Genomic DNA, 44,995 nt, shown 5'->3' with positions numbered 1-44,995 from the left:
TCTTCTCCGCAAGGCCCGTTGCTCAACCAACCGCATCAGCAGATGCGTCGCCGCCATCCACACCCTGATGACCTGCACATATTCAGGATGAAAGACGTTCACTGGGACAATGAAGCCCGTCCAGGGCTTCTTCGATGTCAGGAGCCAGCCCCCGACGACTGAGACAGAGTCCTGACCCTGCCGTCCACCGGCGGTCCCGCCAGGCAGGCCCCCGGGGGACCGCCGTATCCTCATCATCCGGGCGCACAGGGGTCTTGGCAGACCGAAGCGAGATGGCAAACAGCATCCGGAAGCACGGTCAGAACCAATAACACGATCGTCCAACACGTCATCCCCGAGCCGAAGCCAAGCTCCTGCGGCAGATGTTCCCAGCCGATCCCGGTATGCAGCACGAACAGGATCCTCTGGAACACCAGCCGGTCCGGATGCTGCTTTCGCCCGGGATGGCGGGCTCGCCACTCAACCTTGGGCAGCAGCGGTTCGACCACCCCCCACATCTCGTCATCGACATCCCACGGCTTCGGCCGAGCCACTCCGCACCCGCAGATCAACAGCCCGGAGTGATACAACCAGCTCGTAGATCATTTAGTTAGGGTTGTAAGAGCAACAGTGGCCGTTGTTGGGTTGTTACGCGGCGCAGGAGACGCGTGTGCCAGGCGCAACGACGGGGGTTCCGTTGACGAGGTGGAGGGCGTAGAGCAGATCGCGCATGCCACAGGGCGACGTCAGGTCACGGCCGGTGAGGTGCTCCAGAGCCCGTAGTCGGGACCGGACAGTGGCCTGGGAGACCCCCAGTGTCCGTGCAGTGAGCTCGGTGTGAGCGTCGTGGGTCAGCCAGGCCTCGGCCGTGAGGATCAAGGGGCGCCGATCCTGCTCGGCAGGACGCAGCAACGACGCGGCCCACGCTGCGACTTCGGGAGCGGCCAGGAGCGACAGCAGGCTGGGCGGCGTGGCGCAGACGCGGTCCGGTACGGGCTGCTGACGCCGGGTGACGACCTCCAGAGCCAGAGCGAGGGCAGTGCGCGTCGTCAGCGCGGCAAGATCCATGTGCAGCAGTTCACTCGCCTTCCCAAGGTGGCGCGTAACGGTGTTGCGGTGCAGACCAAGTCTTCGGGCTGCCTCGGAGTGAGAGTAGGCAAGGGCGACGGGAAGCGTGTCCCGCAGCTGCTCCCAATCAGCCTCCGCGCGCATCAACGGGCGCAGCAGGCAGCACGCCCAGGCGTAGGCCTCGGGCTGCGGCAGGAGGTCGATCAGTTTGGTCTCCTGCGCGGACAAGGCGACGGAGTCCGGCAGGTGGCGGGCTAGAGCCAGGGCGCCGATGGCTTCCTGGAGCGCGTCGGCGAGCAGTCCCATTGAGTAGACACCGCTGCCTCCCAGGCAGACTGAAGGGCCTAACTCTCGCACAAGACCTATGAGTTCCTCGGACAGTGCGTCACTCGTATCGCCATCGGGCTGGACGGGATGGATGATCAGAGTCCGGTAGTCCGTGCTGGGGTCGGGTACCACGAGCGCCTTGCTCGCCGTCAACCTCTCGCAGCGCCGTCGGACCCTGTCGTTGTCTGCCGGCTCAGACTCGAGGACGAAGACCCGGGCGGTCTCGGGGTCGAGCAGTCCCGGGGTGAGCCCGTCGATGATGCGGCGGGCTGTGGCGACCTTGGACTGGAACAGGAGTTCCGCCACGGCTGCGCGCGCGGCCTGGGTGGCGTCGGCGACCCGTCCGTATTCCCGTTGGGCTTGGTCGACCAGGCCGAGGAGTTTGGCGGCATGACGCAGCATTTGCATCTCGTGGCTGGCGAAGGGGGTGTCTCGGGCGACGGCGAGAACGGGGTCGCGGCCGCGCACCGCGCCGAGTGGGACCAGCTGGCTGTGACGGGCTGGGGAGGTTGGCGCGGTGCCGGTGAACGTCTGACGGATGACCAGCGGAGCGAGGTATTCGGCGGCGCTGGCTGGCGATGCCGCATGGACGCGTTCCGGTTCGCTGACCATCACTTGCGCGCGCAGGCTCGTGGCGAGCCAGTCGACAATGCGCTGCATGGCCTGGTGGTCGGCCAGCTGCGCGGGGAGTTGCCTGACGAGCGCCGTCATCTGGGAGGCCGTACGCTCGGCGGCAGCCACTCTGCCCTGCTGGATGGTCTCGTGTACGCCGCGCCACGGGTACGCCGGGGCGGTGGAGGCCATCAGTACGATGGCCAGCTCGTCCGCGAGGTCGCGCACCGCGTGTGGGAGTGCCAGACGCGAGTCGTGGCTGATGGTGATGACGAGCGCGGCGGCGTCGTGTGCGGACATGTGTCGCAGCAGTCGGTCTACGGCCGCCAGGTCGCGGCTGTAAAAGCGCCCGGGAGTTCCGGTCAGCACAACGATGCTTCCGGCGGGGACGGGCTGCAGCGGGCGCCCCTCGAGGAGTCGGGCGAGCGGCAGGACAACCAGGCCCGTGACCGGCACGTCGTGGTAGGGCTTGTTGCCGCCAGGGATCAGGAATACGAGCCGTGCTTCCGGGTGATCGGTGGAGAGGGAGCCGAGAGTCGGCATGCGGCGCTCCTCGGTATGGGCCCGTCTGCACGGGGTCGGAGGGTGGGAACGGGACGGTCGGCTCCTGGCAGGTGCAGTCTGGTGACGCTGCCCACGCTGCGTGGCGTGCCCGGCGGCTGGGCCAAGAACGCGGCGGGGCCTGGACGGATGCCTCTCGCGTTGACCTATCTGCGTGGGGCGTTCGCGTTCCGTGGACGCCTCGTCCTAGCGGTACGCTCCGCTGGCGCCTGACCGCTTGGCGTGCCTCATGGGTGATTGCCGCAGCGAGTCCTTCATGCTCTCCCCCGTCGATCTTTCGTCTGTCCGTCAGTCGGCCCGTCGTCGCCGAGCCCACAGGGCCCTGGGAGCACCTGCTGCCAGCGCGCGGGACGAAGTCGGCGTCATATTCAGCGCGTTGCTGATCCTCGTGTACACAGCGTCATATTGTCAACGATTGTTGAATAGCCCGTGCGGCGTGTCGCCCTGGACTGCCGGTCGAGGATTCGAATCACCCCGGTGACGCGACGGATCGGGACAGCTAGAGTCAGGGTGTCGCCCCTTGGCGATCTGCGTGCACGACCACGACCTTCTTGGAGACCGCAGCCCCATGGATGCTGATGTGGCGGTGCCAGATGAGCTTGACAGCGTCTGGGAGTCCATCACGGAGCTGCTGGCTGCCGTTGAGCTCACTGCCGACGACGTGATCGACTTCGGGCAGATCTCTCAGGTGTCGGGGTTGCCCGAAGGGCGGATACGGCAGTTGCTGCAAGACCCGGCGGCACCGGCCGAGGATCCCGACACCCGCTTTCGGGAGCGGCTGGCATGGTTGCGGGACCTTCGCCGGCGCCCGGACGGCCGTAAGCTGACCCTCGACGACATCGGTACGGGCATCGGCTGTTCGCACGCCCAGGTCGGCTATCTACTCAACGGCGAACGGCAGCCCAGTCTGCGCCATGTCCAGGGCCTTGAGCTCTTTTTCCGGGTTTCCCCCGGGTTCTTCACCGCGACCGACCGGCAGAGCCTTGCCCGGGCGCTGGAACCGGTCCAGTCCAGTCTCGCCCAGCTCGCCGCGCTCAAGGGGCACATCGTACTGAGCACCGTCCGGCTGCGCGGAAGCACGGCGCATCCCGAAACAGTACTCGGGCAGGCACTGGCGGACGCCATCGCCGCCGCCGAGCCCGACGCCGAGGTGCGGGAAGTCGCCGACGCGATGCGTGCCCTGCCGCCTCCCCACCGGTCCCGCGTGGCCAGCGTCTTCCGAGGGATCCTGGGGCTGGCCCAGGAGCGCCCGGGCCCTTCCGTCAACGATCGTTGAAACTGGGCTTGCCCGTCGGCAAGGCTGAGTGCGGAGCGACGCGGTTTTGGGTCATTTCGAAGCGGGTCCACGCCGCGACGGTGGCGAGTTCGCCTTTGACCCCGAGAATCTGGCCGAGGGCGCCGATGTGCCTGCGGGCGGTCCGCTCGTTGATGCTCAGCGCCCGCGCGATCTGATCGTAGGTCCACTCGTTCATGCGCATCTTGATGATGGACCGCTGTATGTCGGTGACCCTTACCTCTTCGGGGACCGGCTCGGGTAGCGGGGCGACCGCCCACGGAACCGCCTCCGCCCATTCGCCCTCGAATATCTGGCGGGCGTACGCGACGAGGGCGGGGTGCAGCAGCGCGACCGCTCGGTCCCGCGACGGTTCACCGTTAGGGCCGAGTTGGGTGTAGTCCGGTACCACCGCCAGGTGGCTGTAGATGACCATGCGCGGGAACCGCCGGCTGCTCACGCGCACCTCGCCGCCGTTCGCGATGACGGTGTCCGCCCACTCCGACTCGCCAGGCCTGGTCCGTGCACTCACCGGATAGATGGTGCGGATCCCGATGCCCGCGCGCAGGTTCGCCTCCTCCTTGGGCTTGCGGGCCTTCGTCGCGGATTGGGGCCGGTCGAGGGGATGGGCGGTAAGTACTTCGCTCTGCTCTTTGGCCTCGGCTTCGCGCAGCAGGCGGTTGGCCTCGTCCTTGCTGCTCAGGACACGCAGGCCGCCCACGATGCCGTCGTGCGGGTCGGGCAGCGTGTCCAGCACCTGCCGCAGTTCCCTGAGCCGGCGGGTGAGCGCCTCGAGTTCGTCGAGCCCGGCGTCCACTTGCTCCCGGTAGGCCGTTCCGGCGTCCAGGGCCATCTTGGGCCGCTTCGGCCGCAGTTCGTTGGGGACGGTCAGCCCGTACCGCTTCAACTCCGCCAGTTCTGGGCCGAATTCGTCCTCTTCCACCTCCAGCGAGGCGTTGCGGCGCATCATCAGGTACAGGTCGTACGCCCGCTGGGACAGCTTCGCGGTCGCCTCATTCTCCCGCTTGTCCATGCATGCCTCCTATGCCCGGTGTCCGGATGTGGACATACCCGCATCCGGGGCTCTGCTGCGGGTTGATCAGGATTATCAGATACGTCAGCCTCATGGATACGGGGGCTTCGCCGGACGCATGGCCGGCGGTGCACACGCGAGGCACCGCGGGGGCGCGGTGCCCGAGGGGAGACATATGAACAGGGTTCGCATCGCTGCGGTGACCGGGATACTGCTGGTCGCCGGTCTGGCGGTCACGGGCGGCAGCCAGCTGGCGGCCGCTGATCCCACGTGGGACTCAACCCGGCCGGTCGTGGCCGCGGACAGCGTGCCCACACCTCCGCCGCCGGCTCCGCTGGATCCCACCTGGGACTGACCGGTCCGGCCCAAAGAGCCGCCCCGCACGGGGCGGCGTACGGCTCAAGGCCCTTGTTCACCAAGGAAGGGAGACCGCTCGACCCTCCAGTTCCCGCGTCCGCCCCGCCTGTTGCACGCCGACTTGCTTAGTTGAGTATCCAGAATGCCTCGCGCACCGGAGACCGCAGTGCCCGACAACGACTCCCGCCCACCGGCAGACGATGACAACCCGGTCAAACGATCCGCCGCGGCCGGTGCCAGCGGCCGCTGGGCCGCGCTGCGCGAGCAGTGGTCCATTCAGCGGACCACATGGGCCATGACCAGGGTCATCCGGCGGGACATCGGGCTTCGCCACGTCGCCGACCTCCAGGGCCTGCTCAACGCGGTAGCGGCGAAACTCGGCAAACCGATCACGGTGGTCACCGTTGACCTGCCCCCCGGCGTCTCGGGCTTCAGCGCGCGCGGCCAGGACCACTACTACATCGCGGTCGCCCGAACGGTGAGCGAATTCACCCGGATCGCCACCACCCTTCACGAACTTGGTCATCTCTGGGTGAACCCTGCCTCCGGCGACGACGCCGACGGGCCCGTGACCGAGGACATGGTGCGCCAGCTCCTGCCCGGCCTCAATCCCGGCCCAGTCCTCAAGATCCTGCGCCGCAGCCACTTCGACGACGCCCACGAGCGCGAAGTGGAGGTGTTCGCCACCCTGATCCTGCAACGGCTGCCCCTCGGCGATGACCAGATCCGCAGCGAATCACTCACATCGGGACTGGCTCACCGGAGGTCTGGTGTCTGAAAGCATGTCCACGGTGGTGTACCTGTTCATCGCCGTGCTGGTACTCGCCCTCGCGCTATGGAAGATCACCGCCCTGCTGCGCGACCCCACACCGGCGCTGGCCGTGATGGCCTCCAACTTCCTCGTCGCGTCGGCCGTCTATGTAATGGCGGCGCCCCTGGTCTACCGCAAGCTCGGCGAGGCCTTCGACCGTCCGTCCTTCGCGACGCTGCCCGTCTACGTCGGAATCCTGGTGTGCTTCGCTCACCTGCACCTCCTGACCCTCTTGTGGGACCCGGACCTGCGTCAGCACCCTGTCCGGCTTCATCGCACCATCGCCGCGTGGACCCTCACCTACCTGCTCGCTACTGCCGCCATGACCGTGCTGTTCTGCTCGGCAGACCTGTCAGGCCCCGGTGACGGAGATCCCCTGACGTTCAACACCGATCACGCCGACGACCCGCTCGTACTGCTGTTCCTTGCCCTGTTCCTGGCCATTCTGGCCACCGGAACCCTGAGCACCTACCGGCGCTGCCGCAACCCGCAGCCCGACGACCCCCGCATCGAGCACGCCCTGGCCTGGTTCGCGCGCGGCAGCCTCCTGGTGTTCGGGTACGTACTGTGCAACGCCCCGGCCATCGCCGTCGCCGCCACGGGCTCCCACGCCCTGGACCACATCGGCGTGATCGGCTCGACCTTCGGCGCCGGCGGAGCGCTGGTCGCCAGCTACGGCCTCACGGGAGCTGCCGTCAGCGCCTGGCGACGCGAGCGCCGCGACATCAAGAAACTGCGCCCCCTGTGGAACCTGGTGGTGCGCGACGCCAACGCCGCGTTCGCCCTGAGCGCGCACAGCGCCCGAAGCCACCGACGCCTGATGAACCGCCAGTACTTGCTCACGCGCCGGATCATCGAGATCCACGACGGAATGCAGGCACTCGGACCGTGGATCTCCCCGCTCGTCACCGACGCTCTCGATCGGCTCCAGCAAACCCGCCCCGAGCAGCTTCCCGAGTCTGAACTTACTGCGGTCGCAACAGCCGCGGCTCTGCGCGACGCGGCCCGCCTGCTTCGCTCCGCCCGCATGGAACTGGCCACCGACGCCCCTGCGCCTCCGCCCGGGCCCGCCCCGCTCCCCGGCCGCCGCACCCGGGCCGTCGACGAGCGCCAACGACTGCTGCTGGTCTCCGGCGCCCTTGACCACCCACTGACCAAAGCCGTCCTCGCAGAGACCCACGCGCTGCGGACGGACGGCATCGCCTCCCCCGGCCAATCCGGCGGGTGACCAGTTCTCGCCTCGCCACATGCACCAGCTCGTCACGTGCGCCCATCCGCAGGTTAGGGTCCCTGGGACGCCAACGAGCCTGCGGCACACAGGTAAACGGCACCAAGAAGAGGGATACGTACAGGTGAAGCACGCGATAGTGCTCGGAGGCAGCTTCGGCGGGCTCCTGGCCGCACGAGTCCTCAGCGATCACGCCGACGACGTCGTCGTCATCGACACCGACGACCTGTCCACGAACGGGAGAGGACCTGGCGCTCCGCACCGCGACCAGCTGCACGCGCTGCTCGCGATGGGCCATCTCCAGCTCGAACGCTGGTTTCCCGGCATCACCGAGGAGACAGTCGCCGCCGGGGCGCTGCTGGGCCAGGGCTCGCAGGTGCAGTTCCATGTCGACGGAGTCCGCAAGGTCGACCTGCCCGAGGCGCGGATGCTGAGTGCGACCCGCCCCTTCCTGGAAGGCCACCTGCGCCGCCGGGTCATGGAACTGCCGAACGTCCGTTTCCTCCACGGCCGGGCCAGTGGCCTCCTGGATGACGGCCGCCGCATCACCGGCGTCCCCATCACCACCGCGCATCCTGCCCCGGAACAAACACACACCGCCGACCTCACCCTCGACGCGGACCTGGTGGTGGACGCGATGGGCCGCTCCAGCCGCCTCGGCAGGTGGCTCCAGGAGAACGGATGGGATGCCCCTCCTGTGGACCGCATGCGCGTCGACCTCGGCTACGCCACCGCCTCCTTCACCCGCGGCGACGAACTTCCCGGCACCGTCATCGCCCACGCCACCCCCGGCCCCGCCAGCAACTACCAGCCGCGCCTCAGCGAACCCGGCGCACTCGCGGCCGTGGAAGACAACCGGTGGTCCGTTGTTCTGGCCGGCTACACCGACTACCGCCCCGGCAGCGACCCCGCCCAGTTCCTCGCCCGTATGCGGCGCTGCGTCGCTCCCCTGCGAACCGTCGCCGACACCTGCGCAATGGTCGGCGAGGTCCGCACCTACCACTTCCGCGAGAGCGCACGCCGCGAGTTCACCCGCCTCACCCGCTTCCCCGGCGGCCTCGTCGCGCTCGGCGACTCCATCGCCTCGGTCAACCCCATCTACGGACAAGGCCTGACCCTCGCCGCCCTCCAGGCGTCCTCGCTCGCTGTCCATCTCAAGACGGGCGCCCACCCGCACGCCCCCGCCTGGGACTACTTCCGCCGCGCCCGTACCGTGGTCGGCGCCGCCTGGGACATGGCGACCACCGCCGACCTCGCCCAGCCCCACGTCACCGGCCCCTACCCCCGCGGCTACCGCCTCACCCGCTGGGCCGGCGACCAGCTCATCACCGCCTCCATCCACAACGCGCAGGTCAACAGCGCCTTCATGGACGTCCTCCACATGAACGCCCATCCCCGCACCCTGACCCGCCCCTCCCTGCTCCTGAGCGCCGCGCTCACCCGCCCACCGCGCTGACCCTCGCCCCGACTTCCGCGCCCCGCACCCGCACCCGCACCCGCACCACCCTCAGCAAGGAGCGCCGACTGTGACGACGTGGCCGCACACCCTGGACCGCGCAGGCATCACCAACTCCGCCCTGCGCGACGCCTACAGCGCCCAGCGCGTCCTCGTCGCCCGCTACGCCCGCGCCGAATACACGGCCGTACGCCTGCTCCTCCCCGCGCCGCTCGTTCCCCACGTGATCGCCGCAACCGCCTTCATGCACCACAGCGACACGCTCATCGACCAAGGCCCGCTCCCCCAACGCCTGGCGGCCCTCGCCGACTGGAGCACGCAAACCCAAGCCGCCCTAGCCGACAGTCCCGCTCACCTGGACCCGCTACTGGCGGCCTTGCGACACACCACCCTGGCCCACCCACAGATGCGCCAGTACATCGACACCTACCTCAAAGGTGGCGAACTCGAAGCCAGGTGGACCAGTTTCACCACCGAGGACGACTTCCAGACCTACGTCGGCACCTACGCACTGCCCGCCTTCATGATCATCGCCTCCCTGATCACCCCTCCGCACGAACCGGAAGCCTTCGAAGCCGGCTGCCGCACCTTCATCCTCGCCAGCCAGCGCCTCGACTTCCTCGAAGACCTCGCCGAAGACCTGCAATCCGGACGCCCCGGCATCCCCGACCAGGCACTCGCCGACCACGGCCTGACCCGTGACGATCTACTCAAGCAGTCCGAACCCGCCCGGGTACAGAGCCTGATCCGCCACCACGCCGCACTCATCAGGCGCGACCTCACAACTGCCGCGCAGCTGGAACGCCTCGTCCAGATCCCCCACCGGCCGTTCCTGCGCGCACTCGTCCAACTCCAGTCCGCCCGTCTTGCCGCAGCAACATCCCATGGACCGAAACTGCTGGACAGCGCCCCCAAAGCCCCACTGAGACGGGCCTCCTTGATCCTCCTTCGGGCCATCGGCACCCGGAGCACTCACCGCCTCAGCCGCTCCGCCTCGCGCCTGCAGTCGTAAACACTGCGGTGCCCCTCCGGCGGCGCCCGGCCCACACCGCGTCAGTCCGCCGCCCAGCATCCGGACGGGACACTCCGGCGACCGGAGCGGCGGCGCCCCTGGTGTAGCAGCGCGCGCAGATCAAGAAACGGCCGAGCACCTGCGCCGACCGCGTCGCACCGGCGACGAGGCGAGCCACGCCCGGCAGACAGGTCAGCGGGGCAGATCACGCCGCCCGAGAGGCCTCACGCTTAGCCATAACGAAATCAACGATCAGCACGGCTAGCCATAACAGCTCCAGTGGCCACGACCCCCGAACCGCTCCGCCACGCCCACCTGATCAGGAACAGCGCGGTACTCCCCCTCAGCCAAGCCGCCCCCGCCTGTACGGGCGAGGCGTCAGCAGCCGTGCGCGGCCAGGATCTGCCTCGACTGCTCGTCCCCCGCTACCAGCGCCCGCATTCCACCGTCCCGCGCATTGTTCAGCCTCAGAGTTGGGGTGCTCTTTTCGAGCGGCCGGATGACCATCTGCGAGTGACCGGCGCCCTCGAACGTGGTCACCGCCCGGTCCAGCCGGTACGGCGAGTAGTACAGGCACTGGCCCACGCCACCGAGCTCCCGCTCATAGCGGTCGTGCACCGAAGGCCACACGTAGGCGGCCACCTTGGGGCCCGCCCACCCCACTGCGGCCAGCATGAGGCCGATCAGCGCACACTGCCACACCCGGAGGCCATACCGCGCGATCAGCGGACGTGCGGCAAAGTACACGGCCAGGGTCGCTACCCCGCAGCCCCCGACGATCGCCGCATAGGCGAGCGTGCGGTGGTCATGCCAGAGATTCGAGTACAGCGCCGCGTACAATCCGGGCATCATCAACGTGAAGCCCGCAGCGACACCCAGGATGGCAGCCAGCCCCTCGTGGTCGCGCCCGGGTTGACGCGGCGCCACGAGCTGCCTGGTGAGTACCGTAAGCGCCATAGCCTTGCCCTCTCCCGTCGACGCGTTCTGCGACCGTACCGCCGAGGAGGTGTACGGGAACCCGCTTCGGGAGTGACAGCCGTCCGCGTACGGAGGCCAGCATTCCCCCAGGGCAGGACGACGCCGCGCAGCTGCTGGGTCACCCGGCTGTCCAGGCGGACGTCGAGCGCCCCGCGCGGCGCGCTCTGCGCTCGCAGGCCGGGTAATCATCTGGGATGCGGCGCTGTCTGCACCCCCTGTCCTCTGGCCGTCCTGTTCCAACTCGCGTAACGCCCGTAGCCTTTGGGCATGGCGACGTCTGCAGAAACTGCGTTCGATGGTGTGATCTTCGACTTTTTCGGGGTCCTCACCTTCAACATGGTTGAGGTGATCTCCTACTTCGAAGAGCGGGAGAAGCTCGCCCGGGGAACCTTCCTCCGGGGCTGGGCAAGCCCGCGCGGTCAGGAATTGTTCCGGCGGCTAGAACTCGGCGAAATCACCCAGACCGACTGGAATAGGGGCTTCGGCGCCCTCATCGGTGTCACGCCTGACGACCTGATGGCCCGCTACCTTCACGACGCCTTCCCTGCCTACCAGGTCCTGAATGTGGCCCGGCACGCACGCTCTGCCGGGATTAAGACCGCAGTGCTGTCCAACAGCCTTGGGCGGGAACCGTACGACCCGTACGCAGGCTTCGACCTGCATCGCTCCTTCGATGAAGTCGTGTTCTCCGCAGAGCACGGGGTGCGCAAGCCCGACCCTGCCATCTTCGGCCTTGTACTGGACAAGCTCGGAGTGCCAGCCGAGCGGTGCCTGTTCGTCGATGACAGTGAGGACAATCTGGCTGCCGCCTACGAGCTCGGTATCACACCGCTGCTGGCACTCGACGAGGAAGTGGCGGCCAAGCGCCTGCGTGACCTACTGGGTCTACCCGCCCTTTAGGAACTCGCGTACGGCTGCGTGAGCGGTGTGCGCAGCCAGCTTCTCGCGGAGGCCTTTCAGTTCGGTTGCCGAGCGTGCGGAGTCCACGGAGCCGAGACACCTTGCCGCGTGACGGGCGCTGGCCAGTGCGGCGTCGAGGTCGCCCATGGCAAGGTGAGCCTCGGCTCCCCGGGCAAGGTAGATCGCGTGGCTGCGCGGATATTCGTCGTCTCCGGGGTAAGACGCCCGCATAGCGGCTTCAAAGCGGCGTACGGCCTCGGCGGGGTCTCCGAGCTGCAAGGCGGCTGATCCTGCGATCATCTCGATCTCGCCATAGCCCACCCAGTACAGGACCTTGGGATCGTCGTCATGCCGGCCCCGGTCCAATGCCGCACGAGCCAGGTCCAGCTGCCGGGTGCTCTCCTTCCTCGCGCCCGTCATCGACAGCGCCCGGGCGGCACGGGCAGCCAGCATGGCGTGCATCAACGGGGTCGCCTTACCCTTTACCTGCTCGCGTGCCGTTTCCAGGAGAGCCACCGCCCTGCCTGCCTGCCCCGGGGTGGAGTAGCACTGAATGGCCGCGAAGGAAAGTGTGTAGGCGCCACTGACCGGGTCGGAGGCCTCAGCAGAGGCTCGGAGAGAAGCCTCGAAGAAGCGCTGGGCGATGCCGGGGCGGCCCTGGTCAAAGGCCGCCCAGGCTACCTGTCGGGCGGCTTCGGCCGCCATCGAGTGCAATCGAACCCGCGTCGGCCCGTCATAACGGCCGGATTTGATCAATTTCACGATCAGGGACAGTTCGCTGCGTGCTAGTTGGAATACCTCACCGCTACCCAGCTCATCATCGAGATGCCGGAGGTGGCTAAGGCGATCGTCCACATGGATCACCAAGGCCGGGCCGCTAGGCAGCGGTTCGGGCTTCCCGCCAGCCGGCCGCGCCTCCAGGGCCCGGGTCCAGCTGCTCGCCGAGACGGACAGGGCCGCGCCGGCCGAGAGTAACCCTCTGCGATCCACACCGCTCCCATTCAACAGGCTGTCGAAAACCGCCAGGCTTCCGGACTGGTCCCATGGCGCATGCCTGCCGCTCGTCGAGCCGGTCTCCTGCAATGACGCGACGAAGGCACCGCCAGTTTGCAGCACCCTGTCGTAGGCGGCTGCGATCTCTGCGGTCACGGACCGGTTCCCGTTCTCCACGTTGCGCAGGTACGCCTCACCGAACCCCGCCTCGCGTGCGAACCTCGCCCACACCAAGCCGGATGCCCGGCGGGCATCCCGCATATCGCCACGAAGTTGACTGACCATCAGGACCTGCACTCCCCACGTGGGATCGGTGCTGGATCGGGCAGCTCCATTGTCCTCGCACTCGTCCGGGGTGTGTGCTCGTTGCCACCGGCGGCAACGGATAGTTACGCAAAGAACCTCAAGCTCCGTGGGGCGACGGTAGGGAATGAATAGATCGACATCTCACGACGAGAGGAACAGGCCATGGGAGAACACAGCAAGCCGCAGCCGACCGAGGAGCCCAAGGGCCCCCCGGACAACACCGACGGGCAGAGCCCGACCGTCGGGGGCGGGGACTCCGGCACGCACCGTAAGGACGACGAGTAGCCGTGGCCGACGACCTCTATGGCCCGCTCCTTGAGCAGCTCACCGAGCTGCTCAAGGAACGAGGCCTGCTCACAGACTCCTGGCTCTCCGAAGCCTTCGCGAAGGTCCCGCGCCACCACTACGTCCCGGACCGGATCTGGATCCGCAACGGGGAATGGTGGTACCCGACCCAGCGGCAGGCCGATCCCCGGGCCTGGGGAGAACTGGTCTACCACCCCACGGAGGCGGTGGTGACCCAGGTCGATGACGGCCAAGAGGCCGCCGACGGCAGCGGGCTGGTCCCGACCAGCTCGATCAGCTCGTCCGGGGCGGTGTTGAACATGCTGCGCTCCCTTGACCCCCAGCCCGGGCAGCGCGTGCTGGAGATCGGTACCGGCACTGGCTACAACGCGGCCCTGCTGTGTGAGCGGGTCGGCGACCAGAACGTGGTGTCCGTCGAGATCGACCCCGCCCTGGCCGCCGGGGCGCGTGAGCGGCTGATCGCTGCCGGGTACACGCCGACGCTGGTGACGGGGGACGGCGAACTCGGCTACTCCGACCGGGCACCGTACGACCGGATCATCGCCACCGCTTCCGTGCGCCACGTGCCGCCCGCCTGGCTGCGTCAGATCGCCGACGGCGGGGAGCTGGTTGTTCCGTGGCTGCCCAACGACCGGGCTCTGGGGCTGATGTGGCTGCGCAAACGCGGCCCTCACCAGGCCCGGGGTTACATTCACGGCCTGGAGACCTTCATGGCTGTGCGCGGGCAGCGCTCCGAGCGCCTGGACGTGCCCGCCGTGTGGAGGGCCACCGGAGACCAGGGCGTCACCACCAGCGAGCACCTGGACCTGGCCGACGTCGACGGCCACGCAGAGTTCCTCCTGGCGGCGGCCCTGCCTGGGGTGACCTGTGTGCGCCAGGACGACGGCTGGTTCATCGTCACCGCCGACCGGAACTCCTGGGTCAGAGCGCACCGCGAGGGAACCACATCGTTCGGCGAGCGGGATCTCGTCCGGGAGATCACCGCAGCGCTGTCGTGGTGGCGCCAGCGGAATCGCCCCCGGTACCACGACTTCGGCGTGACCATCACCCTCTCTGACGGCCAGAGCACCCAGGTGATCTGGCACGACCACGAGGACGACCCCGTCCCGGTCTATACCGGAGGGGCCAGCTCTCCCTGAGCCGCGCCCCACTGCCGCATTCTCCAGCCGTCCCGGCCCGTATCGGAGGCGTCCCCATGCCCACCCTCGCGACCTTCTTCGACCACAGCGGGAAGAAGGGCGAGGCTGCGCTGATTCGGCAGACGGCCGTTGGCACGCTCTGGTGCCGGGGCCTCCTGCTCAACGACTACGTGAACACCATCACTTTGGTCTCTTGCCCCGTGCACCAGCCATCTCCGTCTCCCGACCCTGGAGTTTTGATGCATGCCCCGTCGTCCACCGTTGCGGCCAGGGTGGGACGCAAGCCTGGCTCCTCGGGCGCCGTATCCCGTACGGCGTTGGCTTCGCCCTGCTCGACCGTCGTCCTGCGGTGCGTGTGGTCGGCGTCGCGCGGACAGCGCAACGCCGACATAGCAGCGGAGATGCGGTCCGTACTGACGGCTGCCGTCGATGGTCTCGTCGGTCTTCCATTCCGGCACGCGCGGACGGTGTTGCCTTCGCCCAGTGCGGCGAATCTGTCGCACCGGGCGTGGCGGCCGGTGCTCCACTGGCCGCGGCCGGGAGCTGTCGGGCGCAGGTCGGGGTCAGTGTGCGCGTACCGGGGTGTCTCCGGGCAGCGTCGCGGGGTGTTACAGGATGTTCCACCGCAGTTGCCTGTCGTGGCTTTGGAGGGCTGCGATGCGCCGTTCGACTTCCCTTTGGCTGCTGGGGGCCTGGGGGACCTTGCGTGCATTGGTGGTGATCATCCGCAGTTCGCGTATCGCGGCGAGGGTCGGGTAGCCGGACCATCGGGTGATATCGAAACCGTAGGCGTCGGCGAAGGCCTGGTAGTGCTGCTGGCCGTGTCCGAATCGGCGGCAGTGGATCTCCACGGTGACCAGGTCCCATTCCGGTTGCCCGCGCGTGACGGTGTCCCAGTCGCAGAGCACAGCCTCTCCTTGCCCGGTGTGCAGGGCGTTGCGGTGCTGCGGGTCGCCTTGGATCACGCCGTCGGGGAGGGCGAAGTCCACAGTGGTGAGCGCGTGAGCGAGCTGGTCGGCGTAGTCGTTGAGGAAGGCGAGTGTTCGTCCGGGAAGCCAGCTGGTGGTCGCGAGGGAGCGGCGGATCGCGGCGATGTTGTCGTGGCGCGGAAGCACCAGGGGCGGGGTGGGGAGGGTGTGCAGGGCGTGCAGCGGCTTGGCGAGCTGCGCGGCGGTGACGGGGTGCGGGGGCTGGGGCAGGTAGTGCCAGAAGGTGGTGGCGTGCCCGTCGATGATGACGGGCTGGCCAATGGGGTGCAGGGGGACGGTGGGGAAGCCGAGGTCCATGAGGTGGCGGACGAAGGCGACTGTGCGTGCGACGTCTTCGGTGTTCGTTCCCCGGCGGGCGATCTTGACGACGGTCTGTTCGCGTTCCAGGAGGATCACGGCGTTGGTGTGGCCGCGCAGCAGCCTCGCATCACCGTGGTCGAGGCCGGCCATGGCGCAGGCTTGCTGCAGGACCTGGTGCATTTCGGGCTTGTCGAATCCTCCGGGAGCGATCACCACGTGTGTCATGGGCTCCACACTCGCCGACCGGACACGTGCCTGTCACGCGGGTCCGGGAGCAAGAGCGAGGATCTCGCGCAGTTCGCGGGCGGACCGGGCAAACTTGGCACCTGGCGGGAGCGCCGCGACGATCTCCCGCGCCCGTTCCTCCACGATGAGGGTTCGGTGCTCGGCGACGATCCCCAGGAAGGTCGCCGCGGTGAGTTCGCAGGCCTCGGTGAAGCTGCCCTCGTGGGCCAGGCACAGGGCGGCCTCGAAGCGGAGCAGGGCCGGGTCGATGCCGGTCGTACGCGGGTACAGGCGCAGTGCTGCCTCTTGCACGCGGCGGGCTTGGCTGGTGCGGCCCAGCGCGGTGAGGGTTCCGCTCTCGTACAGGCGGAAACGACGCTCGGGGAAGCCGAAGGCGTCGGTGTCAGCCAGGTGTTCTTCCCTGCTGTGCTCAAAGACGGTGAGCGCATCACGCAGTGCGGCTTGTGCGGCGTGGGTGTCGTGCAGCTTGGCCAGAGCTCGTGCCTCGGCCACGGCGGCGAAGGCAGTGGTGCGAACGGGCCGGCCCCGCAGGATGGTGCGGGCTTGGCCGGCGAGCTTGACCGCTTCGCCCAGGGGACCGTAGTAGAACGGCAGCATCGCCGCCTGCACCCGGACCCGGGCCCGAAGCTCGGGCGTCCCACTGTCGTCCGCGGCAGCACGCGCAGTGTCGTACCAGGTCTGGGAGCGGCTGAGCTGCCCCAGCTTCATCAGCGCATCGGCGACGAGCGTGGCAAGCATCGCGGTGAGCTCGGACAGCCGAACCTGCACAGCGGCGCACTGACGGTGCGCGGCCATCGCCTCGGTCTCAACGAGATGGTCGAGGAGAACGGTGATCATCTGCCTCGGTGGGGTGGAGACGTACTGCTGGCGGGCCCGGAACACTTGCTCCTCGAGCAGCTCCAGCTGAGCAGTGCTGACCGAGCCAGTGGCCAGGGTGCGGTCCACCGAGCGCCGCACCGCATCAACTTGTCGTTCCAGGGAATCGGCTGCCAGATACTCAGGAGCGGGGCTCGTACACGATCCCCTACCGGCCGGCACCGAGGAGCTATGGCCTGCTCTGGCTCTCACCGATGCCAGTCCAAGGTCATGGGGAGTGCAGTCGTAGAAGCTGCACAGCAGGCCAAGAGTTGCTGCGCGGGGCTGGCGGCCGGTCTCCCAGTGCCCCAACTGATCTGCGTCGACACGCGGAGCGGAAGCCCGCCCACTTGCCAGCGAGTTCAGTTCCTGGGCTGCCTGCTGCCGTGTGAGCCCGCGAGCGAGACGATGGGCACGAAGCAGCGACACCGCGCAGTGGTCATGGATCACCCGAGCAATCGTGCCGACGAGTTCTCCCCGGGCGAGCGCTTCCTGCCGGATCCGCCGCGCACATCGCGGACCATGCGGTGTGGAACTCATCCCTGCCTCCCAAACACTGCCAGCTCACACACAAGACTAATGACGGGCAGTCAAACAAGGGAAACAAACAGTGACTTGTTGATTGACAGCACTTCCCAGAAGTGACTGCTGGGCGTCGAAGTCACGGATCAGTGAACTGCTGAATTGCCCAGCGTCTGCGCCGCAGCAACCCTTGCCTACCCCGGGGCCTACACAGGACGGCGGAAGACGTCTTCACAGCTCGGTGTGCGGCAGGCCGCACAACTCACACGGAAGGGAAAAAAGTAATGGGACGCACAAACGGTACCGCCGGAGGCGAGCAGAGCGAGGAAGGCGACATCCCGGACACCGGCCAGGGCGACAACAGCAACGGGCAGGGCAGCGGCTCCGACGACGACCAGATGGGCGGCGGAGCCCCCAGCGGCAGCTGACCAAGGGAGAAAGGGAAGGACCCGATGGACGAGCGCCAGCACGTCGAGCAGTGTATGGAGATCATCGACACGTACCGGGGCGGCTACTTCAACGGCCGCCCGTGGCTGCGTGACGCCTTCGAGTCCATCCCCCGGTCCCACTTCGTCCCCGATCGGGTGTGGTGGCCCGAGCGGGACACGGACGGTCTGTACCCGGTTTTTGACCGCACCGCCGATCCCGAGAGGTGGCTGGAGGCCGTCTACACCCCCACCGCGGCCCTGATCACCCAGATCGCGGACGGGAAGATCTCCCCGAAGGACGGGCCCACCGAATCCAGCGACTTCACCTCCTCGATCTCCTGTCCAGCCGTCGTCGTGCAGATGCTCCACCACCTGGACCCCCAGCCCGGGGAGAAGGTGCTGGAGATCGGCACCGGCACCGGCTACAACGCCGCCCTGCTCGCCCACCGGGTGGGAGCCGGCCACCTCACCACGGTCGAGATCGACCCCAGCACCGCCGAACAAGCCCGCGCCACCCTTCACATCCGCGACGCCCCCGCGCCTCATGTCTTTGTCGCCGACGGAGAGGGCGGCTACACCCCCCACGCTCCGTACGACCGGTTGATCAGCACCGCGTGCGTCCAGCGGATCCCTCCCGCATGGCTGGAACAGGTGAAACCCGGCGGGGTGATCCTCACCCCGGTGGCGACTCCCTTCGGCGACGACGCCCTGACGCTCCTCACCGTCGATGACGTTGGGCATGCCAAGGGGCGACTCGTTGCCGCAGTCCGCTTCATGCGCGTCCGCTCCCAGCGTCAGCGCCGCCCCTGGCGCGAACTCGGGTGGCCCCGCCTGCCCGATTTCGAGCTGACAGCCGGTCCGGACGGGCAGTCAATCCGCCAATCCTGAGCGTTCTCCATCATCTGCAGAGGACCAGTCGTGACTTCCATCCTCCATCCTGCATCTACAGTGCATGCCTTCCCGTGGGCCACGGCGCCGATAGGCGAGGGCCGACCGGTGGAGCGGCGGGATCCCGAGGCAGAGATCTGGTTCGCGCGGGGCGGCGTGGAGGGGCTGACGCCGGGCGACCGGCAGTGGCCGGCCTGCTGCCGGAGCATCTGTCTGGCGGCGCTGGACAGCTGGGGCCTGGACGTGCTGGTCGACCGGGTGGGCTTGGTAGTGAGCGAGTTGGTCACCAACGCGCTGGTGCACGCGGGCGGCGGGCCCGTGCGGATGCGGATCGGCCGACGGCCGGGCGTGGTGCGGGTTGAGGTCACCGACGGCTCGCTCACGGTGCCTCGGTGGGATGTCCAGGCTGGGGCTGATGAGGACTGTGGCCGGGGTCTGCTGCTGGTGGGGGCGTGCGGCGACGACTTCGGCGTGGCGGCCGAGTCCGCGACCAGAAAGACGGTGTGGTGCGAGTTCGTGGTCACCAATCTTGATCCCGGGTGGGACCAATGATGCCCGCCGCCGTAGCGGGATGGGCATGGCATCTGCCGGTGCCCGGGGCCAGGACACCGCTCGTGACTCCCGTCGTCCACCGCTCCCTGCACGGAGCGCAGCCGGGGCCCCGCTCCCACGTTTCTGAACCGGCCACATTCCCCATCAACTTGCCCTCCTCCCCTGTTTCCGGAGCCACCTCTATGAGCCGAGACCCGCTACCTGTCCGCCCTCGGACGGCTGTGGTCCAGCCTGCCCAACGCCGCGAGAGAGCCGCGCGGTTGCTCGTCCGACCCGCGCACGGTATGGCGCCCATCACAGGGTCGGCAGAGACGGGGCGACGCTTCGTGTGTCCCCCTGGTCTGCCACCCCGCCCGGCAGCACCCCTCCCCCTCCCGCAGGCCGGGGAGTTGTACCACGACATCGACCTTGCGTTCGACCTGGCCCAGGTGCGGCCCAATGGTGAGCGGGCCGTCAATGTCCGGGAGCGGCTGTCCGTCCACATCCGTGCCATGGCCCCGTCCGCGCAGGCGTACGCCGAGGCCATGCCGTGCGGCACCCGTGCCCGCGACGTCGTGCTGAGCACGGTGCACCAGGCCACGGAGCTGGCCCGTCATCCCGGGGGCGATCAGAAGGCGATGCTGATGCTGCTGGCCACGAGCGCCACCTTCCTGTGGAGGTATGGCGCCGGACAGGCCGCGTCCGCTGACGCACAGGCGTCGTCCGCCACAGTGGAGAGAGAGGACCCATCTTGATGGACACTGACTCCCTTCTGGCGCCTCGCCCGTACGGCGCCGACAAGGAGGCGCCCGCGCGTCGGAGCGTTGTCGTGCTGCACGGCGGCCAGTACGCGGACAGTGCGGCGCATTCCCTGATGTGTGCCCGTACGGTCGCGGATGCGGTCACCAACCTCGGCGGCGAGGCACACCTGGTCGAATCGGACGGCTGCGCCATCCCCTCACTCGTCGACAAACTCGACAGCGAGCTTGAGGCGATCCTGACCATCGCGGACGTGCCGCGCGACGCCGGAACTCTGCAGGGTCTGCTCAACTACCTGGACATCCCGTACGCGGGTTCCGGGGTTGCGGGTTGCTCCACCGCTGCCCTTCCGGTCACCGTGCGTCGCCTGCTGCAGGCCGCTGACGTGCCCGTCCCGCCATACGGGCTCGTGCGCCCGCACGCCAGCCCGCACCGCGAGGCACACCGGATTATGCAGGAGGCCTCGTCCTGGTCGGTGTGCATCCAGTCCCTGGCCCCAGCCCGGCGCCCGGCCGGCCCCGGCGACACCGCCTGGACCGGCCCCGCCTTCGCGGCCGAACCCGATGCGCTCACTGATCTGCTCACCCTGGCTGCTCCGCACGGGCCGTTGATGTACGAGAGCGACATCGGAGGCCAGACGCTGTGGGTGGCGGTCATCGACGATCTCGAAGGCCAGCCGCACACACTGCCGGTGCAGGAAGCCACGCCGAGCCTGGCGCCGGCGAGCAAGGAAATCCTCGCGCGCGCCCGCCAGCTGGCTCTGCGTGCCCAGGCGGCCCTGCACCTGCGCGGATACTCCTTGCACCGCTTCACTCGCTATCAGGACACCCTGCTGATCTGGCGCGGGGTGCAGATCCACCCCGATCTCTCCCCCACCGGCCGGCTGTTCCAGATCGCCGAGGCCCATCACGGCTGGACACACCCCGATTTCGTCAACGCCCTGTTGAACACGTGCGTCACCGACCAGTCGTACGAGGGCCTGTGATGGAGCGGCGCCGCACGCACGTGGACCACGCCACCGCGAGCCCGATGCGCGTCACGCTCAACCCCGGGGTGCGAGGCGTATGTCCGCCGCGCTCGCCCGCGCGGTCGCGTCGCCACGGATGCACTCGGCCCGGGCAGCCGCGCCCTGCGCATCGGCCACGTCCGGCGGCTGACACCGACCCGCTCTCCTGCCCTCTGCCCGCGCTGTGGAGCCGCCCCGGCGTTCCGGCCGCGCCTCACTCTCATCCAATGATCAAGGAACTCGACGTGATGTTGTCGCTCGCTACCCGCTCGTCCTGGCATGTCCAGTTCGCGCCCTTACCACCCCACCGCGGCGTCGACGTGGTGCACACGAACCTCCGCTTGGGCCTGAGCGCCCTCGACGACCTACGTGACGAGGGTGGCGCCGTGGGCCCGGTGCTCTGTTGCCCCGAGCATCAGGCGGTGCTCATCCCGGTAGAGGAAGGGACCGCCGACCGGTGGCACGCCCCCCACTCGCAGTGCCTGCGGGCGGGATGGCAGTGCCGCCCCGGATACGGCACGAACACGGTGCGACGGTGCGCGGGTGGGGTGTGGCTCCTGCCGGACACCTGCTCGGGGACGCTTCTGCCCGCGTCGTCGCAGGACTTGCATCACCGGCTGTGTGTGACCCGGGCACGATGGGCGTCGGCGGCATGAGTCCCATGGTCGCCTCCCTGGTACTGACGCTCTCGCCACGTGGTGTGGCGCCTGCTCGCCGCCTTCGGGTCTGTGGTGTGCGGGAGGCGGGCCGATGAGCCTGCTTCTGACCGAAGTTCTGGTGGGAACCACCGCGCTGGCCGGCGGCACGGCGGCGACGTTGGCGATACGCGGCCGCTGGCGTTGTCGTCGTCTGTATGAACAGGTTGTGGACCTTGAAGCGGAGCGGTCGGCGCAGGACCACGTCCTGTACTCGCTCGGAGACCCGCACCTGCTGGACTGGCTGCGTGCCGCGCAGCCCTCCTCGGACGTGACCTCTCTGGTGCAGCTGCCACCCCGGCTCCGCGGCACCAAGTTCCTCGGGCGCGTGCAGAGGCTGGGTGAGCAAGTCACCCGCAGTGTGCAAACCCTGCGGGAGGAGGCACGGCTGGAGGCGACGCGCGAGATCGAGGGGCGGGCCACCGACGACACGCGCGCGGCGGTGCGCGCGTTCGCGTCGCAGCTGGCCAGCCAGGGCACGGACCTGGGCCGGAGCGTCGGCGACATGCTGCGGCGACAGACCGACGCCGACCTGGTCGAGGAGCTGCTGCAGCTCGACCACCTGGCGCAGCAGCAGGTCCGTACGGCGCAGGCGTACGTGGTGCTGTGCGGGGGGAGGCCGGGCCGGTCCTGGCCGGCGACGAGTTTCACGGACGTGGTGCGCGGCGCGATGAGCCGTATCCGAGACTATCGCCGGGTCCGGTCCCAGGAGTTGGAGGTGCTGGTCGCGGGGCCCGTAGTGGAGCCGCTGGTGCAGATCGTGGCGGCGCTGCTGGACAACGCCACCCGGTTCTCGCCGCCCAACGCGTGGGTCCAGGTCAACCTCCAGCACGGCACCCAGGGCGTCACCGTAGTCATCGATGACGCCGGGCTGCGGATGAACGAGGAGCAGCTCGCCGACGCCCAGGCGCTCCTCACCCGCCAACGGCTCACCGATATCCACACGTTGGGGCCGGTTCCGCAGACAGGGTTCCCCGTGGTCGCCGAACTCGCCGCACGCTACGGATTCCAGGCGTGGGTGGACGCCCCCAGCCCGTTCGGCGGGACACGGGCCCTGGTGTTCGTGCCCGCCGCCCAGCTCGCCGCACCGGCCGAGCCCAACGCACCGGAGCCGCAGGCGGCCTCGCCGGTGAACACCGGGGTGACAACGGGCGGCCTGCCCAAGCGGGCCCGCCGCCCCGCGGCCCCGGCGGCAGCACCGCCGGCCGCTGCTGGTCCTCTCGCCCGCCCGGCGCCGGCCGGAGCTGCCGGGCCTGGTGCGGTGGCGGCCTGGTCGCAGGGCACACGCAGCGGACGTGCTGCGGCACATGGGATCAACCCGCAACAGGAAGAGGCCTGATCATGCAGGAACCCAAGATGCAGAACGCCGCCCCCGGCGGCGTCGACTGGCTGCTCAGCGGCCTGGAGGCTCCCGGTGTCCGGTTCTCGGTCGTCGTCGCCGCCGATGGCCTGGTCATCGGCCACAGCGACGGAATCGACCGTGACCGTGCCGATCAGGTCGCCTCCGCCGTGTCCGGCGTGTGGGCCCTGGGCAAGGCCCTGGCGGGCATGCTCGACGGCGGACCCAACGCCGTCCGTCAACACCTTCTGGAGACCGACGCGGGGTTCATGCTGGTCACCGCGGCCGGGGAGAACGGGCACTTCGCGGTCGGCACGACCGTGGACGCCGACATCAGCGTGGTCGCCCACCGGATGAACGAGCTGGCCGTGAAGGTCGGCCAGGCGCTGAGCAGCAAGGCACGCGGCCAGGCGGCCCAGGGAGACGTCCGGCTGTGAACGGGCGGCGGCACGGGCAGGAGCTGGTGCGGGTCTACGTCCGCACCGGCGGCCGCGTGCGCCCCAGCCGCGAGCTGGGGCTGGTGACGCTCGTCATCGCGGCGAACGCGCCGCTGCAGGGACTTGACGTGGAGGCGCGGCGCATCGCCGGACTGTGCCGCTCGCAGAGGTCGCTGTCGATCGGTGAGATCGCCGCGCATCTGAACCTGCCGCCGTCCGCCGTGAAAATCCTGGTGTCCGCGCTCATCGACAGCGGCCACCTCACCGTCCCGCCAGCACCCCAACAAGGCGACGCCCCCGACATCGATCTTGTGAGGGAGGTCCTGAATGGACTCCGCGCACTGCGCGCCTGATACCGCCCCACGCAGGAGGGACGCTGTGTCCAACGACTCCGGCCCGGCGCAGATCTCCTACCTGCCGCCGACGGTGAACCGTTCGGCGAAGATCCTCATCGCCGGGCATTTCGGGGTCGGCAAGACCACCCTGGTGGGCAGCATCTCCGAAATCGAACCGCTGCGCACCGAGGAGCCGATCACCCAGGCCAGCACCGCCGTCGATGACCTCACCCAGCTGCCGCAGAAAGATGAAACCACCGTCGCGCTCGACTTCGGACGGCTGACGTTGAACGAACGCCTGGTGCTCTATCTGTTCGGGACGCCCGGCCAGCGGCGGTTCTGGCCGCTGTGGGACGACCTCGCCCACGGCGCGCTCGGCGCCCTGGTGTTGGTCGACACCCGCCGCCTGGACGAGTCCGACGCGGTGCTCGCCTTCATGGAGGAGCGCGACCTGCCCTACGCCGTGGCCGTCAACGAGTTCACCGGCGCCCGCAGATTCCCCGCGCACGAGATCCGCCAGGCCCTGGACCTCGCCCCGCACACCCCCCTCCTCCTGTGTGACGCCCGCGCCCGCGACGCCTGCCTGGACGCACTGATCACCCTCGTCCACTACCTGGCACACCGATTGGAGATCCGCCCATGACCACCCCCGCGTCCGCCCACCCCGAGCCGGCCGACACCGTCTCCCGTATCCCGTTGTACGTACCGGAGTTCGCCGCTGACCCACACCGCGCGTACGCGGAGATGCGGCAGCGTTTCGGTCCGTACGTGCCCGTCGACCTGGACCCTTCCGGTGTCCCCGCCACGCTGGTGATCGGCTACTACGAGGCGGTGCGGATCCTCAACGATCCGCGCACCTTCCCCGCCGACCCGCGTGCATGGCAGCAGAGCGTCCGCGCCGACTGCCCGATCCTGCCGATGCTGGAGTGGCGGCCCAACGCGTTACGCAGCGCCGGTGACGCCCACACCCGCTACCGTGCGGCGACCACCGCGAGCCTGGCCGGCATCGACCAGCACGCCCTGGGCTCCACCGTGGAGCACATCACGGCCCGCCAGATCGACCGATTCCGCGCCGCCGGGCGGGCCGATGTGATCACCGAATTCGCCTGGCCGGTCGCCTTCCAGACCCTCAACCACCTCCTCGGCTGTCCGGCCGAGACCGGCGCCCGCGTCGCCCGCGGCATGGCGCAGATCTTCGAGGGGGGCAGCGACGCGGCGGCCGGGAACCACCTCCTGGCGCAGGCCCTGCTCGAACTGGTGGACCTGCGCCGTCGCCACCCGGGCGACGACGTCACCACCCGCCTCCTCGCTCACCCGGCCCGCCTGGATGACACCGAGCTGATCCACCAGCTGGTCACCCTCTACGGCGCGGGCATCGAGCCCCAGCAGAACCTGATCGCCAACACCGTTCTGCTCCTGCTGGCCGATCCGCGGTTCGCCGGTGATGTGCTCAGCGGGAGCCTCACCGTCCGCGACGCCCTGGACCACACGCTCGCCAGTGATCCGCCCATGGCCAACTACTGCCTGAGCTACCCCACTCGGACGGTCACCGCCAGCGAGCACGTGGTGCTGCCCGCGCACCAGCCGGTCATCATCTCCCTGGCCGCCTGCAACAACGATCCCGCCATCGCCGTGCCCGACCGGGCAGGCAACCGCTCCCACCTGGCCTTCAGCGCGGGGCCGCACGCCTGCCCGGCCCGCACCCCGGCCTACCTGATCGCCCAGAGCGCCATCGACGTCCTCCTCGACGTCCTGCCCGATCTGCGCCTGGCCCCCGGCACTCGCCCGTCCTGGCGGCCCGGCCCCTTCCATCGGGCCCTGGCCGCGCTGCCCGTGGAGTTCTCCCCCAGCGCCCCCGCCCTCACCCCCGAAGGAGCACGCCCATGAGCACCGTCCCGCCGTTCGTCCTCGACCCCGCCGGCCGCAACCGCGCCGCCGAGGACGCCGCACTGCGCGAGCGCGGGCCCATCACCCGCGTCGACGTCCTGGGCATCGAAGCCTGGGCCGTCACCGACCCCACCCTGATCCGCCAACTGCTCACCGACGACCGGGTCTCCAAGGACGCCCGCCAGCACTGGCCGCGCTTCCCCGACGACATCGTCGGAAAGTGGCCGCTGGCACTGTGGGTGGCAGTGGAGAACATGTTCACTGCCTACGGCGCCGACCACCGTCGGCTGCGCCGCCTGATCAGCCCCGCCTTCAGCACCCGCCGCATCACGCGTCTCACCCACCAGATCGAGGAATTCACTTCTGCCCTCCTCGACCAGCTCGCCGCCACCCCCGCAGGCGAGGCCGCCGATCTGCGTGAGCACTTCGCGCTGCCCCTGCCGATCCAGGTCATCGGCCACCTCATGGGCCTCGACCCCGACACCACCACCGGCTTCCGCCACCTCGTCGACGGCGTCTTCGACACCACCCTCTCCCCCGCCGCCGCACACGCCAACACCGAGCAGCTGTACGCGGTACTGGACGACCTCGCCACCAGCAAACGCGCACACCCGGGCGACGACCTCACCAGCGACCTCCTCGCCGCCCAAGCAACCACCGACGCACGCCCCCTGACCGACCAGGAGCTGCTGGACACCCTGCTGCTGGTCATCAGCGCCGGATACGAGACCACCGTCAACCTCATCGACCAGGCCATCACCGCCCTGCTCACCCACCCCGAACAGCACACCCTGGCCGCCAGCGGATCGGTGCCGTGGAAGACGGTCGTCGAGGAGAGCCTGCGCTACGAGGCCCCCGTCGCCCACCTCCCCCTGCGCTACGCCGTCGAGGACATCCCCCTCGCTGACGGGATGACCATTGCCCGGGGCGAGGCGATCCTCATCTCCTACGCCGCGGCCGGCCGCCACCCCGCCCTCCACGACCAGGCCGACACCTTCGACCTTCAGCGCCGCTCTACCGAGCACTACGCCTTCGGCCACGGCGCCCACTTCTGCCTCGGCGCGCCGCTGGCCCGCCTCGAAGCCACGATCGCGCTGCGCGACCTGTTCACCCGCTTCCCCCACCTGGCCCTCGCCGTCCCCGCAAGCGAACTGCGCCCGGTGCCGTCGTTCATCGCCAACGGGCACGTCACGCTGCCCGTCCTCCTGCACCCCGCACCGGACGTACCCGACGCGACCGGGGTGAACACCCCGCCGACGGCCGCATAGGCGGCCGCACCCCGACCCCCATCGCCCTGCAGAGGTTTTGATGCACTTCGAACCGTCACCCGCCACCACCGGGGACGACCGCCTGGACCCGCCTGCTCCGGGCTTGACCGCTGCCCAATGGGACACGTGGTACCTGACAGGCGCCGTCCGGCAGGTCGCGCAGGTCGAGGCCGAGCAGTTCTCCCGGTACACCGGACCACGACCGGGACAGACCGCGGTGGACATCGGCTGCGGAGTGGGCACCTGGACACGCCAGCTTGCCCGCTGGGGCCTGAGCGTCACCGGCTACGACTATTCCTCCGAGGCCATCAAACGCGCCCGACGCCTGGCAGGCCCCAACGAGACCTACCAGCCGTGGGATGTAGATGCCGCCCCCGTCCCGCCCGACCACGCGCTGGGCAGCGTCGACATCGTCACCTGCCGCCTGTCCCTGCCCTACCTCGACTGGCCGAGACTACGAACCACCGTGACCCCCTGGCTGTCCAACGGCGGCGTCTTCCACGCACTGATCCCCGTCGAAGAGGGCTCGGCCCCGACCCACCGCGACCCTTTCCGGCGCGGCATGACCGAGGAACAGATCCAGCACCTTGACGACGGCTGGGCCTTCGCCAGGCGCTACCGCACCCGCAGCCGCCACCTCACCGGCCTGATCCTGCGCGGCTGGCACGGACAAACAACAGGCGGAGGCGGCGACGTTGGCCACGCACCGCCGCCCCCGGAAGCCGGACCACTGTCAGACGACGGCGCACGGGCCCCTACGAAGGCGCGCCCACCGCCCGGGCACCAGGAGCCGGAGCGTGCGCGTTCCCCGGCCATCGGCCCCAACAAGCCCCTTCCACCCTAGACAGACATCAGGCCCTGCATCGTGAGACCACTCCGACGTTGTCCTTCACACGACCCTGCTCTACGTCATCGTCCCCGGCTACTTCCTGCTGCTCGCCGCGTCCGTTCGCGCCCGCCGCACCCCACCCTCTCCTCTCCCGGCCCGTTCCGCCTCGTTCTGGTGGATCCACTTGCGATCCTGCGCGGCTCTTTCGATCGGCTGCCTGTTGCTGATCGGCCTGTGCCCCCTCTTGCCCGGCCGACTGCCGTAGCCGGCTGCCGTGGCGTCAGTTCTCGCCAGAACGACGGGCACCACACCGGAGGGCGGCGATGACTGCGTCCACCCCACCGGCGCCGCCCACCGTCATCCCCAGGCCGCAGCACCCGCAGACCGAGCGTGCTGTGCAGAGGCTGCGTGCACGCATCGCTGATGCCACCTACCCCGCGCTGGCGACCACCCCTCCTCTGGCGTTCCTCGCCATCGAACTCGGCGTGCCCACCGAAGCCATGGTGGAAGCCGTGCACCACCTGCAACAGACAGGGATCATCGCCTCGTACCGGCGCGGAAGGGCAGTGATCGCCCATGGTGCTCTCGACCAGATCAAGCGGAGCGATAACGCCCTATACGTACCCCCCGGGGCCAAGGCGAGCGTACGCAAGCGCAGCCTCGCTCTCGCCGCACTGATGCGCCAGGACATCAACACCGGCGCATGGCCCCAGGGACAGGCCCGTACCCGGCGCGACCTGGCCGAGCTCTACCAGGTACCGCCGCACATCGTGGCAGGCGCCGTACAGGCACTCAAGGACGAGCAACTGCTCCATGTCCGCCCGGCGATCGGCGCATGGCCACTGCCCGCCCCCGGGCGGGCACCAGCACGCTGGTCATGCAGCGCACATATAGCGCTGGTCGCCGGCGTGGAGCAAGCGCTGAAGGCCCGCATCGCCGACCCCGAATTCCCCGGTAGCGATGGCCTGGCCAGCGAGGTCCTGGCAACGGAATTCGGTGTGTCGCGCAGCACGGTCATGGCGGCCCTGCAACGACTACGAGAACAGCACCTCATTGAAGGCAAGGGCAAGAAGATCCGCGTGGTCCGACGCGATGCAGGACAGTCATGAGCGCGGCCGCCCGCGATCCGAACCAGGGCTACAGCATGCTGAGCGATGACGCCGAACTCGACCACGACGAGCTGTCGTGGAAGGGGCCAGGAGCCCGCGACGACGTGGAGGGCGAGTCCTTCCTGCGCCCCGACCCGGCGCGCGTCTACCACTGCCTCAGCGGAGGCCGGTGGGATTTCCGGATCGACGAAGCCTTCGCACGCCGCCTCACCGACATCGACGAGACGGTCCGTACGGCTGCCGTCATCAACCGCCTGCACGGCACCCTGATCGCGCATTTCCTGGCCGAGCGGGGCTTCGCCCAGATCCTCGATCTGGGCTGCGGTTACGCGCACGACTGGTCGCGAGCCCTTGGGCGGCACGAGACGCCACTGCTGGGGGACGTGCTGCCCCGGGCCACGATCGTGCACGTGGACATCGACGGCATCGCCGCCGGACGTGCCCAGAGCACCATGGCCGGCCTCTACGGCAACCCCTCCGTCCTCCAGGCCGACATCCGGCTGATGCCCGAGGTGCTCGCCCACCCGCAGATCGCCGAACGGTTCGACACCAGCCGACCGATCGCCGCCCTGCTGCACGACGTGCTGCCGTGGATCGGCGACGACCAGGAGACGGCGGCCGCCGTCGCGGCACTGCGGGAATGGCTGCCACCCGGCAGCGCCCTGTCCCTCACCCATGCCACCAGCGACCTGTCCCCCACACCTCACACGCAGGCCCAGCTCACGTCCCTATGGGACGAAGAAGCAGCCACCAGCTTCCGGCCCCGCACCCGCAACGCGATCAACGCGCTGTTCGGCGACTGGGACCTGGTCGATCCCGGCCTCGTCCCCACCGCGCGCTGGCATCCCGGCCATCCCCACGCCCGCGACCCCGACACCTACTCCGCCGCCTTCGCCGGACTCGCCCTCAAACCCCAGGCCCGCACCTCCGACGTAGAGGAACACCGATGTACTTGATGAGACCACTCACGGACGCGGACCGCCCGCTCGTCGAGAACCTGCTCCTCGCACGCGCCGAACGGGACCGGCAGCACACCGTATCGGCGAGGTGTTCGTGGCCTCTTCGTGTGGGGCAGTTCAGGCAGTTGCCGTGCCGTGCGCGTCAGCGCACGGCACCTTCGCCCTGGTCTGCGGCCCGGGACGACGCCGCAGTGACCGGCAGGCGCCGGAAGGCCAGCCCCTCCGTTCCCGCCGCAACAGGCAGCCTCCGACGTGGCGCTGAACGCGCCGGTCCACGCTCCGCACTCTGTGAAGGGCACTCCTGATGAAAGACTCCCCGGTCCGGGACACGGCCGTACGGCTGGCCGCTGCCCTGCAGCACGCGTTCCCCTCGGCACCACCCATTGACACCGGCGACAACCAGGAGATCGGTGCTCTGGAGCTCCTGCTCCTCGCCCCGAACGACCTTCGTACCTTCATCGAGGACCGGTACGCCGGGCACGCCCTGCGGGTCCGCGTCACCGGCACCCTCGACCGACGGCTGGTGCTTGTGGAGACGGGCGGCGGCTGGTGGACCCTGGCCGACCTGTCCGGCCAGCCGCACGCCGGCAGGGCCTGGCCCGCGTGGACCCGCTCCCGCCTCCTGATCGAGAAGCCGGACTCCTGGCTCTCGGCCGCCGTGCTCGACGAGTGCGCGGTGGAACGCCTCAGCAAGCCCGACGTGCTGCTCGCGGCGCTCTACCACCCCGAGAACTTCCCCCTGCCCCGCTTCCCGCTCGGCATCAGCGACGTGGCCCGAGCCGCGCGAGCCACCCTGACCGGCACCGTTGGCCTGGTCGACATGCAGCTGGGCACCACCCTGGAGGACCTCCTCAAGCAGGTCACCACCGCGCCCCCGGACATCCTCGGCATCAGCGCCACCTTCGGCCAGCACGACCTCCTCGAAGAACTCCTCGACGCAGCCTACGCGTTACCCGAGCCGCTCCTGGTGATCGCCGGGGGCAGTCTGGTGGCCCGCAATGAGCGCCTGCTCCTGGCGACGTACCCGAAGCTCCTCATCGCACGGTCGGCGGGCGAGCCCACGATGCGGGGCCTCCTGGCCTACTGGCACGGGGAGATCCCCCTCACTGACATACCCGGCCTCGGCTACAACGGTGCCCCGCGCGGCGGCGGGCTCGGCATCGCCGCCCGCCGGACAGCGAAGCTGCGCGCCGCCCCGGCGGGCGCCGACATCCTGCCCGAGCTGGACCTGCTCCGGCTCACCCTCGTGCTGCACGGGGTGGCCCAGCTGGAGATGAGCCGGGGCTGCACCAACACCTGCAGCTTCTGCCCGCGCGGTCACAAGGGGGTCTGGAACGGCCCCGATCCGCTGGCCGGCTGCTGGATCCTGGCCTGGATCCGCCGTGTCTTCGACGAGTTCCCCCAAATCTCGTGGACCGCGTACCTGGTCGACGAGGAGATCATCGGCCGCGGTGAACAGGTCGTGGCCCGCATCCTGGCTCTGGCCGCGGCGTTCCACCGGGCGGGCTTCCGCTGGGAGTCGAGCTGCCGCATCGACCAGGTCACGCACCCCGAGATGGACGAGACCTGGCACATCGAACGGGTCGCGATGTGGCGGACATTGCAAGACCTGGGGCTGCGCCGGATGCTCTTCGGCGTGGAATCGGGCGTGGACAGCATCCTGGAGCGGTTCAACAAGGAGAACACCGCCGCCCAGAACGCGGTCGCGATCCGCACCCTGTCCGCGCTGGGCGTGCCCACCCGCTACACCTATATCACCTTCGACCCGCTGATGACCCTGGAGGAGCTGAAGCAGACGTACGCCTTCCAGGGCCGCACCGATCTGCTGCTGCGGCCGCAGAGGGGACTGGCGGCCGCCGACCTCGTGGCCGGGGTCCGTGACGGGGAGTGGGTCGCCGAGCACACCACCGGCCGACCGCTGCACACCGGGATCAGCTACATGCTCGTCAGCATGGAGTGCCTCGTCGGCGCCGCCTACACCCGGATGGCCGCCGCCGAGAACCTGACCGGGGCGGAAGAGCCGCTGATGGGCCGGGTCGCCTGCCGGTACCGGGACTGGCGTATCGGCGTGGCCAGCAGCTGGGCGCAGCGATGGGTGGATCGCCACTTCGCCCTCGACTACACCTTCAAGAGCCTGGAGAAGGTCCTCGACGGCGCACCGCGGCATGCCGTCCGCCAGGCCCGCATCGTGCTGAAGGACGCCGCCTACCAGGTACTGGGCGACATGATCAGCGCGATCGAGCAGCACGGCCTGGACCAACCGGAGCAGGAGCGGGAGCTCGTCGCTCGGATCGAGGCGGCCCTGGAAGAGCGGGCCGGGAGCCTGCGCGGGCAGATGGCCTCCACGGTGCAGGAGGTCACGACGTACCTCACCGGCGAGCACGCGGCCACACTGGCCCGGGAGTACCGCCGGTGGGAAGCCGCCGCGGGCTGGGAGCTGATCAACGCAGCGGACTCATGTGCGGACTGAGCCAGCGCCGAGCCGGGGTGCCCCACCACTGTGTCGCGGGCGGGGTACCCAGGCTCGCGCGCTCACGCGCCGCCGGCCTTCTCCGGGATGGGCACCCAGTTGAACTCCGGGCAGAAGCGGGCGTACGTGGTCAGCTTCCAGGTCGCGTACTCCTCGGTCCGGCCCGAGCTGCGCAGCAGGTGCTTGACCCAGGTGTGCGCGATGCGCTCGTCCAAGGTCATGGTCACGTCGATCTGGTCAAGCATCCGGCAGGCGATGGCGAAGTCGTCGACGGTGAGTGCGCTCAGGTCGATCTCGATGCCGTCCAGCCTGAAGGAGAAGACGAGACGGGAGGTGGAGTAGCGGGTCTTGCGCTCGCCCAGGAACGTCGTGTGGGGGGCAAGGGCCGCCCGCAGGCGGTCGCGGTCCTCGACCGGGTATCCGATGCCCAGGTCCAGGTCGGAGGTCTCCAGGTTGAGGCGGGTACCGAAGGAGCCGACGTCGCGCGGCTTGTGCCCGGTCCATTCGCTGATCATGGCGGCCGCGTCGGCGCGCACCTGCGCCAGGCGGTCGTCGTGGACGCGCATCTCCTCGTAGAAGGCGCGGGCGCGGGCGAACTCGGCGTCGGTGAAGTCGCCGCGGTCGACCCAGCGCCGCTCGGCGATCGCGTCCAAGTCGAGTGCAGTGAAAGGGGGTTGTGTCGTCACCCGAGGCACCATACTCACCTCCCGAAGCGATTCATCAGTATTTGCTGCTAATTGAGAGTTACGAGGTACTTCCTGTGAGGACTCCCTCCTCCCTCGCACGCCGCACGCTCGCCGGCGGCTTGTCCGTTCATCCGATCGGGATCGGGGCCTGGTCCCTGGGCGGCTCCGACCACAACCTCGGGCTGCCCATGGGCTGGTCCACGGCCGACGACACCGCCTCCCGCCGTGGCCTGGAGACCGCCTACGAGCTCGGCGCCAACCTCATCGACACCGCCGACGTGTACGGACACGGGCACTCCGAGCGGATCATCGGTGACTTCGTCACCACCGTCGACCGCGCCAGCGTGGTGCTGTCCTCCAAGGTCGGCTACCACCGGGGCACCGCCCGGCACGCCTACCTCCCCTCAGCCATGCGCCGCCAGCTCGAGACGAGCTTGGAGAACCTGCGCACCGACCGTCTCGACATCTACTTCTTCCACAACGCCGACTTCGGGCCCGACGACCGCTACCTGCAGGAGGCCGTCGCCCAGATGCATGACTTCCAGCACCAGGGCCTGGTCACCGCGGTCGGGATGCGCGGCCCGCACCGCTACGCCACCGAGCGGGTCACCGTCGCCAAGGAGCAGCGCGGCGACAAGTACGCCCGGTTCGCCTACCTCGCCGAGGTGATCCGCCCCGACTACCTCGCGGCCCGCTTCAACGCCCTGACCCCGCCGCCCGCCGACGGCCGGCCGGACATCTTCGCCCTCGCCGCCTCACTCGGCGCCAGTGTGCTGATCAACAAGCCGTTGGCCCAGGGCCTGCTCACCGGGAAGTACGACCCCGACCACCCGCCGGTCTTCGCACCCGGCGACCACCGGCTGCGCAAGGCGTGGTTCACTCCGGGGGCGCTGCGGATCATCCAGGACGGCCTGCGCCCGCTGCGGGAGCACTTCGGTGACAGCCCGGCAGCTCTGACCCGCGCCGCCCTGCAGTACTGCCTACAGCAGGCCGAGAACGCCGCCGTGCTCGTCGGCTTCACCCGCCCCGAGCAGGTCGAAGAGAACCTGACCGCCGTCGGCACGCCGCTGACCGACGACGAGCTCGCCTTCGTCCGCGACACCCTCGGGTGCCTCCAGCAGAATCTGGACGCGCACAGCGAGGTCTTCCTCGACGAGAAGGAGGCCGGCCGGTGAACCCCGGCGTGGAGCAGCTGTCCCTGCTCGCCACCGACGAACCCGCCCACCAGCCGGCCACCGACGCCGTGCGGCTGCTACTGTTCAACGCCCAGCACGCCTCCCCACAACGCTCGCGCCGCCAGGCCGAATGGATCGCCGGCCAGGAGGACGCCGATATCGCCGTCCTCACTGAGGTGTCCTCCACCCAGGGCGGCGATGCCCTGGTCACCGCGCTCACCGAGCGCGGGTACGCCACGGTGATCGCCCCGCGGCCGTCCACGCCCGACTACCGCACGGTCATCGCCTGCCGGACCGGCGAGGTCCGGCCGGTCCCCAGCCCGGTCACCGTCACAGCCCACCGGGCCCCGGCGGCCCGCGTCACCGTCGGCGGCCACACCATTGGAGTGCTGGGCCTGTACGTGCCCTCCCGCGGCCCGAAGAAGCAGCGCAACGTCGCCAAGCGCGCCTTCCAGAAGGCGGTCACCGAGAGCCTGCCGCGACTGCGCGCCACCTTCCTGGACGTGCCCGTCATCGTGGCTGGGGACCTCAACGTCATCGAGCGCGGCCACCAGCCCCCGCACAAGGTGTTCGGTGAGTGGGAGTACGCCTTCTACGACTCCTTCCAGGCCGCCGGCCTCACCGACGCCTTCCGCCACCTGCACCCCGACGAGATCGCCCATTCCTGGTGGGGGCGCAGCGGCAACGGGTTCCGCTTCGACCACCTCTTCGTCTCCACACCCCACGCCGTCGGCGTCCTGGCCTGCGACTACCACCAGGAAGCCCGCGAAGCGGGGCTGACCGACCACGCGGTCATGACGCTCCGCCTGGGCCTGCCGTCTCCCAAAGGCGGACAGGGTGAAGCCGCAGCTACGCGCTCTGGCTGACTGCCAACCGCCGCAGCGGCGAACATCGGCGTTTCGGCCAATCGCCCCCGAACGCGTGCTCTTGCGCGACAAGGGTCGGTGCACCGCGCACCTTCGGAATTCCGCTGAATCACAGGGTGCGCAACCCGTCTGAAAGGAACAGGTGCTCGAAATCGCGCGGCGTCGTTGAACACGGCGACGCCACCGCCACGTCCATAAGGGGGAACACATTGACGCCAGTCGAACCAGGCGGCGACGAGATCGCGGGCGACCCGAAGGCCGCAGCCTCGGACAGCATCTCGGATGCGGAGCGGGAACTGTACGGTGGCCGGCTGCGCTACGACCAGTCCTACGTCCGCCATGAAGGGCCTTTGACCCGGCTGAAGTTCGGGCATATGGCGGCCGCGCTTCCGCACATGGTGGGCATGGTGCTGCGCACCGGCTGGAAGGCGGACCGGCGGGCGCTGATGGGGGTCGTGGCGGCCGAGCTCGGGCAGGGGGTGACGGCCGGGTGGGGGCTGGTGGCGGTCAACGGCGTCCCCGCGCAGTTGTTCGCCGACGGTCCGACCGTGGACAAGCTCCGCGACGCGCTGCCGTCCCTGGTGGTTCTCGCGGTCGTGGCGGTGGCCGGCGCTGTGCTGTTGGCGTGGTCGACGGCGATGTCGGGCCGGCTGGAGCCGCAGGTGGAGCGGGCGGTCTCCGCCCGGTACTACAGGGCCGTCACCGGTGTGGAGGTGGAGGCGACCGAACGGCCGGAGGTCCAGCGGATTCTGGAGGCGGGACGGTTCGGCACGGACTCGGCCCGCAGCATGCTGCGGCTGTCGGTCGGCGTGGGCAATGTGGTGATCGGCATGGCGGCGGCCGCGGTCGTGCTCGCGACGCTGCACTGGGCGCTGTTGCCGATGCTGCTGGCGATCGCCCTGCCCAAGGGGTGGGGCGCGGTCCGCTCCGCGCGCCGTGAGTACCTCTCGCGGATGAACTGGGTCGACCACCGCAGGGCGATCGCGTCCCTGCTGGCCTACCTGACCCGCCCGCACGCCGCCGGTGAGCTCCGCGTGCACGCTGCCGGCGCGAAGCTGCTGTCCAGCTATGAGGAGATGTCGCGGCAGACGGAGGCGGAGCAGCGGCGCCTGGCCCGGGCGCAGGCCTTGACGGACCTGGTCGCGGGCGCATTCGCCGGTGTGGCGTCGCTTGCCTGCTACGGGGTGCTGTGGTGGCTGCTGGCCACCGGCGGTCTGCCGCTCGCGGTCGGCGGGACGGCGGTCATCGCTATCCGTACGTCGACGGCGCGGCTCACGTTGCTGGTGCAGCAGGTCAACCGGCTGTACGAGGAGCTGCTGTTCCTCACCGACACCGAGGACGCGATCAAGGTGGCGGGTGAGAACGCGATCCCGCTCGCCGGTAGGCCGCTGCCCGTGCCGGTGCGGGAGGTGAGGACGGAGGCGGTGTCGTTCAGCTACCCGGGTGCCGACGGCCCTTCGCTGAGGGGCGTGAGTGTGCGGGTGCCGCGGGGTAAGGTGACGGCCCTGGTGGGTGCGAACGGCTCGGGGAAGACCACGCTCACGAAGGTGCTGGCCGGGCTGCTGCTGCCGGCCGAAGGGGCCGTGCGGTGGGTGGGTGAGTCGGGCGAGCGGGTCGAGTTGCGTGAGGCGGACCGTGCCCAGGTCTTCGCCGAAGTCGGTTTGTTGGCGCAGGACTTCCCGCGCTGGGAGATGACGGCGGCCGCGAACGTGGCCATCGGGATCGGCGACCGCCCCCGGGACATGGACCGCGTCCGCACGGCCGCTGGCGAGGCGGGCGTGTCCTCCAGCACGGCCATCCATTTGCAGCGCTCCGCTTCAAGAAGAAGTCGGGCAGTGGCGGGGCCAAGAGCGTCGGTCATAACCGGTCCAACGACCCAGCCCCCGGAACAGCACGGCTCCGGCATACCGGCTCCGGAGCAGTTGCGTACCCTGAGCTGCGTGACCACGACCGCCCTCGACACCATCGGCGCCTACCTCCGCCACCTCGACGAAGAGGAACAGCGCGCCGAGGAGACGCGGCGTATCCGCGGGATCTTCCTCACCGAGTACCTGGAGCACGCCCTGGGGACCGAGGGCACCCCTGCTGATCTGAGCGCCCGCGACCTGATGGCCCTGGAGCGGGCGGACGCCTGGCTGAGCGACGCGGCGGCCGGCCGGACCCGTCAGCGCAACACCCTGCACGGCCCCGGGGCGCCGTCCGCCGCGACCTCCGACCGCATCCGCGCGATCACCTACAACTCCTTCGCCAAGTACCTGGGTACCCCCTGGCGCCTGGAAGTCCCGCCGAACACCAGCGGCGAGCACCTCGACCCCGACGAGGCCCAGCAGCTCATCCACGACCTGTCGGTGCGCCGGGCCCGGGGCACCACCGCCGCCGTAGCCGTCCGTACCGCCGCCGTCGCCGCCCTGGTCGCCGCCACCGGCCGCACCCTCGCCCAGATCCAGCCCCTCGCCCTCGACGACCTGCGCCTGGACCACCAGCCCCGGGGTCGCATCCTGTTCGACAACACCCCCGCCGACCTGGACGACACCACCGTCGCGCTCGTACGCCGCTGGCTCGAACAGCGCGCAGCCATCACCAGCGACCTCGAAGGAAGCGACCCCGGACACCTGTGGGTCGCCACCCAGCCCGGCCACCTCCGCACCGGCCCCGGCGTGCCCGCCCCCGGCGCCCGCCGCGCCGCAGTCCGAACCCTCCACGGCGCCCACCGCCGCCTCGTCTACGAACTCCTCGGCCGCCCCGTCCCACCCCGCGCCCTCCTCCCCCGTCCGTGACCCTTAGCGGCCCGGCGTACTGACGACCAGGCAGCGTCGGCCCTCGCGTCTTGAGGACCGTCCGACCCGCCTCAAGACGGGTTCGGATGCCACTGCGGAGGCAGGTGCAGGCCATCGGGGAGAGGCGCTCCAGCTCGCGGGACCAAGCCGCTTGGTGGCATACCAGTAGCGTCGCGGAAGTCGACCCGACCGCCGATAAACCGTGCCCTATGGAAGCTGACGTCGCCGCCGGTGAACCGCGCGAAGAGGAAGTCGACCTGGCCGCCGGCGAACTGCGCGTCGACGAAGGAGACCTGGCCACCGACGAACAGCGCGCCGTCGAAGCCGACCTCGCCACCGGTGAACTGTGCGCTGCCGAAGCCGACCCAGCCGTCGATGAAATGTGCTTCGCCGAAGTCGACCTGGCCGCCGATGAACAGTGCGCCGTCGAAGCCGACGGCACCGCCGGAGATCTGTGCGTCGACGAAGGAGACCTGCCCGCCGACGAACAGCGCGCCGTCGAAGCCGACGGCACCGCCGGTGAACTGTGCGCGAGAGAAGGAGACCTGGCCGCCGGAGATCTGTGCGCCAGCGAAGGAAACCAGCCCGCCGATAAACCGTGCCCTATGGAAGTCGACGTGGCCGCCGGTGAACCGCGCGCCAGCAAAGGAGACCCGCCCGCCGGTGAACCGCGCACCAGCGAAGGAGACCTGCCCGCCGATAAACCGCGCGTCGTGGAAGTCTGCGCCGTTGAAGGTGACGGCCGTGAAGTCGAAGTCGTGGCCCTGCCAGGCGTGCGGATGTCCGTCGGGTAAGCGGAGGTGGTTGCCGATGAGGCGGATGACGGTGTGCCGGACCTCTCGCGCGGCCAGGTATGCGCGCCGGGCATCGGCGTCACCGTCCGGGAGGTCGTCCTCGGCGGTGTAGGGCAGGCGGAGGTAGGCACACAGGACGTCGATGCAGGTCTGGCGCAGGTCGCGGGTGGGGGCGTCGTCGGCGAGGCCGACCAGGGCGTGCACGCCGCCGAGGCGGACGGCCGCGGCGTCCTCGCCGAGCTGGGAGACCGCGGTGGTGAAGCGTTCGGTGTGCAGGCGGGTGGCCTCGCGCAGGGCGTGTTCCTCGTCGACCCTCTGACGCCGGTAGGCAACGACCAGTGCGACCAGGGCACCGGACCCGGCGACCATCCCGAAGGACAGTTTCACCAGGTCGAAGAGCGTCTGGGAGTCGATGCGGTGTTCGGGCTTGAGCCCGCGGGCGCCCAGCAGGTCCCACCCGAGGTAGAACACGGCGGCGGCCACGATCAGCGCGGCGGTGAAAGACAGGGCCAGGACGGTACCGACCGGCCACAGGCGCAGGCCGCGCCGCTCCGTCCGGCGCCGGAAGGAAGATGCTCCCATACCCGTGAGGACAGCAGAAGGCCCCTCGGGGGTTGCAGCCCCGGCCGCTGTGGCGTTGCTCTGCGATGTCAGCGCCATCGCGTGCTCGACTTGCCCGTTCTCGGTACACAAATGACCACAGCGGACCGGCAGTGCCAAGTCTGCTGCACAAGCGGTTGGTCCACGGTTCACTGGCCTCATGACACTGGCTGAGTCGTGGTATGAAAACGCCGCATTCTGGTCAGGCGCCGGCGTGGCCGTAGCCATCGCCGCGATCGTCGTCGGGGCATGGGCCACCCTGCGAGCCGCCTACCCACGGCGGCGGCTCACCTACTACCTGCGCTCCATAGCCCCTCTCATCCCCCCAACAGCGTCACGCCACGGACGGGTAGCCGTGGAAATCGGCTCCGTCGCACTGACGGACCCGCACGTCCTCCATGTCGAGCTTGCCAACCCTGGCAGCCACGACATCCCCAGCAGTGCCTTCGACGGCGGAGACCCCATCGAGCTCGACCTCGGTGCCAACGTGGTGACCCTCCTGGCCACGACCTCAACTCCTCCTCACGCAGCAGCGCCGAGCGTGAACACAGATGAACGCATCCTCACCGTCGGACCGTCACTGATCGCGAAGGGGCAACTGGTGACAATCTCCGTCCTCGTGGACGGCCCCGCACCCGAGCTGACCGTTCGCACCCGGCTTACCGACGTGTCAGTCAGGGAGGGAGGGGGCGCCGTCATCAGCGCAGCACGCGTCGATCCGATGATCAGCATGGCTTTTGGCCTGGTCACAGCGGGTCTTTCCTTCATGCCCCTGCTGGAGCATGAACAAGCACTCCTCGTCTTCGGGATTGGGACAGGGCTCACCGCCGGAGGCGCGTGGACCGTGATGTGGGCGACATAGAAGACGCCCGCTCCGCTAACAGGGAATGACACAGCAAGCAGAGTCACCTCTCGTCGCCCCTAACCAGGGGCCCGGCAATCGACGGCCAGCGGCCGCGTCGGCCCGGGTTGTGGGTGAGGTGAAAGGCGCGGTCGCCGGGATGCCAGATGCCCGCGCACTCCCGGCATCCCGTCACGGCCGGGAAGGCGCCCGCCGTACGTCCGCCGCCGGGCAGCTTCACGGCAGGGCCCTCGGCGCCGGTGACCTCTTCCGGGGCGGCCGCGAGGCTCCATGGTTCGCCTACATGAAGTCGTCACGCTCAAGGACGGGTTCGGAGGACTGGGACATCAGGTAGTAATAGACGGCCTCGATCGTTCCCGCCGGATGCCGTCCCACCGCCGTTGCGGGCTGGAACGGGCGATCGGCGACCTTGCTCCAGCCGCCCAGCTCGTCAGCGACCTTCGAGAACTCATAAGCCAGCTTCTCGGCGACCTCCACGTACCGCTTGGGGTGCTGGGTCCATGCGCGCAGCACCGCGATGACGGAGGTGACGCACTCCTCGCTGTAGCGCTTGGGCTTCTCGTCCAGGTCGCCGCCGATGGTCCAGGCGAGCCGGTTGATCGCCTCCGACTGCCAGGAGCCTTCCCGGCCAGCGACCAGGGAGCCGCCCTCGTAGCCGCCCGGGGACGAGCCGCGCTTGTACTCCAAGGTCAGGCGGTACAGGGCGACGAGGACCGACCCGGCCGCCTTCACCCCGGCATCCGCGAGCGCGCCGCGCAGCACCAGGTCGTCGCTGGGGTCTCCTGGTCCCACGGGGCGCAGCGGCCCGTGCGCGGCCGCGAGTTCGGCGTGGGTGAGCAGGTCGCTGGGGCGGTCCGGGCGCAGCCCGGCCCAGTCGACGGCGTACCGGACGGGTTCGGTGGAGGCGATGTGCCAGCCGCGGTTGAGGCGGTCGACGTAGCGGTACGCCGGCGGCTCCGCGGCCGACGGCTCCTCCTCGCGCTCGGGTTCCGCGTCGTCGGCTCCTTCGGTGAGCAGGGAGGGGTGCACGTCGGAGGTGACCAGGGCGGCCTGAAGGCCGCCGGCCGTCTGAAGGATCTCCGTGGCCTTGTCGCCACCAAGAGGCAGCACCCCCGGCTCAGCGTCCGCATCCGGGAAGGCGCGGGCCAGCGCGGCGGTGACGGCGTTCAGGACGTCGGTCACCACCTCGACGGGCTCGGCTTCGTCCGTCTGGCCGTCCGCCGTGGTCCACGGCCGCGCGGCGGCCACCACGACGAGCATGGTCAACAGGTCACGCTCCGGCTGCTGCGGGGCGGGAATGCGCGTGGGCAGGGCCCACACGTACGCCATAGCCCGGTACCAGCCCTCCCCCTGCCTGACCAAGTAGGCACAGGCGTCGGCCACGGCCTGCGCCACTTCGTCCGCGTTGGCCTTCCGGGAGACGGTCGCGGTGAGCATCACCGGGATCGAGACCGTTTCACGGCCGTCGCCGCCGTACGCGTACGGGGACCGGGCAACTCCCGACGGCGGCACGGCAGTCGTGTTGCCGCCCGCTCGGATGCTGTCGTTCTCGCGCATCACCGCCGTGTACTGCACGCCGGTCGTCCGGCTGCGCTCGTGCAGCTCGCGTGAACGCTTCCGCGGGCGCCTGGGCTTGCCGGGCTTGTTCCTGGCCACGTCTGACTCCGTACAGCAACGCGCCCCACGCACACGCCGCGTCACAGCAGACGGGTGGATGCCACGATGCGTCGACGGACGGCTCGGCCTACCAACGAGGCCCCGGCGTGGGCGGGATACCCCTTCAGCGGTGGACGGTCGTGGCCGCCCACGCGCAGCATACCGGCGCCGCCGCCTCGGGCGCGGCCCGCTCTGCCGCAGCCGGTTCAGCAGTCCCTGGAACCAGGGTCTCAACGTGAGTCAGCCGGTGTCGGCAGGGCCAGACACCGGCTGATCACTAACCTCCCCTGATACAGGGGCGGGGACCCCGCAGCGTGCACTGTCCGCGGGTCCCGTTCCGTCACTCCGAGCCGCAGGCTCTGAACTCCGGTCATCCCCTGACACTTCAGGGGAGAAGCGCTGAGCGCGAGAGGGACGCTAGCGCACCGTGGGCGCCGCGGGGAAACGGCGTTCACCCGGCAGGGTGAACTGCCCTGGGGGAAGGCCGGATTAGCGGGCCCGCACACCCGTCTCTGAAGGTTCGTCAAGCCGCTTAACGGGGCGGCTGACGGGATCCGGACAACGTCATCGAATCGCCTTCGACTGCATGTTCGACGTGAAAGGGTTTTGCTGTGCCCAGGCCATGGGCGCACCACAACGGGAGGGAAGACATTGAGATCAGCAAGGCGATTATCCCTATCGTTCGCTGCGGTGGTTGCTGCCGCTTCTCTGGCTGCGGGAGGAGTGGCGCAGGCCGACGGGGATCCGGCGGGCACCACACAGGAGGACACGGGCGGCCCGATCCCGTCGCGGCCCGGCAACGACGAACCCGACCCCGTCATCCCTGACGAGCAGCTTCCCGAGGTCAGCGTCAGCGACGCGCACACCGGCGAGGCCCAGGACGCCGGTTTCGACACCAGCGACGCGATCGTCATGCACTGGGGGATGGACGCCGGCGGCACCGAGTGGAAGAGCGAGGCGCTGGACGCGTCCGTGACCGCGAACAACGACCCCGCCAATTCCGCCCCTTCACGCGATTCGCTGCCCGCCGTCGCGGGGCAGAGCGCGAAGTCGGCGGGCTGGGTGTGCTCGACGTGGTCACGGCCCACCGTGAAGAGCCTGGGGTATCTCTCCTCCTCCAGCCATGAGATCTGCTCCGGGAATTTCCTATACCACTACACCCGGGGGAAATTCCTGCGCTCCTCCTGGTCCGGGCCGCGCTCCTACACCCGCTGGACGAATTCGAAGTTCGTCTACTCGCCGCACACGGTCAACGACACGATCTGGTCGATCCGCTGCCCGGGCGGGGGGACGTACAACTACAACCTGCAAGTCCAGACGCACCTGGTGGACACCCGGGGCGACCACAGCGGCCCCTACGAGGTGGGCAAGTACGTCCGCGCCGCCTGCGGCACCTGACCAGGGAGGCAACCATGTCGAAAGCGCGAGGAAGCCTGTTCGCCTTCGGGGACCGGCTGCTGAACCGCGTCGCCGCCGCCCTCGACCGCCCCTCCCCCACCGGGTCGTTCTCCTCCACGGCGCCCACCTCGTGGTGGCGCAGGGTCGCCCGGCGCTACCGGGACGGCTTCGAGCGGCGTGAAGAGCACCGCGAGGACCACCTGCCCATGCCGACCGCGCGCCCGATGGGGCCCGGGGACTGGCCCCCCTCGTAGCAACTCGAAACGGTCCGGCCCGGGTGCACAGCGCACCGGGCCGGACCGTCCGCATACCCAACTGCAGGAGTCAAAAGCGCCGGTCAGACGTAGTTCGCCGCCGGGGCCATGAGCTCCAGGGCCCAGCGCCACTCAGCAGCCGGCAGTTCTCGCGCAGCGCGGCGGAGGTCTACGGGGCGGCCGACGGCCAGGGAGACGCCGATCTCCAGGACCGCAAAGTGAGGGCCCATCGTGCCGGGCTCCAGGTCATCGTCCTCCAGCGCGGCAGGGGTGTCGAACAGCGCGGCGTCTCGGTCCCAGTTCACCGACGTCGGCCGCCCGCAGGCCCAACGGCACCGTGCAGCGCGGGGTCCTCGGTGAATCGCCGCAGCCAGTACCCGGCCCTGAAGTCGCCGATGACCCATGTCGCCCGCGCTTCATCTGCCAGTTCCCGGTCCCGGACAGCAACTGCTTGAGCAAGAGCTCCCACTCGGAGTGCCGCAGCACGAACGGCTCGTCCACTTCTGTGTTCGTCATGCCGTCACTGTGCTCGGGAGCCGGCGGCCCGGTAGTGACCCGCGCCCACCCCGTCCTCCGGAAGGACCACCCTGGGAGACGGCTTAGGGCAGGGCGCCCGGGGGCGCGAAGTTCGCGGGGTCGTTGTTCCCCGGGATGGAGGCGTCAAGCACGTCGCTGTGCCATTCCCGGCCCGCGTCGTCGGCGCCGAAGTGCACGACCGTCGAGCCTTCCTCGCCGGTGCCCGAGGAGTTCACCGCGACGGCCGCCGTGGTCAGGGCAAGGGCCGTGAGCGCCAGGGCGCTGATGGCTAACGGTTTCGCGATACGCACAGTACGACTTCCTCTCGGCAGTGCCCGGCCGGTCGGCGCGGGCCCCAAGGGCATCCTCCTCTGCGCGGCTTGGGCCCGGCACCGGCACCCGAGCACGTTGGCCGGATCCCGAGCTGTCTTGGCCGGGCGAGCCCGGCCATGACCGTGCGGGCAGGCGAGGCGAACGCCCAACAGGGCCGGTCCTTCTCGCTACAGTGGCGTGGGGTGCAGGACACGCACGCACCCGGGGCCGCCGTCACCGCTTCCACGCAGCGGGTACGGACACGGCTGAAGGCTCGCCGGCCAGGAGACCGGCACCCGGCTCACGCCGGTGAGGGCCCGTGAGGTTCAGCCCTGCCCACGCGGTCAGCGACACGTCGGCGGGAAGGCGTGGTACCCCGCCCCTGCGGAGTCCGTCATGACCAAGAACGGCAGCAACGACCTCAAGAAGCGCGCCCGGGCGCTCGCCGAGACGGCGGGCATCGGCTACCAGGAGGCGCTCACCAGCCTCCGCACCCCCCGCACCTCACCCGCCCCGGTCCCCGACGGCCGCGGGTTCGTCCTCAGCCCCGAGGTGGAGCGGTTCATCGACGGCGAAGGCCAGATCGGAGTCACCTACGATCTGCGGGAGTTCCTCGCCGAGCGGACCGCCAAGCCGTACGAGTGCCACCACTGCGGCCAGGACGCGAACACGGCCACCACGGCCACGTCTGTGCAGTTCACCGTGTCCGTGTTCGACCCGGACCTGAACCCGGTCACGTACGTGATGATGAGCCAGTTCGCGCATGCCTCCTGCACGGAGTCGGTGATCCGCTGGGCCGTGCCCGCCGAGATCCCCCAGCAGCCCCGCCGCATCAGCCTCGCCGTTCCCGATGACCCCGATGAGCAGAGCGTCACCTACACGCTCACCGCCACCGCGCACCTGGCGCC

Annotated in this window: 42 protein-coding genes and 1 pseudogene (1 of these 43 only partly in view); 31 read left to right on the top strand and 12 right to left on the bottom strand. The window is 69.5% G+C overall.

Going from position 1 to position 44,995, the window contains the following annotated elements; genetic code table 11:
* Nucleotides 1-320: 320 nt before the first annotated feature.
* Together IE252_RS32835 and IE252_RS32830 are read right to left on the bottom strand one after the other, a co-directional pair.
* A pseudogene (locus tag IE252_RS32835) lies at nucleotides 321-533 on the bottom strand (transposase); the annotation flags it as partial.
* Between the two features lie 94 nt (nucleotides 534-627).
* Nucleotides 628-2,529 (bottom strand): helix-turn-helix domain-containing protein, encoded by a 1,902-nt coding sequence (locus tag IE252_RS32830; RefSeq protein ID WP_190093085.1) that lies wholly within the window; start codon nucleotides 2,527-2,529, stop codon nucleotides 628-630.
* A 538-nt stretch (nucleotides 2,530-3,067) separates the two neighbouring features.
* On the opposite strand from IE252_RS32830, the gene IE252_RS32825 reads away from it, so the two are divergent.
* The gene (locus IE252_RS32825) at nucleotides 3,068-3,823 is read left to right on the top strand and encodes a helix-turn-helix domain-containing protein (protein ID WP_190093084.1); all 756 of its coding nucleotides are present in this window, start codon (nucleotides 3,068-3,070) and stop codon (nucleotides 3,821-3,823) included.
* Here IE252_RS32825 and IE252_RS32820 read toward each other — a convergent pair.
* Nucleotides 3,810-4,853 (bottom strand): helix-turn-helix domain-containing protein, encoded by a 1,044-nt coding sequence (locus IE252_RS32820; RefSeq protein ID WP_190093083.1) that lies wholly within the window; start codon nucleotides 4,851-4,853, stop codon nucleotides 3,810-3,812. The genes IE252_RS32825 and IE252_RS32820 overlap by 14 nt on opposite strands.
* Before the next feature lie 175 nt (nucleotides 4,854-5,028).
* On the opposite strand from IE252_RS32820, the gene IE252_RS32815 reads away from it, so the two are divergent.
* The 5 genes from IE252_RS32815 to IE252_RS32795 all read left to right on the top strand — a co-directional run bounded on the left by IE252_RS32815 (nucleotide 5,029) and on the right by IE252_RS32795 (nucleotide 9,717).
* A complete protein-coding gene (locus IE252_RS32815; protein WP_190093082.1) occupies nucleotides 5,029-5,208 on the top strand; it encodes a hypothetical protein in 180 nt (59 codons plus the stop codon).
* Between the two features lie 168 nt (nucleotides 5,209-5,376).
* Nucleotides 5,377-5,988: a hypothetical protein gene (locus IE252_RS32810; protein ID WP_190093081.1), complete on the top strand. Its 612-nt coding sequence runs from the start codon at nucleotides 5,377-5,379 to the stop codon at nucleotides 5,986-5,988.
* 4 nt (nucleotides 5,989-5,992) lie between these two features.
* Nucleotides 5,993-7,249: an MAB_1171c family putative transporter gene (locus IE252_RS32805; RefSeq protein WP_190093080.1), complete on the top strand. Its 1,257-nt coding sequence runs from the start codon at nucleotides 5,993-5,995 to the stop codon at nucleotides 7,247-7,249.
* Nucleotides 7,250-7,373: 124 nt separating this feature from the next.
* Nucleotides 7,374-8,705, top strand: a complete 1,332-nt coding sequence (locus tag IE252_RS32800) for an NAD(P)/FAD-dependent oxidoreductase (protein WP_190093079.1) — start codon at nucleotides 7,374-7,376, stop codon at nucleotides 8,703-8,705.
* Nucleotides 8,706-8,775: 70 nt separating this feature from the next.
* A complete protein-coding gene (locus tag IE252_RS32795) occupies nucleotides 8,776-9,717 on the top strand; it encodes a squalene/phytoene synthase family protein (RefSeq protein ID WP_190093078.1) in 942 nt (313 codons plus the stop codon).
* Between the two features lie 378 nt (nucleotides 9,718-10,095).
* Here the strand turns inward: IE252_RS32795 and IE252_RS32790 are convergent, their stop codons facing one another.
* Nucleotides 10,096-10,674: a hypothetical protein gene (locus tag IE252_RS32790; protein WP_190093077.1), complete on the bottom strand. Its 579-nt coding sequence runs from the start codon at nucleotides 10,672-10,674 to the stop codon at nucleotides 10,096-10,098.
* A 288-nt stretch (nucleotides 10,675-10,962) separates the two neighbouring features.
* Here IE252_RS32790 and IE252_RS32785 point away from each other — a divergent pair, with 288 nt between their 5' ends.
* Nucleotides 10,963-11,595, top strand: coding sequence for an HAD-IA family hydrolase (locus IE252_RS32785; protein WP_190093076.1), 633 nt, complete (start codon nucleotides 10,963-10,965; stop codon nucleotides 11,593-11,595).
* Here the strand turns inward: IE252_RS32785 and IE252_RS32780 are convergent.
* Nucleotides 11,581-12,849: a helix-turn-helix domain-containing protein gene (locus tag IE252_RS32780; protein WP_506417298.1), complete on the bottom strand. Its 1,269-nt coding sequence runs from the start codon at nucleotides 12,847-12,849 to the stop codon at nucleotides 11,581-11,583. The genes IE252_RS32785 and IE252_RS32780 overlap by 15 nt on opposite strands.
* A gap of 207 nt (nucleotides 12,850-13,056) precedes the next feature.
* Between IE252_RS32780 and IE252_RS44020 the strand changes: the two genes are divergently transcribed.
* Together IE252_RS44020 and IE252_RS32775 are read left to right on the top strand one after the other, a co-directional pair.
* On the top strand, nucleotides 13,057-13,179 hold the full coding sequence (locus tag IE252_RS44020) for a hypothetical protein (RefSeq protein ID WP_268248441.1): 123 nt from the start codon (nucleotides 13,057-13,059) through the stop codon (nucleotides 13,177-13,179).
* A gap of 2 nt (nucleotides 13,180-13,181) precedes the next feature.
* On the top strand, nucleotides 13,182-14,339 hold the full coding sequence (locus tag IE252_RS32775; protein ID WP_190093074.1) for a methyltransferase domain-containing protein: 1,158 nt from the start codon (nucleotides 13,182-13,184) through the stop codon (nucleotides 14,337-14,339).
* Nucleotides 14,340-14,947: 608 nt separating this feature from the next.
* Here IE252_RS32775 and IE252_RS32770 read toward each other — a convergent pair.
* Nucleotides 14,948-15,853 carry a phosphotransferase family protein gene (locus tag IE252_RS32770; RefSeq protein WP_190093073.1) on the bottom strand — a complete coding sequence of 302 codons (906 nt, stop codon included), beginning with the start codon at nucleotides 15,851-15,853 and terminating at the stop codon, nucleotides 14,948-14,950.
* A gap of 33 nt (nucleotides 15,854-15,886) precedes the next feature.
* On the bottom strand, nucleotides 15,887-17,269 hold the full coding sequence (locus IE252_RS32765) for a helix-turn-helix domain-containing protein (protein WP_190093072.1): 1,383 nt from the start codon (nucleotides 17,267-17,269) through the stop codon (nucleotides 15,887-15,889).
* Between the two features lie 266 nt (nucleotides 17,270-17,535).
* Here IE252_RS32765 and IE252_RS32760 point away from each other — a divergent pair, with 266 nt between their 5' ends.
* The 15 genes from IE252_RS32760 (at nucleotide 17,536) to IE252_RS32690 (ending at nucleotide 32,191) form a co-directional block, all read left to right on the top strand.
* Nucleotides 17,536-17,679, top strand: a complete 144-nt coding sequence (locus IE252_RS32760; RefSeq protein WP_190093071.1) for a hypothetical protein — start codon at nucleotides 17,536-17,538, stop codon at nucleotides 17,677-17,679.
* A 24-nt stretch (nucleotides 17,680-17,703) separates the two neighbouring features.
* On the top strand, nucleotides 17,704-18,567 hold the full coding sequence (locus tag IE252_RS32755; RefSeq protein WP_190093070.1) for a methyltransferase domain-containing protein: 864 nt from the start codon (nucleotides 17,704-17,706) through the stop codon (nucleotides 18,565-18,567).
* Between the two features lie 30 nt (nucleotides 18,568-18,597).
* Nucleotides 18,598-19,119, top strand: coding sequence for an ATP-binding protein (locus IE252_RS32750; RefSeq protein WP_190093069.1), 522 nt, complete (start codon nucleotides 18,598-18,600; stop codon nucleotides 19,117-19,119).
* Nucleotides 19,120-19,508: 389 nt separating this feature from the next.
* Nucleotides 19,509-19,853 carry a DUF6415 family natural product biosynthesis protein gene (locus IE252_RS32745; RefSeq protein ID WP_190093068.1) on the top strand — a complete coding sequence of 115 codons (345 nt, stop codon included), beginning with the start codon at nucleotides 19,509-19,511 and terminating at the stop codon, nucleotides 19,851-19,853.
* Nucleotides 19,853-20,842, top strand: coding sequence for a D-alanine--D-alanine ligase family protein (locus IE252_RS32740; RefSeq protein ID WP_190093067.1), 990 nt, complete (start codon nucleotides 19,853-19,855; stop codon nucleotides 20,840-20,842). The genes IE252_RS32745 and IE252_RS32740 overlap by 1 nt, the downstream gene beginning before the upstream one ends.
* 771 nt (nucleotides 20,843-21,613) lie before the next feature.
* The gene (locus IE252_RS32735) at nucleotides 21,614-22,897 is read left to right on the top strand and encodes an ATP-binding protein (RefSeq protein WP_190093066.1); all 1,284 of its coding nucleotides are present in this window, start codon (nucleotides 21,614-21,616) and stop codon (nucleotides 22,895-22,897) included.
* 2 nt (nucleotides 22,898-22,899) lie between these two features.
* Complete coding sequence (locus IE252_RS32730; RefSeq protein WP_229848939.1) at nucleotides 22,900-23,334, top strand: roadblock/LC7 domain-containing protein; 435 nt, start codon at nucleotides 22,900-22,902, stop codon at nucleotides 23,332-23,334.
* On the top strand, nucleotides 23,331-23,687 hold the full coding sequence (locus IE252_RS32725) for a DUF742 domain-containing protein (RefSeq protein ID WP_229848938.1): 357 nt from the start codon (nucleotides 23,331-23,333) through the stop codon (nucleotides 23,685-23,687). The genes IE252_RS32730 and IE252_RS32725 overlap by 4 nt, the downstream gene beginning before the upstream one ends.
* Before the next feature lie 25 nt (nucleotides 23,688-23,712).
* Nucleotides 23,713-24,312 (top strand): GTP-binding protein, encoded by a 600-nt coding sequence (locus IE252_RS32720; protein WP_229848937.1) that lies wholly within the window; start codon nucleotides 23,713-23,715, stop codon nucleotides 24,310-24,312.
* Entirely contained in the window at nucleotides 24,309-25,556 is a 1,248-nt protein-coding gene (locus tag IE252_RS32715) for a cytochrome P450 family protein (protein WP_190093064.1), read from the top strand. The genes IE252_RS32720 and IE252_RS32715 overlap by 4 nt, the downstream gene beginning before the upstream one ends.
* Complete coding sequence (locus IE252_RS32710) at nucleotides 25,553-26,824, top strand: cytochrome P450 family protein (protein ID WP_190093063.1); 1,272 nt, start codon at nucleotides 25,553-25,555, stop codon at nucleotides 26,822-26,824. The genes IE252_RS32715 and IE252_RS32710 overlap by 4 nt, the downstream gene beginning before the upstream one ends.
* Nucleotides 26,825-26,864: 40 nt before the next feature.
* Nucleotides 26,865-27,668, top strand: coding sequence for a class I SAM-dependent methyltransferase (locus IE252_RS32705; RefSeq protein ID WP_190093062.1), 804 nt, complete (start codon nucleotides 26,865-26,867; stop codon nucleotides 27,666-27,668).
* Between the two features lie 308 nt (nucleotides 27,669-27,976).
* Nucleotides 27,977-28,762 (top strand): GntR family transcriptional regulator, encoded by a 786-nt coding sequence (locus tag IE252_RS32700; protein ID WP_190093061.1) that lies wholly within the window; start codon nucleotides 27,977-27,979, stop codon nucleotides 28,760-28,762.
* Nucleotides 28,759-29,718 carry an SAM-dependent methyltransferase gene (locus IE252_RS32695; RefSeq protein WP_190093060.1) on the top strand — a complete coding sequence of 320 codons (960 nt, stop codon included), beginning with the start codon at nucleotides 28,759-28,761 and terminating at the stop codon, nucleotides 29,716-29,718. Before IE252_RS32700 ends, IE252_RS32695 begins: the two co-directional genes overlap by 4 nt.
* Nucleotides 29,719-30,025: 307 nt before the next feature.
* Nucleotides 30,026-32,191: a B12-binding domain-containing radical SAM protein gene (locus tag IE252_RS32690; protein WP_190093059.1), complete on the top strand. Its 2,166-nt coding sequence runs from the start codon at nucleotides 30,026-30,028 to the stop codon at nucleotides 32,189-32,191.
* Between the two features lie 62 nt (nucleotides 32,192-32,253).
* Here the strand turns inward: IE252_RS32690 and IE252_RS32685 are convergent, their stop codons facing one another.
* On the bottom strand, nucleotides 32,254-32,877 hold the full coding sequence (locus IE252_RS32685; RefSeq protein ID WP_229848936.1) for a hypothetical protein: 624 nt from the start codon (nucleotides 32,875-32,877) through the stop codon (nucleotides 32,254-32,256).
* 119 nt (nucleotides 32,878-32,996) lie between these two features.
* On the opposite strand from IE252_RS32685, the gene IE252_RS32680 reads away from it, so the two are divergent.
* The 3 genes from IE252_RS32680 (at nucleotide 32,997) to IE252_RS44015 (ending at nucleotide 37,695) form a co-directional block, all read left to right on the top strand.
* Nucleotides 32,997-34,052 (top strand): aldo/keto reductase, encoded by a 1,056-nt coding sequence (locus tag IE252_RS32680; RefSeq protein WP_229848935.1) that lies wholly within the window; start codon nucleotides 32,997-32,999, stop codon nucleotides 34,050-34,052.
* Nucleotides 34,049-34,918, top strand: coding sequence for an endonuclease/exonuclease/phosphatase family protein (locus IE252_RS32675; protein WP_229848934.1), 870 nt, complete (start codon nucleotides 34,049-34,051; stop codon nucleotides 34,916-34,918). Before IE252_RS32680 ends, IE252_RS32675 begins: the two co-directional genes overlap by 4 nt.
* A gap of 209 nt (nucleotides 34,919-35,127) precedes the next feature.
* Entirely contained in the window at nucleotides 35,128-37,695 is a 2,568-nt protein-coding gene (locus IE252_RS44015) for an ATP-binding cassette domain-containing protein (RefSeq protein WP_268248440.1), read from the top strand.
* A gap of 71 nt (nucleotides 37,696-37,766) precedes the next feature.
* On the opposite strand, the gene IE252_RS32665 is transcribed toward IE252_RS44015, so the two are convergent.
* Nucleotides 37,767-39,071, bottom strand: coding sequence for a pentapeptide repeat-containing protein (locus tag IE252_RS32665; protein ID WP_190093056.1), 1,305 nt, complete (start codon nucleotides 39,069-39,071; stop codon nucleotides 37,767-37,769).
* A 178-nt stretch (nucleotides 39,072-39,249) separates the two neighbouring features.
* On the opposite strand from IE252_RS32665, the gene IE252_RS32660 reads away from it, so the two are divergent.
* Nucleotides 39,250-39,951 (top strand): hypothetical protein, encoded by a 702-nt coding sequence (locus IE252_RS32660; protein WP_190093055.1) that lies wholly within the window; start codon nucleotides 39,250-39,252, stop codon nucleotides 39,949-39,951.
* A 279-nt stretch (nucleotides 39,952-40,230) separates the two neighbouring features.
* Here IE252_RS32660 and IE252_RS32655 read toward each other — a convergent pair whose 3' ends face one another.
* The gene (locus IE252_RS32655) at nucleotides 40,231-41,607 is read right to left on the bottom strand and encodes a hypothetical protein (protein ID WP_190093054.1); all 1,377 of its coding nucleotides are present in this window, start codon (nucleotides 41,605-41,607) and stop codon (nucleotides 40,231-40,233) included.
* 723 nt (nucleotides 41,608-42,330) lie between these two features.
* Between IE252_RS32655 and IE252_RS32650 the strand changes: the two genes are divergently transcribed.
* Nucleotides 42,331-43,005 carry a hypothetical protein gene (locus tag IE252_RS32650; protein WP_190093053.1) on the top strand — a complete coding sequence of 225 codons (675 nt, stop codon included), beginning with the start codon at nucleotides 42,331-42,333 and terminating at the stop codon, nucleotides 43,003-43,005.
* 14 nt (nucleotides 43,006-43,019) lie between these two features.
* A complete protein-coding gene (locus tag IE252_RS32645) occupies nucleotides 43,020-43,259 on the top strand; it encodes a hypothetical protein (RefSeq protein ID WP_190093052.1) in 240 nt (79 codons plus the stop codon).
* Nucleotides 43,260-43,342: 83 nt separating this feature from the next.
* Here IE252_RS32645 and IE252_RS32640 read toward each other — a convergent pair whose 3' ends face one another.
* Both IE252_RS32640 and IE252_RS32635 read right to left on the bottom strand, forming a co-directional pair.
* Complete coding sequence (locus IE252_RS32640) at nucleotides 43,343-43,564, bottom strand: hypothetical protein (protein ID WP_190093051.1); 222 nt, start codon at nucleotides 43,562-43,564, stop codon at nucleotides 43,343-43,345.
* A 294-nt stretch (nucleotides 43,565-43,858) separates the two neighbouring features.
* On the bottom strand, nucleotides 43,859-44,086 hold the full coding sequence (locus IE252_RS32635) for a hypothetical protein (protein ID WP_190093050.1): 228 nt from the start codon (nucleotides 44,084-44,086) through the stop codon (nucleotides 43,859-43,861).
* A 397-nt stretch (nucleotides 44,087-44,483) separates the two neighbouring features.
* Between IE252_RS32635 and IE252_RS32630 the strand changes: the two genes are divergently transcribed.
* A protein-coding gene (locus tag IE252_RS32630) for a hypothetical protein (RefSeq protein WP_190093049.1) crosses the window boundary here: on the top strand, nucleotides 44,484-44,995 show its 5' portion. Its footprint extends 499 nt past the window's final position; 512 of the gene's 1,011 nt are visible here — the first part of the coding sequence; its start codon is at nucleotides 44,484-44,486; its stop codon lies beyond the right edge, outside the window.

This window comes from Streptomyces melanogenes (assembly GCF_014649795.1).
Taxonomy (GTDB): Bacteria; Actinomycetota; Actinomycetes; order Streptomycetales; family Streptomycetaceae; genus Streptomyces; species Streptomyces noboritoensis.
This window is presented reverse-complemented; position numbering and strand designations above follow the sequence as displayed.

What these genes read in the sequence shown, in the direction of transcription:
- IE252_RS32730 (WP_229848939.1), top strand. Translation starts at nt 22,900, where the DNA reads ATGCAGGAACCCAAGATGCAGAACGCCGCCCCCGGCGGCGTCGACTGG.
- IE252_RS44020 (WP_268248441.1), top strand. Translation starts at nt 13,057, where the DNA reads ATGGGAGAACACAGCAAGCCGCAGCCGACCGAGGAGCCCAAGGGCCCC.
- IE252_RS32830 (WP_190093085.1), bottom strand. Translation starts at nt 2,529, where the DNA reads ATGCCGACTCTCGGCTCCCTCTCCACCGATCACCCGGAAGCACGGCTC.
- IE252_RS32700 (WP_190093061.1), top strand. Translation starts at nt 27,977, where the DNA reads ATGACTGCGTCCACCCCACCGGCGCCGCCCACCGTCATCCCCAGGCCG.
- IE252_RS32715 (WP_190093064.1), top strand. Translation starts at nt 24,309, where the DNA reads ATGACCACCCCCGCGTCCGCCCACCCCGAGCCGGCCGACACCGTCTCC.
- IE252_RS32770 (WP_190093073.1), bottom strand. Translation starts at nt 15,853, where the DNA reads ATGACACACGTGGTGATCGCTCCCGGAGGATTCGACAAGCCCGAAATG.
- IE252_RS32645 (WP_190093052.1), top strand. Translation starts at nt 43,020, where the DNA reads ATGTCGAAAGCGCGAGGAAGCCTGTTCGCCTTCGGGGACCGGCTGCTG.
- IE252_RS32735 (WP_190093066.1), top strand. Translation starts at nt 21,614, where the DNA reads ATGAGCCTGCTTCTGACCGAAGTTCTGGTGGGAACCACCGCGCTGGCC.
- IE252_RS32665 (WP_190093056.1), bottom strand. Translation starts at nt 39,071, where the DNA reads ATGGGAGCATCTTCCTTCCGGCGCCGGACGGAGCGGCGCGGCCTGCGC.
- IE252_RS32690 (WP_190093059.1), top strand. Translation starts at nt 30,026, where the DNA reads ATGAAAGACTCCCCGGTCCGGGACACGGCCGTACGGCTGGCCGCTGCC.
- IE252_RS32805 (WP_190093080.1), top strand. Translation starts at nt 5,993, where the DNA reads ATGTCCACGGTGGTGTACCTGTTCATCGCCGTGCTGGTACTCGCCCTC.
- IE252_RS32820 (WP_190093083.1), bottom strand. Translation starts at nt 4,853, where the DNA reads ATGGACAAGCGGGAGAATGAGGCGACCGCGAAGCTGTCCCAGCGGGCG.
- IE252_RS32710 (WP_190093063.1), top strand. Translation starts at nt 25,553, where the DNA reads ATGAGCACCGTCCCGCCGTTCGTCCTCGACCCCGCCGGCCGCAACCGC.
- IE252_RS32785 (WP_190093076.1), top strand. Translation starts at nt 10,963, where the DNA reads ATGGCGACGTCTGCAGAAACTGCGTTCGATGGTGTGATCTTCGACTTT.
- IE252_RS32765 (WP_190093072.1), bottom strand. Translation starts at nt 17,269, where the DNA reads ATGAGTTCCACACCGCATGGTCCGCGATGTGCGCGGCGGATCCGGCAG.
- IE252_RS32815 (WP_190093082.1), top strand. Translation starts at nt 5,029, where the DNA reads ATGAACAGGGTTCGCATCGCTGCGGTGACCGGGATACTGCTGGTCGCC.
- IE252_RS32760 (WP_190093071.1), top strand. Translation starts at nt 17,536, where the DNA reads ATGGGACGCACAAACGGTACCGCCGGAGGCGAGCAGAGCGAGGAAGGC.
- IE252_RS32740 (WP_190093067.1), top strand. Translation starts at nt 19,853, where the DNA reads ATGGACACTGACTCCCTTCTGGCGCCTCGCCCGTACGGCGCCGACAAG.
- IE252_RS32705 (WP_190093062.1), top strand. Translation starts at nt 26,865, where the DNA reads ATGCACTTCGAACCGTCACCCGCCACCACCGGGGACGACCGCCTGGAC.
- IE252_RS32660 (WP_190093055.1), top strand. Translation starts at nt 39,250, where the DNA reads ATGACACTGGCTGAGTCGTGGTATGAAAACGCCGCATTCTGGTCAGGC.
- IE252_RS32790 (WP_190093077.1), bottom strand. Translation starts at nt 10,674, where the DNA reads ATGGCGCTTACGGTACTCACCAGGCAGCTCGTGGCGCCGCGTCAACCC.
- IE252_RS32755 (WP_190093070.1), top strand. Translation starts at nt 17,704, where the DNA reads ATGGACGAGCGCCAGCACGTCGAGCAGTGTATGGAGATCATCGACACG.
- IE252_RS32695 (WP_190093060.1), top strand. Translation starts at nt 28,759, where the DNA reads ATGAGCGCGGCCGCCCGCGATCCGAACCAGGGCTACAGCATGCTGAGC.
- IE252_RS32780 (WP_506417298.1), bottom strand. Translation starts at nt 12,849, where the DNA reads ATGCGGGATGCCCGCCGGGCATCCGGCTTGGTGTGGGCGAGGTTCGCA.